The 57,671-nt window shown below is 45.4% G+C and carries 55 protein-coding genes and 1 pseudogene (1 of these 56 running past the window's edge); 29 read left to right on the top strand and 27 right to left on the bottom strand.

The features are described from left to right. Positions 1 to 227: 227 nt before the first annotated feature. Positions 228 to 578 (bottom strand): histidine triad nucleotide-binding protein, encoded by a 351-nt coding sequence (locus tag NC997_RS23120; RefSeq protein WP_190527589.1) that lies wholly within the window; start codon positions 576 to 578, stop codon positions 228 to 230. Positions 579 to 786: 208 nt separating this feature from the next. Here NC997_RS23120 and NC997_RS23125 point away from each other — a divergent pair, with 208 nt between their 5' ends. Together NC997_RS23125 and NC997_RS23130 are read left to right on the top strand one after the other, a co-directional pair. Beyond that, on the top strand, positions 787 to 2,316 hold the full coding sequence (locus tag NC997_RS23125) for a YifB family Mg chelatase-like AAA ATPase (protein ID WP_190527591.1): 1,530 nt from the start codon (positions 787 to 789) through the stop codon (positions 2,314 to 2,316). Position 2,317: 1 nt separating this feature from the next. Further along, positions 2,318 to 2,773, top strand: coding sequence for a hypothetical protein (locus NC997_RS23130; RefSeq protein ID WP_190527593.1), 456 nt, complete (start codon positions 2,318 to 2,320; stop codon positions 2,771 to 2,773). Positions 2,774 to 3,027: 254 nt separating this feature from the next. On the opposite strand, the gene NC997_RS23135 is transcribed toward NC997_RS23130, so the two are convergent. Further along, entirely contained in the window at positions 3,028 to 3,750 is a 723-nt protein-coding gene (locus NC997_RS23135; protein ID WP_190527595.1) for a tetratricopeptide repeat protein, read from the bottom strand. A 115-nt stretch (positions 3,751 to 3,865) separates the two neighbouring features. On the opposite strand from NC997_RS23135, the gene purB reads away from it, so the two are divergent. Continuing rightward, on the top strand, positions 3,866 to 5,161 hold the full coding sequence (purB, locus tag NC997_RS23140) for an adenylosuccinate lyase (RefSeq protein WP_190527597.1): 1,296 nt from the start codon (positions 3,866 to 3,868) through the stop codon (positions 5,159 to 5,161). Positions 5,162 to 5,278: 117 nt separating this feature from the next. On the opposite strand, the gene era is transcribed toward purB, so the two are convergent. From era to NC997_RS23160, 4 genes are all read right to left on the bottom strand, one after another. Further along, positions 5,279 to 6,268 (bottom strand): GTPase Era, encoded by a 990-nt coding sequence (gene era, locus NC997_RS23145; RefSeq protein ID WP_190527599.1) that lies wholly within the window; start codon positions 6,266 to 6,268, stop codon positions 5,279 to 5,281. A gap of 23 nt (positions 6,269 to 6,291) precedes the next feature. After that, entirely contained in the window at positions 6,292 to 7,416 is a 1,125-nt protein-coding gene (locus NC997_RS23150; RefSeq protein WP_190527601.1) for a succinylglutamate desuccinylase/aspartoacylase family protein, read from the bottom strand. 152 nt (positions 7,417 to 7,568) lie between these two features. Next, positions 7,569 to 8,207, bottom strand: a complete 639-nt coding sequence (locus tag NC997_RS23155) for a histidine phosphatase family protein (RefSeq protein ID WP_190527603.1) — start codon at positions 8,205 to 8,207, stop codon at positions 7,569 to 7,571. Between the two features lie 96 nt (positions 8,208 to 8,303). After that, positions 8,304 to 8,477: a hypothetical protein gene (locus tag NC997_RS23160; protein WP_190527605.1), complete on the bottom strand. Its 174-nt coding sequence runs from the start codon at positions 8,475 to 8,477 to the stop codon at positions 8,304 to 8,306. 77 nt (positions 8,478 to 8,554) lie between these two features. On the opposite strand from NC997_RS23160, the gene NC997_RS23165 reads away from it, so the two are divergent. Further along, positions 8,555 to 8,785: a DUF2281 domain-containing protein gene (locus tag NC997_RS23165; protein WP_190527606.1), complete on the top strand. Its 231-nt coding sequence runs from the start codon at positions 8,555 to 8,557 to the stop codon at positions 8,783 to 8,785. Then, positions 8,779 to 9,153 (top strand): type II toxin-antitoxin system PemK/MazF family toxin, encoded by a 375-nt coding sequence (locus tag NC997_RS23170; protein ID WP_190527608.1) that lies wholly within the window; start codon positions 8,779 to 8,781, stop codon positions 9,151 to 9,153. Before NC997_RS23165 ends, NC997_RS23170 begins: the two co-directional genes overlap by 7 nt. 159 nt (positions 9,154 to 9,312) lie before the next feature. On the opposite strand, the gene NC997_RS23175 is transcribed toward NC997_RS23170, so the two are convergent. The 5 genes from NC997_RS23175 to sufR form a co-directional block, all read right to left on the bottom strand. Further along, complete coding sequence (locus NC997_RS23175; protein ID WP_190527611.1) at positions 9,313 to 10,020, bottom strand: hypothetical protein; 708 nt, start codon at positions 10,018 to 10,020, stop codon at positions 9,313 to 9,315. 158 nt (positions 10,021 to 10,178) lie between these two features. Beyond that, complete coding sequence (locus NC997_RS23180) at positions 10,179 to 10,304, bottom strand: type II toxin-antitoxin system HicA family toxin (protein WP_199306189.1); 126 nt, start codon at positions 10,302 to 10,304, stop codon at positions 10,179 to 10,181. Positions 10,305 to 10,388: 84 nt separating this feature from the next. After that, a complete protein-coding gene (locus tag NC997_RS23185) occupies positions 10,389 to 10,529 on the bottom strand; it encodes a type II toxin-antitoxin system HicB family antitoxin (RefSeq protein WP_190527671.1) in 141 nt (46 codons plus the stop codon). Between the two features lie 30 nt (positions 10,530 to 10,559). Beyond that, the gene (locus tag NC997_RS23190) at positions 10,560 to 10,817 is read right to left on the bottom strand and encodes a hypothetical protein (RefSeq protein WP_190527613.1); all 258 of its coding nucleotides are present in this window, start codon (positions 10,815 to 10,817) and stop codon (positions 10,560 to 10,562) included. A 12-nt stretch (positions 10,818 to 10,829) separates the two neighbouring features. Next, a complete protein-coding gene (sufR, locus tag NC997_RS23195; protein ID WP_190527615.1) occupies positions 10,830 to 11,468 on the bottom strand; it encodes an iron-sulfur cluster biosynthesis transcriptional regulator SufR in 639 nt (212 codons plus the stop codon). A 203-nt stretch (positions 11,469 to 11,671) separates the two neighbouring features. Here sufR and sufB point away from each other — a divergent pair, with 203 nt between their 5' ends. The 4 genes from sufB to NC997_RS23215 all read left to right on the top strand — a co-directional run bounded on the left by sufB (position 11,672) and on the right by NC997_RS23215 (position 16,823). After that, positions 11,672 to 13,111 carry a Fe-S cluster assembly protein SufB gene (sufB, locus tag NC997_RS23200; RefSeq protein ID WP_190412101.1) on the top strand — a complete coding sequence of 480 codons (1,440 nt, stop codon included), beginning with the start codon at positions 11,672 to 11,674 and terminating at the stop codon, positions 13,109 to 13,111. Between the two features lie 173 nt (positions 13,112 to 13,284). Continuing rightward, a complete protein-coding gene (sufC, locus tag NC997_RS23205; RefSeq protein WP_190412100.1) occupies positions 13,285 to 14,076 on the top strand; it encodes a Fe-S cluster assembly ATPase SufC in 792 nt (263 codons plus the stop codon). Then, a complete protein-coding gene (sufD, locus tag NC997_RS23210; protein ID WP_190527617.1) occupies positions 14,073 to 15,461 on the top strand; it encodes a Fe-S cluster assembly protein SufD in 1,389 nt (462 codons plus the stop codon). The genes sufC and sufD overlap by 4 nt, the downstream gene beginning before the upstream one ends. Positions 15,462 to 15,560: 99 nt before the next feature. After that, a complete protein-coding gene (locus NC997_RS23215; protein WP_190527620.1) occupies positions 15,561 to 16,823 on the top strand; it encodes a SufS family cysteine desulfurase in 1,263 nt (420 codons plus the stop codon). Between the two features lie 381 nt (positions 16,824 to 17,204). On the opposite strand, the gene NC997_RS23220 is transcribed toward NC997_RS23215, so the two are convergent. Further along, positions 17,205 to 18,434, bottom strand: a complete 1,230-nt coding sequence (locus NC997_RS23220) for a pentapeptide repeat-containing protein (RefSeq protein ID WP_199306190.1) — start codon at positions 18,432 to 18,434, stop codon at positions 17,205 to 17,207. Positions 18,435 to 18,646: 212 nt separating this feature from the next. On the opposite strand from NC997_RS23220, the gene NC997_RS23225 reads away from it, so the two are divergent. Then, positions 18,647 to 19,111 carry a TspO/MBR family protein gene (locus NC997_RS23225; protein WP_190527673.1) on the top strand — a complete coding sequence of 155 codons (465 nt, stop codon included), beginning with the start codon at positions 18,647 to 18,649 and terminating at the stop codon, positions 19,109 to 19,111. Between the two features lie 225 nt (positions 19,112 to 19,336). Here NC997_RS23225 and NC997_RS23230 read toward each other — a convergent pair whose 3' ends face one another. Beyond that, a complete protein-coding gene (locus NC997_RS23230) occupies positions 19,337 to 20,569 on the bottom strand; it encodes a glycosyltransferase family 4 protein (RefSeq protein ID WP_190527622.1) in 1,233 nt (410 codons plus the stop codon). Positions 20,570 to 20,696: 127 nt separating this feature from the next. Between NC997_RS23230 and NC997_RS23235 the strand changes: the two genes are divergently transcribed. After that, positions 20,697 to 21,689 carry a glycosyltransferase gene (locus NC997_RS23235; RefSeq protein WP_190527625.1) on the top strand — a complete coding sequence of 331 codons (993 nt, stop codon included), beginning with the start codon at positions 20,697 to 20,699 and terminating at the stop codon, positions 21,687 to 21,689. Between the two features lie 90 nt (positions 21,690 to 21,779). On the opposite strand, the gene NC997_RS23240 is transcribed toward NC997_RS23235, so the two are convergent. The 3 genes from NC997_RS23240 to NC997_RS23250 form a co-directional block, all read right to left on the bottom strand. Beyond that, entirely contained in the window at positions 21,780 to 22,466 is a 687-nt protein-coding gene (locus tag NC997_RS23240; protein ID WP_190527627.1) for a Rho termination factor N-terminal domain-containing protein, read from the bottom strand. After that, on the bottom strand, positions 22,463 to 23,902 hold the full coding sequence (locus tag NC997_RS23245; RefSeq protein WP_190527630.1) for an AAA family ATPase: 1,440 nt from the start codon (positions 23,900 to 23,902) through the stop codon (positions 22,463 to 22,465). The genes NC997_RS23240 and NC997_RS23245 overlap by 4 nt, the downstream gene beginning before the upstream one ends. A 230-nt stretch (positions 23,903 to 24,132) precedes the next feature. After that, positions 24,133 to 24,567, bottom strand: a complete 435-nt coding sequence (locus tag NC997_RS23250; protein WP_190527632.1) for an HHL1-like protein — start codon at positions 24,565 to 24,567, stop codon at positions 24,133 to 24,135. Positions 24,568 to 24,686: 119 nt separating this feature from the next. On the opposite strand from NC997_RS23250, the gene NC997_RS23255 reads away from it, so the two are divergent. Together NC997_RS23255 and NC997_RS23260 are read left to right on the top strand one after the other, a co-directional pair. After that, on the top strand, positions 24,687 to 24,872 hold the full coding sequence (locus NC997_RS23255) for a hypothetical protein (protein WP_190412091.1): 186 nt from the start codon (positions 24,687 to 24,689) through the stop codon (positions 24,870 to 24,872). A 29-nt stretch (positions 24,873 to 24,901) separates the two neighbouring features. Next, positions 24,902 to 25,843 (top strand): ParA family protein, encoded by a 942-nt coding sequence (locus NC997_RS23260; RefSeq protein ID WP_190412090.1) that lies wholly within the window; start codon positions 24,902 to 24,904, stop codon positions 25,841 to 25,843. 662 nt (positions 25,844 to 26,505) lie between these two features. Here NC997_RS23260 and NC997_RS23265 read toward each other — a convergent pair. Further along, on the bottom strand, positions 26,506 to 26,871 hold the full coding sequence (locus NC997_RS23265; protein WP_190527634.1) for a cupin domain-containing protein: 366 nt from the start codon (positions 26,869 to 26,871) through the stop codon (positions 26,506 to 26,508). A 132-nt stretch (positions 26,872 to 27,003) separates the two neighbouring features. Between NC997_RS23265 and NC997_RS23270 the strand changes: the two are divergent. After that, positions 27,004 to 28,196, top strand: a pseudogene (locus NC997_RS23270) (transposase). A gap of 33 nt (positions 28,197 to 28,229) precedes the next feature. Here the strand turns inward: NC997_RS23270 and NC997_RS23275 are convergent. Beyond that, positions 28,230 to 28,388, bottom strand: a complete 159-nt coding sequence (locus NC997_RS23275; protein WP_339380631.1) for a hypothetical protein — start codon at positions 28,386 to 28,388, stop codon at positions 28,230 to 28,232. 621 nt (positions 28,389 to 29,009) lie between these two features. Between NC997_RS23275 and NC997_RS23280 the strand changes: the two genes are divergently transcribed. Then, positions 29,010 to 29,354, top strand: coding sequence for a hypothetical protein (locus NC997_RS23280; protein ID WP_190412125.1), 345 nt, complete (start codon positions 29,010 to 29,012; stop codon positions 29,352 to 29,354). A gap of 73 nt (positions 29,355 to 29,427) precedes the next feature. Here NC997_RS23280 and NC997_RS23285 read toward each other — a convergent pair whose 3' ends face one another. Beyond that, positions 29,428 to 29,949, bottom strand: coding sequence for a single-stranded DNA-binding protein (locus NC997_RS23285; RefSeq protein WP_190438744.1), 522 nt, complete (start codon positions 29,947 to 29,949; stop codon positions 29,428 to 29,430). 176 nt (positions 29,950 to 30,125) lie between these two features. Next, positions 30,126 to 32,663 (bottom strand): mannose-1-phosphate guanyltransferase, encoded by a 2,538-nt coding sequence (locus NC997_RS23290; protein ID WP_190412085.1) that lies wholly within the window; start codon positions 32,661 to 32,663, stop codon positions 30,126 to 30,128. Positions 32,664 to 33,371: 708 nt separating this feature from the next. Between NC997_RS23290 and NC997_RS23295 the strand changes: the two genes are divergently transcribed. From NC997_RS23295 to glsA, 3 genes are all read left to right on the top strand, one after another. Further along, entirely contained in the window at positions 33,372 to 34,166 is a 795-nt protein-coding gene (locus NC997_RS23295; RefSeq protein WP_190527636.1) for a cobalt-precorrin-6A reductase, read from the top strand. A gap of 44 nt (positions 34,167 to 34,210) precedes the next feature. Continuing rightward, positions 34,211 to 35,038 (top strand): PHP domain-containing protein, encoded by an 828-nt coding sequence (locus NC997_RS23300; RefSeq protein ID WP_190527638.1) that lies wholly within the window; start codon positions 34,211 to 34,213, stop codon positions 35,036 to 35,038. A 63-nt stretch (positions 35,039 to 35,101) separates the two neighbouring features. Then, a complete protein-coding gene (glsA, locus tag NC997_RS23305; RefSeq protein WP_190412082.1) occupies positions 35,102 to 36,091 on the top strand; it encodes a glutaminase A in 990 nt (329 codons plus the stop codon). 249 nt (positions 36,092 to 36,340) lie between these two features. Here the strand turns inward: glsA and NC997_RS23310 are convergent, their stop codons facing one another. Both NC997_RS23310 and NC997_RS23315 read right to left on the bottom strand, forming a co-directional pair. Continuing rightward, positions 36,341 to 37,336: a hypothetical protein gene (locus NC997_RS23310; protein ID WP_190527640.1), complete on the bottom strand. Its 996-nt coding sequence runs from the start codon at positions 37,334 to 37,336 to the stop codon at positions 36,341 to 36,343. Positions 37,337 to 37,502: 166 nt separating this feature from the next. Further along, complete coding sequence (locus tag NC997_RS23315; RefSeq protein WP_190412080.1) at positions 37,503 to 37,730, bottom strand: hypothetical protein; 228 nt, start codon at positions 37,728 to 37,730, stop codon at positions 37,503 to 37,505. Between the two features lie 343 nt (positions 37,731 to 38,073). Here NC997_RS23315 and NC997_RS23320 point away from each other — a divergent pair, with 343 nt between their 5' ends. Next, the gene (locus tag NC997_RS23320; protein WP_190527642.1) at positions 38,074 to 39,669 is read left to right on the top strand and encodes an Hsp70 family protein; all 1,596 of its coding nucleotides are present in this window, start codon (positions 38,074 to 38,076) and stop codon (positions 39,667 to 39,669) included. A 211-nt stretch (positions 39,670 to 39,880) separates the two neighbouring features. Here NC997_RS23320 and NC997_RS23325 read toward each other — a convergent pair whose 3' ends face one another. The 3 genes from NC997_RS23325 to NC997_RS23335 all read right to left on the bottom strand — a co-directional run bounded on the left by NC997_RS23325 (position 39,881) and on the right by NC997_RS23335 (position 41,976). Then, positions 39,881 to 40,357: a L,D-transpeptidase gene (locus NC997_RS23325; protein ID WP_190527674.1), complete on the bottom strand. Its 477-nt coding sequence runs from the start codon at positions 40,355 to 40,357 to the stop codon at positions 39,881 to 39,883. Positions 40,358 to 40,705: 348 nt separating this feature from the next. Further along, positions 40,706 to 41,218 (bottom strand): L,D-transpeptidase, encoded by a 513-nt coding sequence (locus NC997_RS23330; RefSeq protein ID WP_190430208.1) that lies wholly within the window; start codon positions 41,216 to 41,218, stop codon positions 40,706 to 40,708. A 104-nt stretch (positions 41,219 to 41,322) separates the two neighbouring features. Further along, positions 41,323 to 41,976, bottom strand: coding sequence for a bifunctional 4-hydroxy-2-oxoglutarate aldolase/2-dehydro-3-deoxy-phosphogluconate aldolase (locus NC997_RS23335; RefSeq protein ID WP_190527644.1), 654 nt, complete (start codon positions 41,974 to 41,976; stop codon positions 41,323 to 41,325). Positions 41,977 to 42,326: 350 nt separating this feature from the next. Here NC997_RS23335 and NC997_RS23340 point away from each other — a divergent pair, with 350 nt between their 5' ends. The 6 genes from NC997_RS23340 to NC997_RS23365 all read left to right on the top strand — a co-directional run bounded on the left by NC997_RS23340 (position 42,327) and on the right by NC997_RS23365 (position 50,157). Next, a complete protein-coding gene (locus tag NC997_RS23340) occupies positions 42,327 to 43,250 on the top strand; it encodes a DUF2382 domain-containing protein (RefSeq protein ID WP_190430210.1) in 924 nt (307 codons plus the stop codon). A gap of 149 nt (positions 43,251 to 43,399) precedes the next feature. Then, positions 43,400 to 43,609 carry an acetyltransferase gene (locus NC997_RS23345; protein WP_190412075.1) on the top strand — a complete coding sequence of 70 codons (210 nt, stop codon included), beginning with the start codon at positions 43,400 to 43,402 and terminating at the stop codon, positions 43,607 to 43,609. 347 nt (positions 43,610 to 43,956) lie between these two features. Continuing rightward, positions 43,957 to 44,940: a DUF2382 domain-containing protein gene (locus NC997_RS23350; RefSeq protein ID WP_190430211.1), complete on the top strand. Its 984-nt coding sequence runs from the start codon at positions 43,957 to 43,959 to the stop codon at positions 44,938 to 44,940. A gap of 774 nt (positions 44,941 to 45,714) precedes the next feature. Beyond that, positions 45,715 to 48,153, top strand: a complete 2,439-nt coding sequence (ppsA, locus tag NC997_RS23355; protein ID WP_190527646.1) for a phosphoenolpyruvate synthase — start codon at positions 45,715 to 45,717, stop codon at positions 48,151 to 48,153. A gap of 115 nt (positions 48,154 to 48,268) precedes the next feature. Then, the gene (locus tag NC997_RS23360) at positions 48,269 to 49,153 is read left to right on the top strand and encodes a ChaN family lipoprotein (protein ID WP_190527648.1); all 885 of its coding nucleotides are present in this window, start codon (positions 48,269 to 48,271) and stop codon (positions 49,151 to 49,153) included. 41 nt (positions 49,154 to 49,194) lie between these two features. Beyond that, on the top strand, positions 49,195 to 50,157 hold the full coding sequence (locus NC997_RS23365; protein WP_190527651.1) for a PrsW family intramembrane metalloprotease: 963 nt from the start codon (positions 49,195 to 49,197) through the stop codon (positions 50,155 to 50,157). A 171-nt stretch (positions 50,158 to 50,328) separates the two neighbouring features. Here NC997_RS23365 and NC997_RS23370 read toward each other — a convergent pair whose 3' ends face one another. After that, on the bottom strand, positions 50,329 to 50,577 hold the full coding sequence (locus NC997_RS23370; RefSeq protein ID WP_190412071.1) for a hypothetical protein: 249 nt from the start codon (positions 50,575 to 50,577) through the stop codon (positions 50,329 to 50,331). 1,133 nt (positions 50,578 to 51,710) lie between these two features. Between NC997_RS23370 and NC997_RS23375 the strand changes: the two genes are divergently transcribed. Then, positions 51,711 to 55,310: a PAS domain S-box protein gene (locus tag NC997_RS23375; protein WP_190527653.1), complete on the top strand. Its 3,600-nt coding sequence runs from the start codon at positions 51,711 to 51,713 to the stop codon at positions 55,308 to 55,310. Positions 55,311 to 55,460: 150 nt separating this feature from the next. Here NC997_RS23375 and NC997_RS23380 read toward each other — a convergent pair whose 3' ends face one another. Beyond that, complete coding sequence (locus tag NC997_RS23380; RefSeq protein WP_190527655.1) at positions 55,461 to 56,045, bottom strand: DUF1802 family protein; 585 nt, start codon at positions 56,043 to 56,045, stop codon at positions 55,461 to 55,463. Between the two features lie 2 nt (positions 56,046 to 56,047). On the opposite strand from NC997_RS23380, the gene NC997_RS23385 reads away from it, so the two are divergent. From NC997_RS23385 to NC997_RS23395, 3 genes are all read left to right on the top strand, one after another. Further along, on the top strand, positions 56,048 to 56,176 hold the full coding sequence (locus tag NC997_RS23385) for a hypothetical protein (RefSeq protein WP_277881811.1): 129 nt from the start codon (positions 56,048 to 56,050) through the stop codon (positions 56,174 to 56,176). 35 nt (positions 56,177 to 56,211) lie between these two features. Next, positions 56,212 to 57,171: an aldo/keto reductase gene (locus NC997_RS23390; RefSeq protein ID WP_190527656.1), complete on the top strand. Its 960-nt coding sequence runs from the start codon at positions 56,212 to 56,214 to the stop codon at positions 57,169 to 57,171. 241 nt (positions 57,172 to 57,412) lie between these two features. After that, a protein-coding gene (locus NC997_RS23395; protein WP_190527658.1) for a hypothetical protein crosses the window boundary here: on the top strand, positions 57,413 to 57,671 show its start. It continues 347 nt past the right edge of the window; 259 of the gene's 606 nt are visible here — the first part of the coding sequence; its start codon is at positions 57,413 to 57,415; its stop codon lies beyond the right edge, outside the window.

The following is a 57,671-nucleotide window of genomic DNA, read 5'->3' on the forward strand; positions in this document are numbered from 1 at the left end:
CGCCGAACCAGCCTACATACAGGCGGTTGTCGGTTGATGTAACCCAATCGCAAAACCGTTGCCATACGTTGGCGCTTTCGCGTCTTTGTAAGGTTGTGGTCATGTTTTTATGATTGCTTTGAATTTTCTAGGTTCGAGGTAGTAATTTCTCTACCTTGTTTTCAAGATTAACTCATCTATTGAGTTTTGTAAAGCTTTTTCAACAAAAATTTTTTCGGCTTCCTGATTCAGCCTGGAGGCCATTTCATCTGGCGTCCGCCCAGAATGTGCAAATGTAGATGGGGTACGGTTTGCCCCCCATCCGAGCCGGTGTTAATGACAACGCGGTAGCCGTTGTCGAGTCCGGCTTTTTCTGCAACATTCTTAACAATCAGTAACAAGTGACCCAGGAGGTCGCGATCCTGAGAATCGGCATCAGCAAGCTGGCGAATCGGCTGCTTGGGAATCACGAGAATGTGAACGGGGGCTTGGGGTTGAATGTCTTTAAAGGCAAGTGCCAGGTCATCCTCATACACAATGTCTGCGGGGATTTCGCGGCGGATTATCTTGCTGAAGATGGTTTCTGTCGTTTCACTCATGTTGCTTGGTTATTTCGGTGATTAGCTGTGCTTGCAGCCATTTTAAGCCCGGACGATAAAGCTAAGCGTGATCGCGGGAACTCTAATAAAAGATTCTGTTGGTTGGCTTCTCATAAAACTTGTTACAAACCCGTTTTCATTCAGAAACCGGGTTTGGATTAGGGCGAACATCAACAGCATTATCAAACAAAAGTGGGGCGAGATTGCCATGTTGGCTAGGGTTTGGAGTGCATCTATCGTCGGTATCGATGCGGTGAAGGTGGGGGTTGAAGTCGATGTATCGGGAGGATTGCCAGGAATTGTGCTGGTGGGATTGCCCGACACCGCAGTTCAGGAGTCGAAAGAACGGGTGAAGGCGGCACTGAAGAATGCGGGTTATGCCTTTCCGATGAAAAAAATTGTGATAAATCTGACCCCGGCGGATTTACGAAAGGAAGGCCCCAGCTTTGATTTGCCCATCAGTGTGGGTATCATGGCGGCGTCTGAGCAGGTGAGTGCCCAGTTGTTAGGAGATTATTTATTCTTAGGGGAAGTTTCCCTAGATGGAAGTCTTCGTCCGGTTGCCGGGGTGCTGCCAATTGCCGCCGCTGCCCAACGAATGGGAATCGCTGGTTTAGTTGTTCCAGCAAATAATGCGCGGGAAGCCGCAGTTGTCAAAGGTCTAGCCGTCTACGGTTTCAAAAATCTGTCCCAAGTGGCTGATTTTCTCAATGAGCCAGAGCGTTATTCGCCAGTGCAGGTGGATGGTAGAGAGGAGTTAGCCAAAACCCACTTCAGCAGTGCAGACTTAAAGGATGTAAAAGGACAAAGCTTTGCTCGCCGTGCCCTAGAAATTGCGGCGGCTGGTGGACATAACTTAGTATTTGTCGGACCACCGGGAAGTGGGAAGACGATGCTAGCGCGGCGCTTACCGGGAATATTACCGCCATTAAGCTTTGACGAAGCCTTGGAAGTAACTCAAATTCACTCGGTTGCAGGGTTACTTAAGAATAGAGGATCGCTAGTAAGCGATCGCCCTTACCGCAGTCCTCACCACTCCGCTTCTGGCCCCTCCCTGGTCGGTGGCGGTAGTTTTCCGCGTCCGGGAGAAATATCTTTAGCGCATCGGGGCGTTTTATTTCTGGACGAACTGACAGAATTTAAGCGAGATGTGCTGGAATTCTTGCGTCAGCCGCTTGAAGATGGCTTTGTTACCATCTCCCGCACTCGCCAATCGGTCATGTTTCCGGCTCAGTTTACTTTAGTTGCCAGTACCAATCCCTGCCCGTGCGGTTATTTTGGCGATACGATTCAAGCTTGCACCTGTTCCCCTCGACAGCGAGAACAATACTGGGCAAAGCTTTCTGGCCCTTTGATGGATCGGATCGATTTGCAAGTGGCAGTGAATCGCCTCAAGCCAGAGGAAATTACGCAACAACCGACTGGGGAAGAATCAGCACCTGTAAGGGAACGAGTAGAAACAGCACGCGATCGCGCTCATACTCGATTTAAAGGCGATCCATCGGTGCGTTGCAATGCTCAGATGCAAAGTGGTCATTTGCGGCAATGGTGTCAACTAGATGATGCTTCTCGCCACTTATTAGAAGCCGCTATTCGCAAATTGGGATTATCCGCAAGAGCCAGCGATCGCATTTTAAAAGTAGCGCGTACTATTGCCGATTTAGCTAGTAATGAAAACCTCAAAACCCACCACGTTGCCGAAGCCATTCAGTACCGCACGATAGATAGAATGCAGTGATATGGAAACAATAAGCCAGGACATTCTTGAAGTAGAGCGTGGCGTTATCTGTCATCAGGTGAATTGTCAGGGACGCATGGGAGCAGGTTTGGCTCTACAAATTCGCAATCGCTGGCCTATTGTCTACAAAGACTATCGCAAGTATAAGGAGCGATGGCAACTAGGAATGGTGCAATTTGTTAAGGTCACAGATGCACCCTTATACGTTTGCAACTTGGCAGGACAGTGGAATTATGGTCGTGCTAAGCCTGCTCAAGGTATTATCTACACTGACTATGAAGCGGTGCGGACGGGACTGAAGCAAGTTAATGATTGGTCAACCGAGAATGCTCTTCCGGTTTATATTCCTTCTGGTATGTCCTGCGGGCTTGCAGGTGGAGATTGGAACATCATCCAAGTCATCATCGAACAGGAGTGTCCTCATGCCATCATCTGTCGCAAGCCAGAAGGGGGCTAGAGATTGTTTCTGTTAACAATGAAGTGATTTGTGCGCGACGATTACCAGCACGAACGAACAGATTTATAGATAAAGAAGTAGTGGTAAAGGGAGGTTAGCAATCGCATTTTTTTGAATTAACCTTAATTTTGCCATTTCAACGGAGATGAAGACCTCAAGACCCATTATGTTGCCGCAGCAATTTAGTATTGCACATTCAATAGAATGCAGTAATTAAGATGAGTTTCCGCCCTGAAAAAGGCACAAAACATGCATTACAATCTTAGTTTATTAATTTCTTCCAGCAGGTTTTGATACTGTTCTTTATTTCCTTGCCGCTGAAACAAGTTAGCAGCTTTTTGAAAATCCTCAAATGCCTTTTTCTTGTCTCCTAAACTGCGGTGAGAAATTCCTCGGTCGTAATAACCGTAGGCATAATCAGGATTAATTTCGATAGCTCGATCGAAGTCTTTGATTGATTCTTGATAATTTCCAAGCCGTTGCTGAGCCAATCCTCGATAATCGTAGGCAAAGAAATTCATTGGGGAAAGGCGGATTGCCTGACTATAGTCTTCTGCTGCTCCCTGATAGTCTCTCAGAAATGTACGGGAAGTACCTCGCTCTAAGTAAGCTAAAACATAATTAGGGTTGCGCTGAATTACTTGGTTGTAATCCTCAATTGCTTGCTGATAATCTTTTAAATCCTGGCGGGACTTACCTCGATATAAGTAAGCTGCAACATAATTAGGATTAAGCTGAAGTGCCTGGTTAAACTCCTCAATGGCTCCTTGCTTATCTCCTTTGTCATAAAGAGTAATCCCTCGTGCGTAGTGCGAGATCGCCTTGTTAGAATTGCTACCCTGCGCCTGGTAATTTTCTGATGGATCGGCGATCGCTACTATCGCTACTAAAGGTGCAGTACTGATAATTGCTGTTACTGTTACCGAGGTGACTAAAAAGACAGATAAAGAATTCAAATTGAGAAAATTACAAGTCATCCTTAACTCCTTAATAAATCAAATTAGGGATTTTTCGACAAGAAGCATTTTTTGAGTCGCGGCATATCTGACCGTCAGTTGTACAATAAAACGGTTGTATTCTGCGACACTTGCTGTGATCGAGCGTTATACGTTGCCTGAGATGGGCAACCTGTGGACTGACACCTATAAACTGAAGACGTGGCTCCAGGTTGAAATTGCAGTCTGTGAAGCCCAAGCTGAACTGGGTTATATTCCAACCCAGGCGGTAGAGGAAATTAAGGCGAAGGCTAATTTTGACCCGAAGCGGGTGCTAGAAATTGAGGCTGAAGTCCGCCACGATATGATCGCGTTCTTGACAAACGTCAATGAATATGTAGGCGACGCGGGGCGCTATATTCACCTGGGATTAACCAGTTCGGATGTGCTGGATACAGCTTTGGCGCTGCAACTGGTAGCCAGCTTGGATGTGTTGCTGGCAGGGGTGGAAGATTTGATCGCAGCAATTCGCCAGCAGGCGCAGCAGCATAAAAGTACGGTGATGATTGGGCGATCGCACGGCATTCACGCGGAACCGATTACGTTTGGCTTTAAGCTGGCGGGATGGTTGGCAGAAGTATTGAGAAACCGCGATCGCCTTCAGCGTCTTCGCAAAGAAATTGCCGTTGGCAAGATTTCCGGTGCGGTCGGAACCTACGCCAATATTGAGCCGCGAGTTGAAGCGATCGCTTGCCAAAAACTGGGGCTTGAACCGGATACAGCATCGACGCAGGTAATTTCGCGCGATCGCCATGCCGATTTTGTACAAACTTTGGCTTTAGTGGCTGCCTCAATTGAGCGATTTGCGGTCGAAATTCGCAACTTGCAACGCACGGATGTCCTAGAAGTCGAAGAATTCTTCTCTAAGGGACAAAAAGGCTCCTCTGCGATGCCGCACAAGCGCAATCCGATTCGTTCGGAGCGACTGACAGGGATGGCACGAGTTGTCCGGGGTCATGCTGTTGCAGCTTTGGAAAATGTCGCCCTTTGGCACGAACGAGATATCTCTCACAGTTCCGTGGAGCGGATGATCCTGCCCGATTCCTGCACCATAACGCACTTCATGTTAGCGGAAATAACCGATTTGGTGAAAAACCTGCTGGTTTATCCCGAAAACATGGAACGGAATATGAATTGCTACGGCGGCGTTGTCTTCAGCCAGCGAGTCATGCTCACTCTGGTAGAAAAAGGAATGAGCCGCGAGGACGCCTATGCAACGGTGCAGTCTTGCGCTCATCAAGCGTGGAATAAAACCGATGGCGATTTCCACGATTTGATTGCTAAAGACAGCCGCGTTACACAGCATCTTTCTTCAGAAGAAGTTGAGGCGTGTTTCGCTCCGCAGCATCATTTGCAGCATTTAGACGAGATTTATCAACGTTTGGGGATTTGAGGAACCGCGAAGACGCACTAGCGGAGCCATGCGCGTTAGCGCTATAGAGCGCGAAGGAAGAAAAAGAAGAGTTTTCTTCTTCTCTTTCTTCCTTCGTGTCCTTCGCGTCTTTGCGGTTTATTCCTGTTCCACCCTGTACCCCAAATCTGCTAAATGTAGTCGAGACTGCCGCCATTTCGGCTGCACTTTCACAAATAACTCCAGATAAACTTTCCCCGCAATTAACTTTTGGATTTGTTCTCGGGCGGCACTACCAATCGCTTTGAGCATCGTTCCGCCTTTGCCAATCACAATCCCCTTTTGGGAGTCGCGTTCAACGTAGATAGTCGCCAGAAGGCGAGTAATCGTTGGTTCTTCCTCCACCATGTCAATCGTAACGGCGACTGAGTGGGGAACTTCTTCGCGGGTTAGCAGCAAAATTTGTTCTCGAATCAGTTCCCCCATGATGAAGCGTTCCGGCTGGTCGGTAACATAATCAGGAGGATAATAGTATGGCCCTGGTTCTAGGCGATCGCTTAGTAATTGCTGCAACGCCTCAACTCCCTCGCCCGTAAGGGCTGAGAACTTCACAATCGGCCAGTTGTAGGGTTCAGCTAGCTGCGTATAACTCTCATCAATTTGTTGGGAATCTGAGGATCTCAGGTCGATTTTATTCATCCCCAACATTACAGGCGTCTTCGTGCGGCTAAGGATATCGACAATATAGCGATCGCCTCCTCCAGAGTCTACCGCTCCATCCACCACAAACAGCACCAAATCCACCGACTCAATGGCAATCTGGGCATTTTTCACCAACACCTCCCCTAACTGGTGGTGCGGTTTGTGAATTCCTGGAGTATCGACAAAAATCATCTGCGCCTCTGGCGTCGTCAGGATACCCCGCAGTCGGTTGCGCGTCGTCTGCGCCACTGGCGAAGTGATGGCAATTTTTTGCCCCACCATATAGTTCATCAATGTAGACTTACCCACGTTGGGGCGTCCGATAATCCCAATAAAGCCCGACTTATATCCTTCCGGTGCTTTCGGAATGCTAAAAAATGCTGACTCGTCTAGGATATTTCCCTCGCCTTTATTAATTGCTGCGTTTGTCGTCGTCCCATCTTCCATGATGTTTGCGTTTTTAAAAACCCCTACATCACTGATAATACATACTCTCCTTCGTTAACTGCGTGATTGGTCGAAATATCAAAGACTAAACCAGCATTCTCCGCACAAACATCAATTAATTTTGGTAATTCCTGTTTATTAAAGCTAAGAATTTGATAAAGTCTTTCCCCAGCCTCAATTGAAGCACCTAGTTTGACTCTCGATTGGATCATCCCTCCGCTAGGCGCATAATATTTTTTTAGATTGCTTTTTGAAATAAAAGTTACTTTGTGGAATGCTGTTTGCGCCAAAGGAAATTCGGGAATCGATAAAATACCTTTCTGGGCTAAGTAATTTTTGATGCCTTGGACTCCTTTTTCTACTGATTCTGGATTCATTTGCATTCCCGAACCCAGTTCTAGCGTCCAAGATTCTTTATCAAAGACTATCGATTTCCCTAAAGTTTCTAGCTGATTTTCCAACGCTAACCAAGGCTTTAGGAAAGCTTCATCAAAAGCATCTCCATCATATTCATTTAGTAAAATTTCATGGTCAAGTAAAAAATACTTGGCACTTTCTTCTCTACGGTGGAAGCCATATAAGTAATCTATCGCTTGATTCGACGAGCTATGAATATCGATTACATAATCAGCATCCAAACATAAAGATTGTAGCTGATAGCGATATCGTTCGTTAAAAGGCGCTCCGCTGGAAGAGTTAATTTTTTCTAAAAGTTTGTCAAAACTTGTTTTAATACGTTTAAGATATTCGTTCTGTATAGTATCAATTCCAAGATTGATGTGAAATTTGGCAAATTTTTCTAAATTTTCACATTCTTTTTCATAGTCCCAAAAAATACGGTTCCAGTCTTTCCCATCAAATATATTGTATCGACCTGTAGAAAAGTAATGAGTCCGCTGATTGGTACTAATTGGATTGCAGACAGGAACCAGCCAAATTTCACCGTTGAGTTGGGTATCATTGAGCGTGATTAAAAACTCGATTAGTTGGTGAATAACTGCATTACCAACAATTTCCGCACCATGTAGATTGGCTTGCAAATATGCTTTTTTGCCAGGGTTAGCACTGATGAATTTATAAACTTGAATTGATAAGCGATCGCCTGAAGCAAGTTGCTGAATGGGAACTGTAGAAATAGTAGGAATCATCGATAAAATATCTTACATTAATCTGCCTTGACGAAGAGAAATCGCGGCTATACAGACGAAACATACCTACGTAGGTTTTAATGCTATCTGCGAAAGCAGACTTTGTTTGTATAGCTGCGATTACGAACATCGCTAGATAATTTACAAACAAATCATGTACCGGGTAAGGTACGCAAACGCTCATCCAAATGAATGCGATCGCTTAAAGCATGAAGTAATGGGCCATGAGCGCCAAACTCCACTATACTGACCGAACCCACGGGACATCCCAAGCGAAAGCGAAAGCGTCCGACATCAATTCCTAGCAAGCTACAGAGCATAATCCGGATAGTCGCTTTGTGTGCAACAATCAAAACATTGCCGTTGCTAAACCGCTGCTTGATTTCTTCAATCACTTGTAACGAACGGTGAGCGATCGCTACCGCTAATTCTCCTTCAGTCGGCGGATACCAAGCGGGATCGGCAGTCCAGCGAATATAATCATCGTGATACTCCCGGTCAACTGTTTCTACAGTTTTTCCTTCCCAATTGCCATAGTTAATCTCCTTCAAACCGTCCCGCAATTCCATCTGCATCCCCACAGCTTCACACAGCGGTTTTGCAGTTGCTACGGTACGCCGCATCGGACTACAAAAAATAGCATTCCAGGGTAGGGAACGGTAAGCAACAGCAAAAGCTTTTGCCATCTCTACACCATCTGGGGTCAAATCTGGATCTATGGAACCACAGAAAACATTATCTCGGCTGCGGTCTGTCTGTCCGTGGCGGAGGAAATAAAGCTTTAGACTCAAGGTAGTTTTCTCCGATTATCTGAGTTAAGGATACAACCACCTTTGGGATAATGATGTTTTTACGCGCACCCTTATCTAGCCTCAAAGAGTTTAGCGTCAACTATCAGAATCATAGGGAAACGGCTTACTTGTATCGAAAATATCAGCGAATTCGTCCTTAGTCATCCCAGTTTCAGCCAGTATCCGATTTATTGACTCACTGCTACTTGCTTCGTCCTCCACCTTTTTGGTTGCGATCGCGCAGTAGTCACATTCTAAGCTAGTTTTCACTGAGGTGAGTTGAGAGCGATCATCCCAATACAATTAAATTATTTCTATGATGAAGTGAAGGCACTAAGGAAATAAAAATGACTGTGTATGACGAAACCATAGCTAAGATTCGCCAACTTCCAGAGTCAGTTGTCCAAGAAGTCAACGATTTTATAGACTTTTTGCAGATGAAAAAAGACAGCGAGCGCTCTTCATTCTCGATGCAGCTTACCGAGAATATGGAAATCGCTGAATCAGATTTTTCCGATTATCTGTCTAATTTAGAAGATTATGAGGAACGTCTATCGCGTGGAGAAATCCAGTGGTAGCGATCGTACGGGGAGATGTAGTTTTATGCGATCTTAACCCGGTAATAGGGACAGAACAGGCAGGGATAAGACCTGTTGTAATTGTACAGATCGATCGAGCTAATGCGGTCAGCCCTCATACTATCATTGCCCCTTGTACGACGAAGATTCGTCGTGCGCTTTTGCCATCTCACGTTTTCGTTCCCGCGGGGGTTGGCGGCTTAAACCAAGATTCAGTGATACTTTGCGAACAGATTCGAGTGGTAGATAAATCCAGAATAATTAAAGTGCTAGGTCATTTGAACAATTCTTACCTGCAAGAATTAGCTACAGCCTTGTGCGCCATTCTTAATTTATTTAGAGGTGAAGGAGAAGATTTAAGCAGCTAAGCTGTTACTAACCTGATGGAAGGGTGACGTGCGAACGCCATGAAATTTTCATGACGCTCGTACTTGGATGAACAGCTCCAAATCTGACCTTTATTAAAGGCTGCATTGGAATAACGAATGTATGAACTAGGAGGAAGTAAAGCTTATTGTCAGTGGTAGTTAGACCGTTGGGTTACTACGCAAGTACCCGCCCCCCTGCTCTGTGCTTAGATTAGTAGAAGTGTTATCGTCACCATCACGCCAATATCCCTCAACATGGGTTCCATCTGCTCGGTCATAATCATTAACCCAGTGAGGATCAACTTGGTGGACATTAGACTCCCCTTCCGAAACATCTTCGAGGAATGCAACCTCGGTATAACTGACTATGTCTCTAGCAGTTTCTACTGTGTCGCCTACCACTTCAGCAGCAAAAACTGGTTCACCGCCTATATCCAAGAGTACGTCTCCGATCCCAATAGCAAGCGTACTGATCAAGACAGTCTTAGCGAGTTCTTTAGCACCGTGACCAGCTGATTCTAAGTCATTGTTAAGTACACCATTAACCACCTGTCCTGCATTGCTGGCAGTGTGTGAGATTGTTCGTCCAACTCCTGTAGCTGTAATCTTAACTACACGCCCAGCTTCGCCAAGACCCTCTTTGACCTTCTCGCTGTCGTCGGTAGCAATTCCATGAACTGTGGTAACTGCACTATCAGCTAAACTTCCCACCATCTCTCCCGATGCAACAGTCGCCTGGTAAACTCCTTGCCCTACCTCCTTGAGAAAGGTGCTATCCACAACTGTTCCCACAGCTTCCACTCCACCGCCAATAACTCCGCCCACTACCTTACCTGCAAAACCGCCTAGCTCTTTCAGGAATCCCATGTTAGCCTTACCTTGCGCTTTTCGTAATTGTGAAATTTTTACTTCGATAAGGGTTTTATATCAGAAATTTCACGAGCTTTTTAGTAAGATTTGAGTAAGTATTTACGAAGCATTGATGAAGTTTAAACTAAGATGAATTTTATAGTGAGCTATATATACTAATTTCCCCTTGGCATTAACTCACAGGCTAAAGTGAAGTATCGCTCGTCATCATGTATCAAGAAATGGTGACTTCCACTCATCCTAACTACCTCAACGCCAGCTCTAACAAGGGCTGCTATCACTTCGCGCCCCGTCAAACTCGGCAGTTATAGTCATCCCTAAATCAAAACTCTTTGAACGCTAACAAATTCCAACGACTCTGCCGTTTATTCCTCGACTTCCAAACAAAACTCAATGGCTTCTCGAATACGTTCCATGAGTTTACCTAAAGATTTTGCTCGTATATAACAACCTGGAAGATTTGGCATAGAAGCGACAAAGTATCCCTCAGAATCACGCTCAATAATTACGTTAAATTCTCTGCCATTTTTAGCCTTTTACCACTTCAAAAATGCGGCATCGCTTCCCTGTTCGCGCCTAATTTTTGAATCCTTCTCAAACCAAGTGATAATCTGCTCAGGTGTTAACTCTTCAATAACAACACCGTACTCTTCCGCGATGTGTTTCAACACTCTTAAGGATGAAATAGTTAATCTTGTTATAAATTTTTCATGAGTTTGAAGCAGTGCTGAATCTACCTTAACCGCTTCTTCGTAGGTTAAAAACTGTTCTGATGGTTGCTGTGGTTGAGTCATAAATATTTTTAGTTACTGTTCCTTAATTAAATAGCCGCAGCGATGTTCTCCGTTAATAATCCAGTGCGTCCGTTCTACTTTACAATCTTGCAGAGCAGCAGCAAACATTTCTAATTCATGTCCGCAAACGCTGGGGAAAGACGAGGCGACGTGGGAAATGGCACAGTTATGTTCTACCAATATAAATTGAGCATCGTTTTCCTCCAGAGGATACCACTCTGCCATATAGCCTTCAGCTTTGCGGAGTTCGACTAATTTGGCAACGCGATCGCGCAAATTTCCCTTTCCCAGCCTCACTTGATATTCCATTGCCTTGCGTTCCCAGTGCTTTCGCAACACCGTACTTGCTTGCTCATAACCGAGCGTTTCTGTCAAGGTGTCTAGGAAATCAACGGCAAACTCTCCGTAACGACTGGGGAAGCGATCGCGCCCTTCTTGACTCAGCTCGTAGACGTGCTGCGGGCGTCCCATCGCCGCAGGCACCGATTGATGCACGATTAGCCCTTCTGTCTCCAAATCCTTCAGATGACGCCGAATCGCCTGCGGACTTACCTCAAAGGCGTCAGCCAGCTCCTGAGCCGTGGCTTGACCTGTTTTCAGTAAATGTTGCAAGATGTCCTGTTTGGTGGAAGGCTGCTGAGTAATCGCCATCGTCTTGCGGTAAAATTCCTACTGGACTTTGACAACATCTATGTTGCTAAAGTATTTTAAAATAGAATTAAGTAAAGCAACAAGCCTGTTGTTTTACTATTGTAATTGCAGTTTGACTGGGCGATCTACTCTGGACGCCCATGCCCTGAGCCTGCCATCCTGAGAGATTTGTCCGAAACAAACACGCGAGAACACTTTTTTCTATGACTGCTAGCGTCAAAACCTTAGTCAATCAGCCCTATAAGTACGGCTTTGTCACAGACATTGAGACAGATAGCATTCCTCGCGGTCTCAGTGAGGACGTTGTTCGCCTGATCTCCGCCAAGAAAGAAGAACCGGAGTTCATGCTAGAGTTTCGCCTCAAAGCCTATCGGCAATGGTTGAAAATGACCGAACCAACTTGGCCTCATGTCAAGTATCCGGCTATTGACTACCAGGACATCATCTACTACTCCGCGCCGAAGCAAAAGCCCAAAAAGCTGGGTAGCCTAGATGAAGTCGATCCAACTTTGTTAGAAGCCTACGAGAAGCTAGGGATTTCGCTTTCAGAGCAAAAGCGGTTGTCTAACGTTGCCGTAGATGCCATCTTTGATAGTGTTTCAGTTGCCACAACATTTAAAGAGAAGCTAGCCAAAGACGGCGTGATCTTCTGTTCCATCTCCGAAGCTTTGCGGGAACACCCCGAACTGGTGCAGAAGTACCTCGGCAGCGTTGTGCCAGTAGCAGATAATTACTTCGCCGCCCTCAACTCAGCCGTATTCAGCGATGGTTCCTTCGTCTACATCCCCAAAGGCACCAAATGCCCGATGGAACTCTCCACCTACTTCCGCATCAACAGCGGAGATACGGGGCAGTTTGAGCGCACGCTAATTATTGCCGAAGAAGGCAGCTCTGTGTCATATCTGGAAGGCTGCACAGCACCGATGTTTGACACCAACCAGCTGCACGCGGCTGTGGTGGAACTCGTTGCCCTCGACAACGCTGAAATTAAATACTCCACGGTACAAAACTGGTACCCCGGAGACGAAAACGGCAAAGGCGGTATTTACAACTTTGTCACCAAGCGCGGGCTGTGTCAGGGAGTCAATTCCAAGATTTCTTGGACACAGGTAGAAACGGGTTCCGCGATTACCTGGAAGTACCCAAGTTGCGTGTTAGTTGGCGATAATTCTGTGGGTGAATTTTACTCCGTTGCGCTGACGAATCATATGCAGCAAGCCGACACCGGAACCAAGATGGTGCATATCGGCAAGAACACCCGCAGCACGATTATTTCCAAGGGAATTTCGGCGGGTAAGTCGGCAAATAGCTATCGCGGTTTGGTGAAAATTGGCCCCAAGGCAAAGGGTGCGAGAAATTATTCTCAGTGCGACTCGATGCTGATTGGCGATAATGCCCAAGCGAATACTTTCCCTTATATCCAGGTGCAGAATAACACTGGGAAAGTGGAACATGAAGCTTCTACCTCGAAAATTGGGGAAGAACAGCTGTTCTTTTTCTCGCAGCGGGGCATTTCCGCAGAAGATGCTATTTCGATGATGATTAGCGGCTTCTGTAAGGATGTGTTTAATCAGCTGCCGATGGAATTTGCTGTTGAAGCTGATAGGTTGTTGAGCATGAAGTTAGAAGGCAGTGTGGGATAAATGAAACTACAGATGAACACAGATAAACGCCGATAAATTATTCGTGTTTATTTGTGTTTATCTATGGTTGATTTTTTTACTCACAAAGGTAAGGTGGGCATTGCCTACCTTTAGGCTGAAATAGAATAAAAACCGCGAAGACGCTAAGGGCACAAAGGAACAAGAGAGGAAAGATGATTATTGAAAATAGTGAGGTGATCCTATCAGTTCGGGATCTCACGGCAAATGTTGATGAAACTCCGATTCTTAAGGGTTTGAATCTGGAAGTAAAGGCGGGAGAAATCCATGCCATTATGGGGCCAAATGGTTCTGGCAAAAGCACCTTTTCTAAGGTTTTGGCTGGACATCCGGCGTATGAGGTGACGGGCGGTGAGGTAATTTTCCGAGGTCAAAATCTTCTAGAAATGGAAGCAGAAGAACGCGCTAGGGCTGGGATATTTTTGGCGTTTCAATATCCTTTGGAAATTCCTGGCGTTAGTAATGTGGATTTCCTCAGAGTTGCCTATAATTCCCGCCGCAAGGCTGAGGGATTAGAGGAATTGGATGCTTTTGATTTTGATGAGTTGGTGCATGAAAAGCTGGATGTGGTAAAGATGAATCCTGCTTTCCTTAGCCGCAGTGTAAATGAAGGTTTTTCTGGTGGTGAGAAGAAGCGAAACGAGATTCTGCAAATGGCCCTGCTAGAACCAAAGTTAGCAATTTTGGATGAAACGGATTCAGGGTTAGATATTGACGCGCTGAAGATTGTGGCGGATGGTGTGAATCAGCTGGCAAATGCAGAGAATGCGATGCTGGTGATTACTCACTATCAGCGACTACTTAATTACATCGTGCCAGATTTCGTTCACGTCATGGAAGCCGGACGAATTATTACCAGTGGTGGTAAAGAATTGGCGTTGGAATTGGAATCTCGCGGTTATGAGTGGGTAAGGGAAGAAGAAGCAGCTGAGGTGGGTGCAAAATGACAATTCAAGTAACTTCTATTCCCAATCCAGAAGAAGTTGGGTTAAAGTCTGCTGCGGCTAATCGAGATGCCAAGCTGGTTGAGTTGTTAAACTTGTCTCGCAGTCAAGAATTACAGGTACTCGATCCAGAGATGGTTGGCTGGTTGCAAGAGTTACGCGATCGCGCGGCTTCCTGGCTACCTCTCCTCAAGTTTCCCACAACTCGCGATGAAGAGTGGCGCAACACTGACATCTCGCCTCTCTTGAAGTTGTCTTTCCAAGCTGCGAAATCTGCGGATGTACCCCAGTCAGCAATTGAAGGCTTAACTTTAGCAGAAGCAGCCGAAAGTCGTCTAGTTTTCGTGAACGGTGTTTATGCACCGGCGCTGTCATCTGTTTCTAATTTACCAGATGGGATATTTGCCGGAAATTTAGCCCAACTGCCAATCACTTATCGCACTCGCATCGGTAATTATTTCGCCCAGCAAAAGGGTTTTGATGAGGTATTCACCGCCCTAAATACGGCAGGATTAACGGATGCTGCTGTAGTGTGGGTAGCGAAAAATGTGGTAGTTGAAACACCGATTCATTTGCTGTTTCTATCTACTTTTAGCGATCGCCCGACTCTCTCTCAGCCACGCTGTTTGGTTGTCGCGGAACCGAACTCTCAAGTAACTCTGATAGAAGATTATCTGCCAGTCGGTGATTGGTGTGCAGATAAAACTCATCCGTATTTAATCAATACGGTTACAGAGATTTGGGTAGAAGAAAACGCTGAAGTTCGCCACAACCGGATTCAACGAGATAGTGGCGCAGCGTTTCATATTGGCAAGAGTGCGATCGCTCAATCCCGCAACAGCCGCTACACTTGCAATGCAGTCAGTTTGGGTGGCAAAATATCCCGCCACAACTTAGAAATTTATCAGTTGGGCGAACAAACTGAAACCACCCTCAATGGTTTAACCATGATCTCTGGGGAACAGATTGGCGATACTCACAGCGCGATTATTCTCAACCATCCCCACAGCACAACTCGTCAATTACAAAAGTGTATTGTGGCTGACAAGGCTCATTCCGTATTTAACGGTAAAGTCTTAGTTGCCAAAGCAGCACAATTGACGGATGCGGGACAATTAAATCGTAACTTGCTGTTGTCGCCTAAAGCGAGAGTCGATACCAAACCCCAACTGGAAATCATTGCCGATAACGTGAAATGTACTCACGGTGCCACGGTAAGTCAGTTGGATGATGAGGAAGTCTTTTACCTGCAAAGTCGTGGTTTAGACAAGGTGAGTGCTAACAACTTGTTAGTTGACGCTTTTGCGATAGAAATTATCAACCAGATTCCTATCGCATCTCTGCAAACAAGTCTCTCTCGATGTGTCGCTTGTAGAACCCTCGAATAGTCTGGAATAGGTAATCGGTAATAAGTAATGTAATTTTGAAGAAATAACTTTTACCAGTTACCAATTACCAATTATCAATTACCCATTACCTTTTTACCCATGACTCTTACCAAAGATAGAACACTCGCCGATAAAGTCCGTGCAGATTTCCCAATTCTGCACCAAGAAGTCAACGGCAAACCCCTAGTTTATCTAGACAATGCCGCCACATCCCAAAAACCTCTAGCGGTGCTAAACGCCATTCGGGATTACTATGAGCAGTACAATTCAAACGTACACCGGGGCGTTCACACCCTTAGCGCCAAAGCCACAGACGCCTACGAAGGTGCTAGAGACAAAGTTGCTGCTTTCGTAAATGCTGCTTCGCGCCAGGAAATTATCTACACCCGCAATGCGTCAGAAGCGATTAACCTAATCGCTTACAGTTGGGGAATGAACAATTTGCAGCGAGAGGATGAAATCATCCTCTCCGTAATGGAACACCATAGCAATCTAATTCCTTGGCAGTTCGTGGCGCAAAGAACAGGCGCGGTGCTGAAGTTTGTAGAACTAACGCCAGACGGAATTTTTGATTTAGAACACTTCAAATCTCTAATTTCCGACAAAACCAAACTGGTTAGCACCGTTTATGTTTCTAACACATTGGGATGTATTAACCCAGTTAAATCGATAACCGAAATCGCTCACAAATACGGTGCCAAAGTCTTAATTGACGCTTGCCAAGCTGCACCTCACATGGTGTTAGACGTGCAAGCGGTAGACTGCGATTGGCTAGTCGCCTCCGGTCACAAAATGTGCGCCCCAACTGGGATTGGCTTCCTCTACGGTAAGCTAGACCTACTGCGTTCCATGCCTCCCTTCTTAGGTGGTGGGGAGATGATCGCCGATGTATTTCTCGACCATGCTACTTATGCAGATTTACCGCATAAGTTTGAAGCCGGAACGCCATCAATTGGGGAAGCGATCGCGCTTGGTGCAGCGGTAGATTATCTTAGTGCCATTGGTATGCACAATATCCATACCTACGAAGCCGAATTAACAGCTTATCTCTTCCAACAGTTGCAGCAAATCCCAGAAATCAAAACTTATGGGCCACAACCCACCAGCACCGGAGAAGGTAGAGCCGCACTCGCTGCATTCACCGCTGGAGATGTCCACCCTCACGACTTATCCACCATTTTAGATCAAGCTGGCATCGCCATTCGCGCCGGACACCACTGCACCCAACCTCTACACCGTTACTTAAAAGTACAATCTACTGCACGGGCAAGTTTGTATTTCTACAACACCCGCGAAGAGATTGACGTTTTCATCGCATCTTTGAAGGAAGCTGTCGAATTTTTTGGCAGTATTTTCGGCTAAGTCAACTTAAGCCCTGGCGAATGTAATTCGCGGCTACACAAACTAAGTCCGCCTGTGCGGACTTAAAAAACTCAAAGTTTTGAAACCTGCGTAGGCAGGTTAAATTTTGTGTAGCTGCGGTTTCATCTGCCCCTTGTAAGTAATCGAGATTGATTTAATTGAATACTATATTAATAAAATAGATACAATTTTTGGTGCTTTATCTAGTATTCTTGTTGAGTAATTAGTTTCGCTGGATATAAGCTATTTTCAAATTTTTGGAAGGCATTTTAAATTTAAAGTAAGGTGGTCAACTTCAATCGTACTAGCAATTAGTATTAACTACAATCGAATCTTTGGTTTCTAGTTGATTTTCCCATTGAATAAAATATTATTTAACGTTTAAAACTTGGCTTCTATAAAAATTGTATTGTCAATCCTGGCTTCTGTGAAATCAGTATTTTGGAGTTTTGCTTGAGTAAAATTGGCATCAGTTAAATCTGCGCCGCTAAAGCTTGTGTGGCTTGTAGCAAAGGTGATGGCATAGCCACACAGAAAGCCTATAGGCACTAAGATTACAGAAGTCACATAATAATCATCCAAATTAAAATGGAATAAGCCCCCAATGAAAAGGGCGATAACAAAACTTATCAACGGTACAAGTGTAGTAATTCTCCCTAATTTTATGGGAATAACTCCAAATAGGGTATGCAGGAAGACAAAAAATAGATAAAATAGATGGTCGAATCCATTCAAACCAGCATTTTTAAATGCTACTATCATTGAAAATAACATTAATAGCAATTTTAATCTTTGCGTTGGATCGGTTATGAATAAGTTAACTAATGTTAAAATAGTTAATAGTATGATGACGGGAATCGCTATTAATACAAATAATTCAATTATAAAAATTATTCCTGACGCATATTCATATAATTTTGGAATTTCAAAGAAAATCCCTAAACACCCACCTAATAAAGCCGCGATCGCGCTGATGTTTAACAATTTAATCCTATCTGGACGGCTTGCTTTGACTGTTGAAACGGCGCTGGCTCCAGCGAGAATTCCAATTAGAGCAGCAAGCTTTCCTATATACACGTCACCCTCCAAAAATAAAGGAATAAACCTTTCTGAGTAGGGGTCATCTAAAATATTCTCTACTTTATTTAAGGTAACTGAACTAAGCGCCAGAGCCAGGATAGCAGTACCCAGCCCAAATTGCGTCAGGGTCCCTATCCTAATTGCTCTTTTTGCACTAATCTTGCTAATAGAAGTTTTAGCTAAAATTCTTGCCCCTAGAACAACCCCAGGTAGGATTAACATTGCTCCTAAAGATACCGTTAACAGCTCCGCTACATCTGCGATGGCTTGACCAGTAACCGCAGCATTTGTTGTGATTTTATTCACTAAACTATCTAAAATAGTAGCCGCAACCAGTAGAATAACGCCTAAGAGCAAGATTAACCAAGGCGATCGCAGTCCTCCTTTAACGCGGCTGAAATTAGCACCTGTGAGAATAGCGTTGCTGAAATCTGCACCTCGGATATCAGCATTGCTGAAGTTTACACCTCTAAGGTCTTGACCTATAAAACAGCGTCCTCGGAGGTTTTGACCAGAGAAATTTTGAGCCATGAAGCGCAGTGGAACATACTTGTTATCGGTTCAGTTGTAGCACGTTTGTGAATTCTGCTTTGATAGTAGCGATCGCCCTCCGAACTCACCACAATATAAGTATTGTGCGATCGCTTCTTAGTTTCAGACTAGGGAGTGATTACAGCTTCCTCCTGAACTTGACACAATCGCTACAAAGGGCTAGCAGGTCTGGTGGAGCGAAGGGAAGGGGAATGGTTATTAAATCTTGGATGGTGATTGGGGGCGTGACTCTTTTAGTGGCGATGGGGAGTAACATCATTACGCCAAATGATGTTAAGTGGTTCAAACGCCTGCAACGACCCAGGTGGATAACTTTTGAGCCATTAATTCCACTCATCTGGACAGTCGTTTTTATTTGCGGTGGTTGGTCAGCATATATCGTTTGGGAACGCACCAAAAATTGGGGACTAATGGCGTTCTATCTTTTAGTAGAAATTGCAATTGTCGCCTACAACCCAATGATGTTGAGGTTACGCAGTCTCAAAGTTGGCACGCTTATTGGCGCAATTGGTTCCGTTTTAGGTCTAATTCTGGCACTAACAGTCTTACCAATTTCCGGCTGGGCGTCTCTGTTGCTAGTTCCCTATGTGTTATGGAGTCCGGTTGGAACTTTTACCACCTGGAAAATGATGCAGCTTAATCCTGACGATGCTTAGAGACGCGGACGACCCCTCCTGACCGCTTCTTGCTAGGTTGCGATGAATAGTACCAACGCAAGGGTTTAACTTATGTCGAAGCAAGGACGCCCTGGGGCTAAGGCGGCGTAAAGCAGCTTATAGGGCAACACTTAATCCTTCCTTCTTGCTTGTCTTCCCTCACTAGCGGGGAATAGAGGAAGGTACGGGGAGGGAGAAATCCTACTTTCCCCGTTAATGAGGGATTTAAGGTGAATGCAGCACCTGTTCATAACGAGATCCGGCGCTTTCCCAGGTGTATTCTGTTTCGATGAGCGATCGCGCATTTTTCGATAACTGCTCTCTAAGATTCGCATCTTCAAACAACTTAGCGATCGCATCCACATACTCTTCCATCCGATTAGCCCGTAACGCGCGTAACGGCACGCTTTCCCCGTCCACCGCTAATCCTTCCAAACCGCGATCGCTGCCCACTACGGGCACCCCAGCTGCCATTGCCTCCAACGTTTTATTTTTGATCCCAAATCCTGTCCGCATCGGCACCACGCAGACGCAAGACTTGTGCAAATACTCTGCCATTGAAGGTACACGCCCCGTAACCGTAATCCCAGGACGCTTCCCTAAATCTACAACTTCCGTTCCAGGACGAGCGCCCACCAATTCCAGCGTCGCATCCGGATATCGCTTCTGAACCTCCGGGAACACCTCCAAACTAAAAAAGCGCACCGCATCAATATTCGGCGTGTTATCCATCGCCCCAACAAAAATTAATCGGTGTCCTCCCGGATCGGCAGAACGCATGGGAAACTGAGTAAAATCTACCCCATTCGGAATCACCTGAATTTGGGCGTTGGGATTAAATTCCTGAATTTGTTGCTTATCTTCCTCCGTCGTCACCACAATTGCCGAAAATTTAGAACAGTAGCGCTGCTCATAGCGGCGCAACAGCGGCAAATTCAGCTTGTCTCGTAATGGCTTCTCAGATGTCCCCGTTTCTAGCTGGTTCTTACACGTCCCGTAGACAGAACTATGAATATTTACCAGCGTCCGCAGCGCTGAGGTTTTCCCATCCTTGCGCCGCCACTCAGGGCGCACATAGATTTCATTCACGCAATGTTCGCAAGTAATCGCCTCAAACTTGCCAGCAGCAACTGCTTCATCCACCCATTTCTGAATCTCTGGCGAGTAGAGAGACAGCACGCTGGGGGGTGTTCCCTCCTGCAAAAACGTACTGAAGCGCCGCAGTTTCCCCAACACTCCTCCTTGAGAATTTTCCCGTGGACGAGAAAAAACCACCAACTCGTCCACCCACTCTTGTAGTCCTTTTATTTCTTCGTCCGTAACATCTCCACTGCGCTGCGTAATTAGAGTAATTGCATGGCTAGACTTGAGATACTTGAGTAAATTAAACGTCCTTACTTGCGTTCCCCCCCGTGTTGGCGGATAGGGAAAGGTGGAAGAGAGCATTAAAATCTTCATCGTAGACTGAGCGTTTGGTTAGATTTTACGGAGAGGGATAATATCGATACTATAGACTTTCGCCTCCTACTAGACTGGCCAGAGCGTGTCTCTACTGCGTAAAAATAATCAGTAACAACTTCAGCTTATGCCCAAAGTTAGCATTTCCATCCCCACCTACAATCGAGCTAATTTGTTGCCTTATGCAGTAAATAGCGTACTGGCTCAAACTTATACAGATTTTGAACTAATCATCTGTGACGATGGTTCTACTGATGACACCCCAGAAGTCGTGAGTCAATGGAACGATCCGAGAATTCGCTATATCCGGCACCCGGTTAATATTAAGCGCAGCCGAAATATGCGTTCTGGTTTTGATGCCGCTGGTGGAACTTATTTTATTAAGTTTGACGATGATGATGCGTTAACGCCTGAATTTTTAGAAAAAACGGTAGCTGTTTTAGACGCTAATCCAACCATAGATTTTGTTTGTACAAACCACTGGATTATAGATGCCAGGGGAGAAAGAAATGAATCAGCTACTTTAGAAAATTCTGCTAAGTGGGGGAAGGACAAACTCAACGAGGGAATGATTCCGGATTTAATTACGGAAACTTTCCAAAAACAAAGCTTACAGGTTGGTTCTACGCTCTTTCGGATGGAGTGTTTGAAAGAAGTTGATTATATGCGCCCGGAAGCAGATGGTTGTGAGGATTTTGATTTACTGGTGAGGTTAGCGATCGCAGGCAAAAATGGATACTTCCTGCCAGAATTTTTGATGGAATATCGAATGCATGGCGGTCAAACCAGTCTGAAACAAAATATTCACTTTTTAAAAGCAAAATCTTTCTGTCTAAATAGTTACAAATTTCCGGAAGAACAATTAGAAAAAGCCCGATTAAATAAACTTGCCGGAACCCGGAAAGCACTGGGCTTAAGGCTGATTGAAAATGGCGAAACCTCAGAAGGACGCAAGCTTTTGCAAGAATCTAGCCAGATTTTGGGGAGTTCGCGTCAAGCAACCTTTGGGATTATGCTGTCTTATTTGCCTACTAGCTTGCGGCAATTCGCTCTCCAAACCTTTCGTCAACTTCGCCCTAAAGATTACGCCGAGCAAGTTCGGAAAGCGGCTAATTCATGAGAAAGCAAATGGGAGCGATCGCTGTTCCCAGCTAGCTGGCGAAACACCGCGTTTAATGCGTTTCACCAAGTTAAATAATGAGGTTATTAGTTACTTTCGACTTGCATCAGCTTTGTTAAGAGCTGTAATAAATTGCTCTTTTTTTGTCATTTTTGTACGTCCTTCTATATTCCGTTCTTTCGCGATTGATTTTAGCTGCGAAAGTTTCATTATATCGTAGTCTGGTTTTTCAATTGGAGTCTTATCACCTTCCTTCTGTTCTACTTTTTCTGGCTGATTCAGGAGCGGTTCAATTTTTTGAACAAATTCATCAATATGTTCGCTGATCCTGCTGCTAATCAGTTGAAGTTTTCTATCTATCAAACTTTCAATTTCAGGCAATAAACTTTCAAATTGTATTACCTTATTTGATGATTCAACCGTATTTAAAGGCTGTGTGTCAGCAACTTGGGATTCATTATTAAAATCTCGATTTCTCAGGACTTTAATCTGATCCATGAGAACTTCCTCATTTTCTGATTCAATAATGAAAGCTCCAATCATTTCTCCTTTACGGGGATCTATCTCACGAGCCTTAACAGCGGCGTAGTATTCAAAGTGTCCGTTAACTACCTCATAGGATTCCCGACTGGTTCTGCGAATAACTAGAGGATTAATAATACCTTCAGCTTTTAGAATTAACTCAGCAGTCAGATTTAACTCATCCTCTGAAAATTCTGAACGAGGAACATTAGAGTTGATTTTTTTTACTCCTACGAGCGAAGTAGATAATTTCATACAGTTAGTCCTATTGCTCGCAAAACTTCTTCTGCTAGTAAATTAAATTCTTGAGCGGAGGTAGAATCCGGCTTGAAATCAAGCACCGAGATTGGATCTGGTATTTCCATGTTACCTACAATCTGAACTTTTTCGGTACACTTTGCTAGATCCTCTCTTTCATAAATAACGCTTTCCATTACGTTTAAACCATAGCGTTTGGGAATCACTTCTAAACGCCGTGGTAAGGTATATTGTACAAATCTTGAATTCGTAGATATTTTACTAGCAAGAACGCCTAATATTTCAATGGGTGGCTTATTAAAAAATTTTCTGAATTCATTATTTTTTTTAACAAATTCTTTGACATTTAATAACCCTTGATTCGCAAATGGTTTTAGATCCGAAGGAATCATTAGATAGTCGGCTGTAATTAGGGCAATTCTCGCATAAAGGTTTAATGATGGTGGTGTATCAATAATTACAACATCATATTGAGCTTCTACTACTTTCAGTTTTTGCAGGAGCATTACCTTACTGGAATCCTGTTGATTTAGCTCAGTTTCGTATTGCATTAAACTGATGTGGGAAGGCAATACATCAATTTCCGGGTTAGTATATTGAGATTTTTTAGCAACTTCGTTGATGGCGTAAAAATCTTCTGACTGCAATAAATGACGAACATTGCAATCTTTTAGATCGTCTAGTTCTTCATCATCAAATTTTGCTAAACCTGCGGCAAAGGTAGTGTTAGCTTGACTATCTAAGTCAACAATAAGGACTTTTTTGCCTTTCTTTCTGATAGCAGCGGCTAGGTTGACTACAGTTGTTGTCTTGCCTACGCCGCCTTTGTTGTGGTAAACCGCAATTATTTTCACAGTATGTTGCCTTTCTTGTTGAATAATTGGTGTGGATCTGGGTTGAGAATTAGTTAATTCAGGCTGTAAGGTTTTTTCTTCTCTCGAAGGTTCATTTTGAGCGTTTTCAAGATTAATTTTGATATGGGTTGGATCTTCAGTAGTTTTTTCGTTTAAGTTATTTCTACCAATAAGAGTTTTTATAATGTCTATTTTAGAGCTAATCTCTCTGCCGGAACAGTGAAATACTAGCTGAATATTATCCTGATTTTTTTTGTAAATTCTGAGTTCCTTGCCATTCGTTAACAATCCATATTCTACATTCAAACTCATTAAGTAGCGCTTGAGTCTGCCAGTATGTCTATTTAAGTTTTGATTGGGATGCTTTGCTTCCATTACAACGCTTAATGGCGAGTTGTCATCCAACACAAATGGGATGACTTGCGCTGCAAATGCCAAAAAGTCTAATCGAATACTGCCAACGGCAATCTCTTGATGCCAAGTTTCTGGAGTATATCCTAGCTGTGGCAGCAGATATTGAACGATGAGTTTACTTTCTACTTCACTCTCATTTCGGCAAAGCTCAGGGTTGAAGTTCAATTGTGTTCTTCCTCTCCACGGCACTCATTGAAACCTTAAACCTACCTGATTGTCCTCAGAGTGAGGTTTTTCGTATTAGGGTATTGACCGCTTCTTAAAGACATGGGTCAAGTTCCTTTTAAAGTTTAGCGTCTGCTCAACTGGCAGTGGCAAAAGTGAGTTGGATGCGATCGCTCTTTATGTATGCCGCTATCCGAAGAAACGATCGCATCCTTGCACTAAACAACAAATTAACCCCGTTTCAATAGCCCAGAGAAGCTATTCTTCAGCTTATCGATCGTTGCTTGAATCGCGTTCGGGACAGATGGCTGAGGAGGAACGGCAACTTGGATTGGCTCATCTGCATATTCAGAACCCTTGAGGCGATAGCCATATTCCAAATTGTTCTGGTTCTTGCGGAGGACGGGAAATAGACGGAAGGCTCCTTGGCGTAAGTCTTCTTGGGTGTCGAAGATGGCTTGATTAATCTTACTGGTGCGATTCACCGCTAGGGAACCGACTGGAAACCAGTTTTTTTTACCTTGGATGCGAATGTAAATATTGAATTCTGGTACTCCGTCCCCCTTCATCTTGTCGTACTGCTTGGATGCTTCCGCGCGTTTGGTGGAGCTTTTGGGAGTTTTTTTGGTTTTTTGAACTTTGCCAAATCCACTATTAGTTGTCATAGATATTGATTGGTGTTTTGCTTTATTTATAAAAGTTTACATAATTTTCAGAAATCTGGGATAGTTGATTTCAGCGCAAGTTCTGGGCAAACGCTGTAGGGTAAGAGAAGCGATCGCACGTGCCATCGCTATTCTGGAGAGATTCCGCTTTGATTGGCGATATCCGTGACGAACGGAACACCGCGATCCCAAATCGTCGCAACTCTCATATCGCGCTATTGCCTTACGACGGCGAATCCAAGATTATTATTAAGGCTGTAACAGTTGACCAGGGATTGAGTGACTGCGATTCGCTTTGTATTTAGCGGGGCGTAGGCTTGAGAGGAGCTAACAAATGGGATATGTAATTGCAACGGTAAACATGAAAGGCGGCGTCGGTAAGACGACTCTCAGTGTCAACTTGGCGACTTGTTTAGCCAAACATCATGGGAAACGGGTTCTAGTCGTCGATTTAGACACGCAAATCAGTGCTACGCTCAGCCTGATGTCCCCACAGGACTTTGGAAAGAGCCGGAAAGAGAAACGCACGTTGAGACAGCTGGTCTATAAAGCAGTTAAACCCGATCTTCCAACCAATCTTTCAATCCAAGATATTATTCAGCCTTACGTTTGTACGGTTAAAGGGCTGGATTTATTGCCGGGGGATATCGATCTCTACGATGAATTTTTAGTGTCTGAGATGCTCCATGAAAGAGCGCTAAGGGATGGCAATAGTAACTTCATTCAAGTTTGGAATGAGTTTGAAAAGCAATTAGTCAGAGGGATTTTACAGCCGATAATTAAAGATTACGACTTCATTATTCTGGACTGCGCTCCTGGCTACAATCTTTTGACTCGTAGTGGGATTGTCGCTAGTAATTTCTACTTGCTGCCAGCTAGACCAGAACCTTTATCCGTTGTAGGAATTCAACTGCTAGAAAGACGGATTAATAAGCTCAAAGAAAGTCATAATTTGGATGGCTTACTCAATCTCCGCCTGATGGGAATTGTCTTTATTATGTCAGGGAACATTCTGAGTGGAAGATATTACCAGCAAGTGATGCAGCGAGTTACTGAAGATTTTACCCCGGCTCAAATTTTCAAAACCCGCATTCCAATGGATGTAAATGTCTCTAAGGCAGTTGATAGTTTTACCCCGGTGAGTCTCAACAACCCCAATTCATCTGGCTCTAAAGCATTCCTTAAGTTAACGCAAGAGTTTTTACAGAAGTTACAAGTTTCTGGTGGTATCTACCAGGCTCCAGAAGCCAAGGTGAACTTAGCCAACCTCGATTGAAGATTCGTAATGAGCGGTTAACGGTGGATTGATTAACCTCCGATTTTTTTGGGTAGGGGCTTTTTCTGTGCCATGCCCCTACTTAATCCACGTTCCGAAGGTTCCTATCGCCCTAGGATTCTCTGCTACGGACTTGTATGGGTTTCGTGGATGCGACGCTCGTATCCTTCATACCCGCGATTCCCACTTAACTTTGTTTCATAATCTGAATAGTAGCTCTCTCCAACAACATGAATTTTGGTTTCATTTACTGGTGCTTCTGGAGATGCCTGCTAAAGTAAAAATATGAAGCTAAAAAGCTTCCCTGACAGATTCTACAGCGCGGTTCACATACGACTTGAGAGGTAAAAACGCTGTTTCATTTAACATCTGTCTCATCCAACAACAGCAGCACTCATCCAGAAGGCTGATATTTCCTAAGCTAGTGACTAGGGAGCGATGCAACTAAACTTTGTAAGTTAGTTCAACTCCACGTCGAATTGCCCATAAGAGGAAATCACTTAGCGAGTCTGGTTGGAGTGCTGTTGTTGTTTTAAAGATTTAAATTTAATGAATCCAGCATTTCCAAACAAGGAAGCAATTCAAAAGTAATGCGATCGCTTGCAACAAAATGTCTGTAGCAGGCAAATTATAAATTTTGCCTGCGTTTGTGGTTTGTGTACTCAAGCGTCGTAAATTGTTTCGTCTTCCTTACGCCACGCCGGATCGACAATGCAGATAAACACCAACGGTTCAGTTCCGCAACTGTGAATAAATTGCTTGGCATTCGGCGGAATATACACCGCATCTCCAGGTTCTACCAACTGGGTTTCATCATCAATGTGCATCTCACCAGCACCGCTAAGGATGTAGTAAACCTCGGAAGTTGTTAGCGAGTGCGGCGTCGAAGTTTGTCCCACCGGCAGAATCGCGTGAGCCAAGCTGTAACGCAATTCTACCGGCTGTTTATCTGGATGTAATAACTCCCTCAACTGAGTAGCATCACCGGCAATAAATTCTTCGCAGTCATGGAGCTTTTGAATTAGCATTCTCGATTCAGAGAGTAAAAAAACACCCGCAGTAATCTTACCCAAAAATTACGGGTTTAAAGCCCCGTCCTTCTAGGGCGATTTTTCTGTGTTTATAGCAATAAGTTGCTATAAACACAGTAGGATATTCCCATGATTGTATTAGAGTTCAAGTTAAAAGGTAGACATGAGCAGTATCGGGTCATTGACGACATGATCCGAACCGCGCAGTTTATCCGCAACAAAGCACCCGGTACTGGATGGACAATCAAGGAATTAAGCTCTCTGACCTCTACAAACAATGTGCTGTATTAGCTAAAGAGTTTGATTGGGCAGGCAAGCTTAACTCAATGGCGCGTCAAGCCTCGGCTGAACGCGCCCTGATTGCAATTCAACGTTTCTTTGCTAATTGCAAAGCGAACTCGCCTGGGAAGAAAGGATTCCCGCAGTTCAAGAAGTGTACTCGCTCTGTAGAGTATAAGACTAGCGGGTGGAAGCTTTCTTCCGATAAGAGACACTTGACTTTCACGGATGGCTTTAAAGCTGGAACGTTTAAGTTAGTCGGCTCTCGCGACCTATATTTCTACGCTTCCGAAGAGATTAAGCGAGTGCGGGTAATCCGTCGCGCTGACGGCTACTACAGCCAGTTCTGCATCAATGTAGAACGAGTAGAAGAAATCGTTCCTACGGGCAAAACGGTTGGGCTGGATGTAGGATTAGCCCATTTCTACACCGACAGCACAGGAGAAACTGTTCCAAACCCTCGCCATCTTCAAAAAAGCGAGAAAGCCCTGAAGCGCTTGCAACGAAGAGTTTCTAAGAAAAAGAAAGGATCAGCCAACCGCCGGAAAGCCATTAATCGGCTAGGAAGAAAACACCTAAAAGTCAGTAGACAGCGTAAAGACTTCGCCGTAAAAACGGCGTTGTGCGTGGTGAAATCTAGCGATTTCGTAGCCTACGAAGACTTGCAGGTGAAGAATATGGTGAAAAACCACAAGCTTGCCAAAAGCATTAGTGATGCAGCTTGGTCACAGTTCGCCCAATGGTTGCAGTATTTAGGGAAGGTGTACGGAAAAACAGTAGTTGCTGTTGCTCCTCAATATACATCCCAAGATTGTTCTAACTGCGGTGCGACAGTTAAGAAGTCGCTATCAGTCAGGACTCATGTATGTGGCTGTGGAACTGTATTAGACCGCGACCACAACGCCGCACTAAACATTTTGGCTAAAGCTTTAAGGCAAACAGGTATTGATTTAAATACGGCGGGGCACGCCGGAATTAACGCTTTCGGACAGACGGATCTCTACTCGCGGGTGGTGACATCAACGAGCAAATCGACTGGTTGAAGAAAGAATCTCGCGCGTTTACGCCGAGCAGTGTCAAATTGTGTCTTGAGAATGGAACGAAAAACCCGGAATTGGACGATAGTCAGAGCAGTTAATCGCTTCTTCAGTCTGGGCAATACTGGGTTGCACGGTACACTTGAGCCGGTAATCGCCGGTAAAATATCGGCAATTGGTACAGGGTACGCTGTGCATTTGCTTCGCTTTGGTAAAACTCGCGGAGATCGTACTAAATAAACTCCAGCCAATCAAAAGGAGCAACATCCACGCACACAAAAAGCATAGAGGTACTAAAACTGGCTGGATTGCATGAACCAGAACGTATAAAAGTTGAAACACAGGCTATTTTTTGAGGAGGAGTGAACAGAGCTACTTAAACAAAATTACTTCACTTCCTCAGAGTTCGCCTCATAATTAGGGCTTAGTTGTAAATTTTTGTAAAGATTAGTTTGCCTTGTAGAAGTGGCACTACTTTGTGCCTAAATAATTTGTGCCTACATAAATTGATAGATAGACAGTTGCAGAGCAGAAAGTTAGAATACAACTTCCTACCCAGGAAGTAATTATCTTGATTAAGGGGTCTTACGCTCTTTTGTGGTGTAAGGGGTTGTGCATTTACTGCGACGGACCAAAAAGATCGCTGGCAACCGGAACGGCAAGCGAAACAAGGCTGGAAAGCAAAACGTTCTGCCGCCGGGAAAGGCGAAGGCGAAGCACTTCTACGCAGAATCTACGCAGAATTGAAAAACTGCTCTAGGTTTTCTGCACGATCGCTTCGCTTATATAGCTGCTGCCACGCTGTTACGGTATGCACCCATGCTTATCCCTTCATCTAGCAACGACAGCACCACCTTCCCCCTAGAACTCGCCCTCTGTAGGTCAAAGCTTGAGAGCGAGCCTTCCGCGCGCTATGTGGCTGGGGAAAACGCTCTGATATCCTACGGCCTTTCAACCAAGAAAAGCTATGACTTAGGCACTCAAGGCGCATCGCTCATGCCTTTGCGAGAGCGAGACGTGACAGCCCTGGCAGTGCTATTTGAACGAGATGACAGTGAGGAAATCGAAGCAGATATTAACCACAACCTCATCTGGTTGTGGCCTGAACCTTGTTGGGATGACGAAGATTCCTTCGATTTTTTGGGCGATTATCTTCACAAATAGCGATTAGTTACGAGTGATTAGCCCTTAGCCATGAATATGTTGCCAAAGACTAATGACTCATGACCCATGACGGCTAAAAGGGGATGTCGTCGATATCTCCTTGAGGCGGTGGGGTAGAACGGCTGCCCGTTCGTGTGGGAACGCGACTGGGCGGTGTTTCCTCTGTTGGGAAGTCTCCAGACATTCCCCCATCGCTGTCATCAGCGGGTGCGGAGCTAGGACGACGCGACCCCATTGGAACGACATTGCTGGGAGGAGCCGATTCGGCTACCGAAGTGTCAAAATCTGTATCGATTGCCACTTTGTGAATCCGGGAAACCGTCAACTCGGCGCGTTTTTCTTTAAAACCTTCTTGCCGGTCAATGGTGTTCATCGTCAGGCGACCTTCAAGGATGACGCGATCGCCCTTCTTGAAACTTCCCTGAATTTCTTGCGCTAAATTGCCCCAGCCGACGACCTTCACCGTTGCCGGGGGGTCTTCCGCCCGCAGTCCAGGAAACTGTACCATCATCTCCGTAACCGCCGTTTGGGTATCCGGCGTGTAACGAAGTTGCGGTTCCCTGATAATCTCCGCCATTAAAATGCAGCTGTTCATAACTCCAAGATCCTCGCGCTGAACCGAGCGGCCTCATTCATAATAGAACAAATGTACCAAAGAAGACCCAAAAGTGGGTATGGTAACGGGTAATTGGTTATTCGCAATTCGTCATTCGTCATCAGCGAATAACCAAGGATGAAGGAGCGATCGCTCTTCACCGATTACCTAACACCCTACACCAATTGCAATTTAACTTCCTCCACACCTTCCTCTTGGTCAACAAACGATTGAACCCGACCGCGATACTCCCGTAAGGTTTCATCGACCCAATCCCGGTCATTACTATTCGCGAAGATATGCACCAACGGCTCACCCGCATCGGGCAACACTAGCACCCAGCTATCATCCTGGTAGTTGCAAATCTTCACTCCATCCACTAATTCCAGATGTTCGGCTGGGTGGGTTTCTACTAAATGGCGCATCAAGGCTCCTTTTGCCGTCCAGGGGCAGCGCACCGTGTAACTCTTGTGGTAAACCCGGGGGAGATCGGCGCGGATCGCCGCCAGATTTCGCTCTTGCATCGTCAGCATCTCCATCATCTTGGCAATGCAGAACATGGCATCAAACCCTGGATGCAGCTGTGGAAAAATAAAGCCCATTTCCCCACTGCCACCCAGTACTACATTCGGATTCGCTTGAGACGCTTCCATCAACGCCGTGGGATTTGCCTTCGTGCGAATCACCTTAGCATCGTGGCGACGGGCAATCTGTTCTACCGCACTGCTGCTATGCACCGGCACCACCACCGTTCCTCTGGGATGAGCGGTGAGAATCATGTTAACCATCAGCGCCGTCAACATTTCACCGCGAATCGGCGTACCCGATTCATCCACCAAAATTAACTGTTCTCCGTTGGCTGATACCTGGACGCCAAAATTTGCTTTTAGCGCTTCTACCACATGACCCAGCTGATTAAGCAACGCTTCTCGTTCTGCCGCAGCCAGTCCCGTTTGATTCAAGCTGGCATTCAGTACCACAGCATCACAGCCAAATTTTGCCAACAGTTGTGGCAGGATGGCTCCTGAAACTGCATAAACGTAGTCAATGACTACCTTCGAGCCTGAATTGCGAATTGCCCCCGTATTGAGATGGTTCTCAAACGCCGTGCTGTAAACATCTAGCACCTGGCTGGGGTAGGCGACATTTCCAGTTTCTTGAATCTGGACTCGCCGCAAGTCTTCCTTAAAATAAGCTCCCTCAATTTTTTTCTCTTGGGATTTCGAGATATTGATGCCCTTGCGATCGAAAAATTCGATCAAAATGTGGTCGGGTCGATCTGGATGCACCCGCACGTGGATACCTCCGGCAACCGAGTAAGTGGGAATGACGGTGCGGGAAATTGGGATTGCCGTTGCTTCCAGGTTTTGGACGTGGATGCCCACCGACATCAAACCAGCAATCAAAGCGCGACTGACCATGCGGGAAATATTCCGTTGGTCGCGGGAGATGGTGATCTGGGAACCGGGCTTTAATGTGGAACCGTAAGCGGCACCCAGTTTGACGGCAAATTCTGGAGTGATGTCGATATTCGCTAATCCACTCACACCGCGTTGCCCAAACAAATTGCGATGAGCTGTGTGACCCCAAATCAAGTTAATGTTTAATGTCGCGCCCGATTCAATTTGTTTGCTAGGCCAAACACGTACTTGGGGCGAAACTTGCGCTTCTTCCCCAACGGTAGAGAGCGAACCCACGACGGCTCCTTCCAAAACGTGCGATCGCCTATCAACTCTGGTACCACGACCAATTACGCAAGCCCGCAGATGCGCTTCCTCGCCAATAATCGCTCCATTCCAGACAATTGGACGCTTCAAGTTTGCGTCAGCTCCAATCGTCACATTGTCACCAATTGAGGTTCCTGGTTCGATATGCACTCGTGCCCCAATCCGGCAGTTATTCCCGATCAGTGCAGGCGCTTCAATTTTGGCTGAGGGGTCGATATGAGTGTTCTGACCTATCCACAGTCCGGGAGACACTTGCTCGTAAGCAAAGTCTAATTTAACTTTTTGATGTAAGCCATCATATTGAGACTCTCGGTAAGCATCTAAATGACCTACATCGCACCAATATCCTTGGGCAACGTAGCCGTACATCGGCTCGTCTTGTTCCAATAGCAATGGGAATAAGTCTTTCGAGAAGTCAGACTCCTGATTGCTGGGGAGGTATTGCAGGACTTCTGGTTCCAGAATGTAGGTGCCGGTGTTGACAGTATCGGAGAAAATTTCGCTAGAAGAAGGCTTTTCTAAAAACCGACGAATTCTCTGTTTTTCATCTGTAATTACTACGCCAAATTCAATCGGGTTGGGAACTTGGGTTAAAATCAGGGTTGCTTTTGACTTCTGTTTTTTGTGAAATTCAATTGCCTGTGTTAAATCAAAATCGGTAATGCTGTCGCCGCTAATGACTAAAAAGGTTTCATCTAGTAACTCAGCAATGTTCTTGACGCAACCAGCCGTACCTAAAGGCTGGTCTTCTTCAATCGCATAGGTGATCTGCACTCCAAAGTCGCTGCCGTCCTGGAAGTAGTCTCGCATGACATCAGGGAGATAGTGCAGAGTGGCAATAACCTCTGTAATCTGATGCCGCTTGAGCAGATTGATAATGTGTTCTGCAATCGGTCGATTCAGAATCGGCACCATCGGTTTGGGAAGATCGCACGTCAGCGGTCTCAGCCGCGTTCCCGAACCGCCAGCCATCAGCACTGCTCGCATAAGTCCTCCTGATTCTTTGTTATGGTACGGGCGTGACCTTGATGATTTAAGTTGACCTAAGTCTTGTCTTTTAGTCTCCTATACCCTTGAAATTTAAGGTATCCCTCATAAGATTAGAGTGCAGCCTTGACTCTGGGCAAATCCTTTGAGGCTTTCATTTTAAAGCAGATGTTAAATTTAGCGGCGACTCCCTAATTATCTCGTTGATTGCTGGTATCTGCTGGCTCCTCAATCCAGAAAATTGCTTTTGTTACATCTTGAGGGTGCAGCTACAACTCAACCTCGGATAGGTTAGAACTGAATCAATGCTACTTTGCCGTGTAGCCGGAATCAATTGCGTAGTCTAGCTTACACTTGAGAGATGAAGCAGAATGTTCTAATCTTCTGGAACTGTCCAAGGTGGATGTCTCAAACAGTGTTGGAAAGATTAACAGTTGCTGGTGGCGACAAAAATGCAGTCAGTTTTAATGGGTTAATGAGGATTGTTTGAATGGGTACGTTATTAGGCTTATTATTTCTAGGGGCTTATGGATACGGCGGATGGAGATTCTGGAAGGGGTTCCGCCGAACGAATTTCAGCCAAGGTCGGCTCGTTCTGGCTCTGTTATGGCCTGCTTTGATAATTGGCAATAAATCCTATCGTCAGAACTTTAGAAAAGCACTCAAGGGATAGAAGAAGGATAAAGGGTGAGGGATGAATCAGAAACAATGAATTCTTCATCCTTTGAGCAACGCCTGTGGCTAATTGGGGGCACTCAGGAGAGTGCTGAGTTAGCAAAAGCGATCGCTCGTTTTCATCTACCCTGCATTGTTACTGTCACCACAGAAGCCGCTAGAACGCTGTATCCATCAATACCCTCCTTGCAAGTTTGGGTGGGCTATCTGGATGCAGCACAGTTGGATTGGTTTTTAAAAGAGCAGGGAATTGTGGCGATTTTGGATGCGTCTCATCCCTATGCGGCGGAGATTTCTAAGATAGCGATCGCAACTGCCCAAAAGGAACAGATTCCCTATCTCCGCTACGAGCGTCCGGTTATTGATGCAAGCTTACAGAAGCAGCTGGTAATAGAGCTAGATAGTTTCGACACGCTTTTATCTGGAGACTACCTACAAGGGCAACGGGTGCTACTGACAATTGGTTATCGAAGCTTGTCCCGGTTCCGTCCTTGGCAAGAAAAGTCTACTTTATTTGCCCGAATTCTTCCTTCCGTAACAGCGCTGGAAGCAGCTTTACAATCAGGGTTTGCACCCGATAAACTGATTGCGATTCGCCCTCCTATCTCTACTGAATTGGAAACGGCACTTTGGCGTCAGTGGGACATTTCCCTGGTGGTTACGAAAGCATCGGGAACTGCTGGGGGAGAAGATATCAAGCGCAGAGTTTCCGCAGAGTTAGGCATTCCTTTAGTTGCGATCGCTCGTCCAGAAGTTGCGTATCCTCAGCAAACCAGCGACTTGAAAACAGCGCTAGAGTTTTGCCAAGACATCTTTCGTCGAGTTTAGTCCGCCACAATCTTACCGAGCGTGAATCAAGCGACAATTAAAGAATGCTAGAACTACACTGCCACACCACTTACTCAGACGGCACCCTCACACCCAGCGAACTGGTGAACGCGGCGATGAGTGCCGGAGTCCGCGCCCTTGCCATTACCGATCACGATACGATGAATGGCTGGGATGAGGCGTTTGCTGCTGCCAAACTGCATAACCTGGAAATTGTCCCCGGATTGGAACTCAGCACCGTTCACAACCATTGTTCCTTACATATTTTGGGCTTTTACCCAGATGCACAGAAGCTGCGAGAACCTTTGGGCGATCGCCTAGAAGGACGGAAACGGCGATCGCAACAAATGATCGCTAAACTGGCAGAATTAGGCTACCCGGTTCAGTTACCTGAATTCGGTGTAGGCATGGCACCAGGGCGTCCTCATATTGCTACTGCCCTCGTGAAAGCCGGTTATTTTCAGTCATCGCGGGAAGCTTTTGATCGCCTGCTGGGTGATGATAAACCGGCTTATGTGCATTACGAGAAATTCTCGATTGTTGAAGGGATTGCCATGTTACGTTCTTGCGGTGCCGTGCCTGTGTGGGCGCATCCCTACCTGTTCCGAGGCGGTAATGTTGCGGAAGTGCTGAAAGAATTGGTTGCTGCTGGGTTAATGGGCGTTGAGGTTTATCATCCCAACCACAGCGCCAAAGAAATTCAAAATCTCAAAAAGTTGTGTGCTGAATATGGCTTACTGATGACAGGCGGCAGCGATTATCATGGCCCCAGTCCCGATCCAAAAACTCCAGATCGCAGTACGCTGAATATGCTTCAGGTACCGTTAGATTTGCTTGAACCCATCAAACAAGCGGCGGCAAGTTTACGTTAATTTCTAATCGCTAATGTCACCCGAAACAATTAGCGATTACCCATTCCTTATTACCAATTACCAATGGCAAGTGCCATCCTGCAAGACTTTCTCAACGACTTGCACACCAAGTACAAGTCAATTCATGAAGGTGTATTGGCAAACTATATCCCGGAACTCGCCAAGGCAAATCCGGATTGGTTCGGGATATGTATTGTTACCGTGGATGGTCAAGTTTATGAAATCGGCGATTGGGAACAGTTGTTCACCCTTCAGTCGATTTCCAAAGCATTTGTATACGGAATGGCGCTGGAAGATCATGGGCGCGATTACGTTGTAAAAAGGGTGGGAGTGGAACCCACTGGCGATGCTTTTAACTCCATTATTAAGCTGGATGAATCCTCAAAGCGACCCTATAACCCAATGGTAAATGCGGGAGCGATCGCTACCACCAGTTTAATTAAAGGAGTGGGACCAACTGAGCGCTTAAACCGGATGCTGGATATGTTTCAGCGTTACGTTGGACACAATCTCTTTATTGATATGTCCGTGTTCATGTCAGAGCGAACGACCGGGCATCGCAACCGAGCAATGGCGCATCTGATGCTCAATTTTGGCATGATCGACGCGAAAATTGACGAGGCACTGGATTTGTACTTTCAGCAGTGTTCTTTGATGGTGAATTGCCGCGATTTGGCAGTGATGGCAGCGACTCTCGCGAACAACGGCATGAACCCGATCACCCAGGAGCGTGCGGTTGATTCCCGTTATATCAGAGATATTTTGACAGTCATGTACACTTGCGGGATGTATGACTTTGCCGGAGAGTGGGCGTATAAAGTGGGTCTTCCCGCTAAAAGTGGAGTATCGGGCGGACTGATTGTGGTTGTGCCACAGCAAATGGGCATTGCAATTTTTTCACCCCCGCTAGACTCGCACGGCAGCAGCGTCAGGGGAATAAAGGTGTCTGAGGAACTATCAGAGAAGTTTGGGTTACATTTATTTGACTTGCAGACAGATAGATCCCGTTTGCTGGATACTTTGTGCAACAAGCAAGAAACTGAATCTGAATAGAACCGCCGCCATGAGCCTGGAGATAAATTCCACAGCCAGAAGCAATGTCAAGCTAAATTAAACTGACTGAGTGAGCGTTGAACCCGTTTTGACGGGTTACGAGCTTTCAGCCCAAACTTTAGTTTAGAGCCTTAGTTTAAGACTGAAATCAGTGCCATTCAACTGAACCTGAATAGCACCTATCTTTAGGCGAAATTCCGTAGCCTGAACCCTTGAAACGAAACCCAGCACCCCTTAGATTCCGCTGTCTTAGCTTAAAAGGGTAGCTTCTTGCGATGCATCAATCGCTTTAATTGCTTTGGTTTCCGAGGATTCTATACTCGAACCGTAGAGGTCTACAAATCTTTGAAAGAGCCACATTGTTTCATGATTTGAAACCCTATTTAAGCTGACCAAACGCTGTATATTTCTTTCAGCTAGTTTCTGTAGGTAGGGCAAATCTTCAAAGAGTGTCAAACAAGAGGCAAAATGCAAGATAAATTGCAATAAAGGTCTGGGCCACTCCAAATCGCTGTAAATGTCTACGAGGAACTTATGTTCGGTGTCGCTGAGCGGAATGGCATTGAAAATTACAACGATCCTTTTGCCATTGTAAACCGGAATGCTGAGTTCAACCGTATAGGGACTATGCAATGTTAAGTCCACTTCAACGATTGGTTGTCTCCAAATTCTTAAAGGATTGATTGGAGAATCTAAAACAGTTTGGAATTTCACCATTCCACCGATGGCTGTAGGCTGGAAATGACTCACATTAATAACCCTTAAGTTATTCAGGCTAAAGTTGTGAATACTTTCCAGATGTTTTAAATTTAATAAATGATAGATTTGGCATACGTAGGGGAAAGGTAGAATATATTCCTGCCCTATCATATGCTGATGCTGCTCTTGCAATTCAAGCATTCTAGCTTGAACTGTAGCTAAATATCCTTCATCTTGGTAAGGATTTGCATCGGCTTGGTAGTTTTGTATTGTGCCTAAACTATCGCCCGTTAAGTTTTGATCGGGTCTTAAATACAGCCAACTTAGGAAGAAAAAAGAAGCTGTAAATAAGTGGATAACTTCTATTACTGATAAATAGCCATCAGCAAAGGAAGCAACCGTTCTATCGGTGAGTCCGAATAGCCAAGAGGGAATTCCAAATACCCAAATTCCATTCTTGAAGTTGGTGATAAATAGAGAAATCTCTAGGTATTGATTATTGTTTATGAGTTTAAAGTCAGTGTTTTGAAGAATATTGCTAGACATAATAATTCAAAAGATTGAGATTTTTCTATTGATTTATGCTTGGCTTTAGCACTCCTAATGGTGCTTGGAAGCTTGTATAGAAGCGATCGCATTTGGGATCGTCTACTTCATCAAGTGCCAATGGCACTCGATACCCTCTGGAAAAACCCTCCGAATGCCACCTGTCTTAAACCTGCTTTTGCCTTGAGGTTGGCTTTAAAAGCAACCAACTTACAAAGAAAAACGTCGCCGTGCCTAGTTGCGCGATGTCAATGACAGAAAGATATCCATCTGACAATGAAGCAATACTTCTATCGGTAATCCCAAATAGCCAGAAGGAAATACCGAAGAACCATAGACCAATTTTGAAGTTTGCTAAGAAATTAGCAGCTTCTGTTGGTTGCTGGTTATTCATCTTTTCAGCCCTTTTTCTAAAAATACTGAATGGTCATCTAGCGATTAAAGGGCTTGAGGACTTTTGATAACTCCTGACATTCCCCTTGACACTTCTATGTTAAAAAATGTTTCTTTTACTTGCCATGCGTCCAAAGAGGGAGTTGTTAAAATACCAGAGAAATCGACAAAAGGCAAGAAAATGTATATTAAACTACTAAAAAAGCTATAACCTCGACAGCATAGAGGTTTAGTAGCCTTTAAGTCAGACAAAAAAAGCAGGAAAACTGAGTTTGAAGGGAAACAGGGAGATTCGTTGATAAAATCCTTGAGGACGTGATGCCGGTTTGTCGGTGTGAAGCTGAATGGCGATCGCAATTGATTTTGGAACTAGCAATACGGTTATCGCTCGCTGGAATCCAGCCCTCCAGCAACCAGAAACCGTGAGTCTACCTGGGTTATCGGTCATCGCTGGGCAGAATCCCCCCCTAATTCCCAGTTTGCTCTATGTTGAGGATGCGGCACTCTCGACGGTGGTGGTGGGGCAAGCTGTACGCGATCGCGGTCTCGATCTCACTAGCGATGCCCGCTTTTTCCGCAGCTTTAAACGAGGAATTGGGGCTGATATTCAAGGATTCCTCCCAGAATTAGATGGGCAGTTCGTTACTTTTGAGCAAGTCGGACAATGGTTCCTCAACCACCTGATTGAGAAACTCAATGCCGTTAACCCCGACGTCGGACAGTCTCTGGTATTAACGGTGCCAGTAGACAGTTTTGAAGCTTACCGCAAGTGGCTGGGGCAGGTATGCCAAACTCTTCCAGTAGAACAAGTGCGGATGTTGGATGAACCGACAGCCGCTGCTTTGGGCTATGGAATGAAAGATGGGGGTGTAGTGCTGGTGGTAGATTTTGGCGGCGGGACGCTGGATCTTTCCCTGGTGCGGCTGGATATGACAGAAACTCAGAAGCCGCTGGGTTTTATTCTCAAATGGGGAAAAAAACAGCTAGCTGAAAAGTCTGGACAGAAGGCAAAAACTGCGCGGGTATTAGCGAAAGCCGGACAAAATTTAGGCGGTTCGGATCTGGATAACTGGGTTGTTGATTATTTTGCCAAAACTCAGGGATTGAAGCCGACCCCTTTGACGACACGATTGGCAGAACGGTTAAAGATTCAGTTATCTGTGCAAACAGAGGCGAATGAGGTTTATTTTAATGATGAAACTTTTGAGAGTTACGAATTAGAACTGAATCGCGATCGCTTTGAAGCCATCCTTAAAGAACATGAATTTTTTGCTCGCTTAGATGAGTCAATGACTCAAGTATTGCAGCAAGCGCGTCGGCAAGGCATTGAGGTGTCCGATATTGATGCTGTCTTATTAGTGGGCGGTACTGTACAAATCCCCGCCGTACAGACGTGGGTGCAGCAATACTTTGACTCCAGCAAAATTCGTTGCGATCGCCCGTTTGAAGCGATCGCCCAAGGTGCCCTGCAACTGAGTCAAGGCGTCGAACTGCAAGATTTTCTCTACCACAGCTACGGCATCCGCTACTGGGATCGCCGGAATAATCGCCACAACTGGCATCAACTGATTAATTCAGGTCAAGCTTACCCGATGAGCCAACCTGTGGAATTAGTTCTAGGTGCTTCGGTGGAAAACCAACCCAGCATCGAATTAATTGTCGGAGAGTTAGGTGCTGAAACAGGTGGAACCGAAGTGTATTTCGATGGCGATCGCTTAATCACTCGTCGGCTAGGCAGCGACCAGACATCGGTACAACCCCTCAACGACCGTCAGGGTGCCCGTACCATTGCCAATTTGACACCACCAGGGTATCCAGGAAGCGATCGCATTAAACTTCTGTTTCGCGTCGATCGCGATCGCTTCCTGCGAATCACCGTTGAAGACCTGCTGACCAATCAAACTTTATTAGACAATCAGCCGGTCGTTGAGCTGAGCTAGGTTTGGGTCATCAGTCCTTATCCAATCCAGTTGATTACCCGCAATTAAGAAGAACCCCACCACCTAGAGAGCGATCGCCTTTTGCTCCCGCTCCCACTCCGGCTCCGGCTCCCCTCCCTGCTTGCGGGGAGGGGTTGGGGGACTCGGGGTCCCCTCTGGGGATAGGGGGCGGGGGTTCTTTGATGACGCATTTGATATTACCCGTTACCCCTTACCGACGGACAACCACCTTTGTGCCATGTGAGGCGAAGCTGTACAACTTGCGAGCTTGAGCGACTGGCACATTGACGCAGCCGTGGCTAACTGGCGTGCCAAAGCGGTTATGCCAGTAAGCTCCATGAATGGCATAGCCGCCAGAGTAGTACATCGTGTAGGGTACATTAGGAACGTTGTAGTCTCTTCCTCGCATCCGAGCCGTGCGATGCTTTGATTGAATCCTGAAAGTCCCGACGCGAGTGGGAGTGGAGCGCTTACCACTGGAGATGCGGACAGAATAAACCCGTCTTCCCCCTTCCCAGGCGATTAACCGTTGCTTTGAAAGGTTTACCTCAATCCAGCGTCGCTGCGATCGCCGAGCGCGAATCTTGTTGCTAGCGACTCTTGTGCGACGAACCCTGTTGCTAGCGATTCTTCTACGGCGAACTCTGTTGCTGGCGGCTGTTCTCCGAACTCGGATGCGCTTCCGCATGGCTCTGCGCGATCGCACTGATCTTCTCGTCGATGGCTGTTCGGCTGTCTCCCTTGCCCTGACTGACTTTGATGCTGACAGAGCGGGCGTTGACCAAGAAAACAAAGTCGCAAAGATCAGGGCAATACTTGCCCAGAAGGTTCCAGAACGACGTAACCAAGCAAAGCAAATTTGGCTTTTAATGACACACCTCACTTTCGGGTCTAGGAAAGTAGCTAAGGTTAGGTTTCCCTATCTGATAGTTAGCTAAAACCATCTTTAGATAGATTTTGGGAATCCATTCCAGATTTTTCCATAAAAGAGGGTTCTAGAGCCAAAAAAACTATTTATTTTTATTTACTTTCCTTCTTACTTATGGACAACGACGGGCGTCCCCACCGCAGCCCAGTTAAATAGCCATTTAGAATGATTAACGGCTACATTGATGCAACCGTGGCTAACGGGAGTTCCAAACCGGCGATGCCAATAAGCACCGTGGATGGCATAACCACCGTGGTAATACATCGTGTAAGGAACATTCGGAACATCATAATCAGCCCCGCGCATCCTGGCAGACCGATGTTTAGATTTAATCGCAAACGTGCCGGTGCGAGTGGGGGTTGAACGTTTGCCAGTGGAAACCACTACTGCATAGACGGGTTTTCCACCTTCCCAAGCAACCAGTCGTTGCTTGGACAGGTCAATCTGAATCCAGCGTTGATCAGATTGTTGCAACTCCTGCATTTTTGCAGCCACAATCGGCTGCTTTGTTTGAGCGATCGCGGGTGCGAAAGCAGCATCCAAAGCCGTAAGCGCCACCACCGCCCCAGCAAAAAATGCAACTGGGCGATGCAGCAAATTAGCAGAAATGATGCTTTTCATGGCAAATCATCTCACTCGGTGGATCGGTTAGAAAAATTCAGCGAAAAGCTCTGATTAGCTGCTAGGAGCAACTAATGTCGGTCTTTTATTAGCTCAATCGTAACTCAGCTGGTGGATTCATTCACTAATTGCATCAGAGTTTGAGCGCGTTTGGCGATCGCCTCCCATCCAGAGGACGACGCATTGGCTTCCCAGTTTTGGGGAAATAAACTGCCGGAAAGTCCGACCGCGATCGCTCCAGCCGCGAGAAAGGCTTTAGCATTTTCTACCGTGACCCCCCCAGTCGGAATTAAGGGAATATGTCCTAATGGCCCTTGCAGACTTTTGATGTAGCTGGCACCGCCTACCGCTTGGACGGGGAACACTTTGACACAACTGGCACCGGCTTGCCACGCGGTGACAATTTCCGTTGGAGACAGCGCCCCCGGCACCATCGGCACGCCGCTATCCATTGCTATCTGAATTAAGATTGGGTCAACGTGGGGAGTAAAGACGAACTGGGCACCGGCAGCGATCGCGTCTTTAAGCTGTTCCCGATTTAATACAGTGCCCGTGCCAATCGTACACGCGGGTAATTGCGATCGCAAATCACCAATCAATTCTGCTGGGTTGTCGCTATTCCAAGTAATTTCAATCAACTGCATTCCCCCAGACGCAACCGCATGAGCCATTTGGCGACCCAGCTCCATCTGCGGTGCGCGAATGACTGCGATCGCACGGTGCTTTTGCACCTGCTTGAACCACGACTGATTATACATCCTCATTTTCTACCGTTAGGCAGATTAATTTTTGAACTTCTTAGATACTATTAGCTATTTCTGATTTAATTCTTACTTGTTTTTCAGCCCTTAGGAATACGCATTTGTTTATCTTAACTTGCTCTTAATTAATATTTCTTAATATTTTTAGCTATCAGTTACTGCCTAAAAAACTCAAGCTCAACCACCAAGTTACATTTTCAATAACTCAAGTTTAAATATTGAAATCCTTTGATTTAATTTTTGCAGGAGTTACTTAACGCGAGTTAATTCAGTCGCTAGGGAGATGGAAACACTTAATAAAATTAATAAAATCGCAAATATAGAAATAATTTTGAGGAAACAAAACCATGCCTCTTTTAAAACTCACTGACTTTGATCCAAACTACAGCGAGACTTTTGAAGGAGATGACCTTCATGGAATGGGGGTCTATTCAGAAAGTAGTACCGACGATAAAATTGGAACCGTTAGCGATGTTCTAGTTGATGAAGAAGGTCATTTCCGTTATTTAGTTGTTGACCTAGGCTTTTGGATTTTTGGCAAAAAAGTTTTACTACCAATTGGTCGTTCGCGAATCGATTACAACACGGATCGGGTTTATGCCATTGGCATGACCAGAGAGCAAGCAGAAGCTTTACCAGAGTTCAACGAAGCTACCAGGACTGATTACGACTATGAAGAACGGGTAAGAGGCGTTTATCGCACTCCCTCTACTGGAGCCTCTGCTACCTCTGCTAACGTTGATGCAGCACCTGTTGTTGATACCTCCTATGCAGCGGCTACGCCTAACATTGACGCTTACGATCGGAGTACCTACAACTATCAGCAAGAGCCGAATTTGTACGGACTGAACGATCGGGATCATCAAACTCTCAGACTGTACCAAGAGCGGTTGATTGCTAACAAAACTCGCGTTAAAACCGGGGAAGTTACGGTTGGTAAGCACATTGAAACCGAAACTGCACGAGTGTCAGTACCAGTTGAAAAAGAGCGAGTGGTGATTGAGCGAGTTACTCCAGCAGATGCTGGAACAGCCGTAACTCCTGGCGAAGCTGATTTCCGCGAAGGGGAAGTTGCCCGCGTGGAAATCTACGAAGAAACTCCTGACATTCACAAAGAAGCTTTTGTGCGTGAGGAAGTCAGAGTTAAGAAAGTTGTAGACCACGAAACAGTTGACGCAGAAGAAACGATTCGTCGTGAAGAGTTAGATGTGAATACGGACGGGCAAGCTACTATTAACCGCCCTACTAACTTACCTTCTGATCGGATTTAAGAAGCCCTCCAACGAGCGATTAAGTCACCGATGATTTAAGCGAGTAAAAACCATGCAGGCAGGGCGAATTATTAGCTCTGCCTGCACCTTTAGAGGTAGGGTTTTCCTACCACTAACTTGCACTTGATAACCTAATTTAGAAAGTCTTCATGTTTCTCAAAAACAAACAAACCGGCGATTTGATAGAAGTTCTCGATATTGAGGAGCTGTTCAACCCTAATAATGATGCAATTTCTGGGCGAGATCAAGCAGGGCAGGAGGAACAGGAAAAAGCTTCTTTTGAGAAGAAAGAATTAATTTTTCCTTCTGGGGAAAGCCTACCTCGCTGTTGGATGGATGCCAACTATACAACCACCTAATTTTCAATAAAACGCTTAAGCATTATCGGGTGTTTATTCGTCAAGTCTGGCTAGAAACTTTTGAGTTTAGGAAAAGGGCTGCAAATTTTGAAATGGCGGATATGGGATTGTATTACCATTGTCTTTTGTCGGTTGGGTAACGATTAGTCACACAACTCAACCGAAAATTCGTTACTAACAAAGCGAATATGCTACTGGTAAAGATCCCCTTTCCCCATGCCTAATCCAAAATCTAAACTTCAAACTGGGATGAGGACTTGCTTGTTATCTATATAAACATAAACACCCGTTCATAAATGGAAGAAAAAATCGAATTTTGCTTCAAGATCGTTTAGGAAGTTTTTAAAATGAACCATCAAATGCTAGCACAAGGGCAAGGAGCAAGGCGAAACGATGTCAGAATTAATGTCTTGCTAAATAAATTGCAAAGTAAACTTAAATCTTTTGCAGTCAGAGATCGGGAAAACTTGCTGTTAGGAAAGGTGAAGGATGTAAATCTCGATTCAGACCGTCAGCTAAACTTAGTGATATCTCAAGAAGGGCTAAATCAAAATGCCCCATTATTTCTCATCCGAAGCAAGCATATCCAGCAGGTGGACTCGTCTACAAAAACTCTGTTTGTAGACATTAGCAAAGCGGAAACCCAGTATTTGCCTGAATATGTACCCTTAGAAAAAACAACGGATGTAGAGCCTTTAGAAACTTCACCAATCTCAAAAAAAGCTGAATGGGAAGTAACAGATGCCTCGACTGCCTCTGTCATGGCAACGCCAGATGACTTAAATAATCACCCAGAAGAACTGGAGCGAAATAGTATGCCAGAGGATGCTTCTAATACTTTTAGTACAGAGTCAGAAGTTGTCGAGGAAGAAATCTTCCGGTTGTTAGAAGAACGATTAGTCATTGACAGCAACAAACATAAAGTCGGTGAAGTTATCGTTCGCAAAGAAATCGAAACGCGCATGGTAGAGGTGCCAGTCCGCCGCGAAATTCTAATTGTTGAACAAGTCAGCCCCGAACACAAACAGCTTGCAGAAATTGATTTAGGACAAGGAGAAATTCCTGGTCTTGAGCTGATTGAAGCAGCTATCGGCGCTAAATCTACAAGTATCGACGCTAAAACTACAAGTTTAGATACTCAGCCAACAGTTAGAGGTGAGTTTGATTCACCGAGAACAGCAAGTCGAATTTTAGATGCGATCGCGCATCAGCGTGGGCATGGGTGTGCCAAAGTCCGAGTGGAAATCATTCTAGAAGACGCAGAACATCAGGCAACTTACCAGGAATGGTTTGATCGCTGTTCAATCAAGCCATCGTCAAATGGAAAGTAACCCGGTTGAGATATAAAGTTTGAGACAAGTGCCTGAAGATTGGAAACGTGGTACTTGGGTGATAGGGAACTGCTAACTGGGAGCATCCCAATGCATCATGCGCCTACACCCTGAAGGGTGGAGGCTTGCGAGGATAACGGCTGCCGGGAACAGACTAAGAATTTTAGCCTGCTCCCGGCAAACTTCGTTTATGTAGCCCCACGCTAGAAACGTGGGGGCGTATCTCAGCAATACAGGGCATGCTCGCTTGTAACATTCCCAATCTTCCGATCGCAAACGCGATCGCCTACCCTTTTTGATTGCTCTACAACAGCTCCTTCCTTGCCCCCGAACTTCACAGAGATGGGGGAATTTTTTCCATTTGGTCTGCTATTTTGTTTTGCGTGCAAGAAGGTAGGGAGGCTTTTATCGTTTTGCTTTGTACCTCAGTAAGGAATCAAGAGAACAATTCTCAGCCTACAAGGACTTGGCTGGAAATCGGAATTAATTAATTAAAGGGTAAAAAAGTTTGAGCAGGAAAGGCGAAAGTTATAAACTCTGTTTACCTTTATCCTCGATCCCTCAGTATTTATTCTGAATTCTTTAAGCTTTATTCCGACCTGTTATCGAGGACATTTTTGCTAATTGGCAGCTTTAATCTCTGGAAATTATAACCAAAACCGGCTGATTTCGCAGTGATCCCAAAGAAATTACAAAATTAATGAAGAAGTGATCTAATTTACCCATTCTCAGCCTCGCCATCGCTAGACTAAAGCTACAAAAGGAGAAAAAGCTATGGTTACAGCAGCGGCAGAAAGGTCATTGCACTTATCCAAAGAGCGATCGCTAATTCTCTGGTTCGATGAAGTTGGAATTATCGATGTCCCTTTGGTAGGCGGAAAAAATGCTTCCTTAGGGGAAATGATTCAGCAGTTAACCCGCCAGGGAGTCAATGTTCCCAACGGGTTTGCCACAACGGCGTATGCCTACCGCTATTTCATTCAATCAGCGGGATTAGAAGACAAGCTGCGATCGCTCTTTTCTGACTTGGATGTTGAAGACCTCGACAACCTGCGGGAACGCGGAAAAAAGGCACGAGCATTGTTAATGCATACGCCTTTCCCTGAGGAACTACGGGCAGCAATTACCGCAGCTTACCAACAGATGTGCAAGCTTTATGGCTCTGACATGGATGTAGCTATTCGCTCCTCTGCCACCGCTGAAGATTTGCCCGATGCTAGTTTTGCCGGTCAACAAGAAACCTTCCTAAACGTTCAAACCGCTCCAGGAGTTTTGGCAGCTTGTCATCGATGCTTTGCCTCCCTATTTACCGACCGTGCAATTTCTTACCGCCACATCAAGAACTTCGACCATTTTGATGTTGCGCTTTCCGTCGGCGTGCAAAAAATGGTACGTTCGGATTTAGCCTCCTCTGGTGTCATGTTCTCGATTGATACCGAAACTGGGTTTAAAAATGCCGCCTTAATTACAGCCGCTTACGGGTTAGGGGAAAATGTAGTTCAAGGGGCAGTTAACCCTGATGAATATCTGGTTTTCAAACCTACCTTAAAAGATGGATTCCGCCCAATTATTGACAAACGACTGGGCAGCAAAGAATTCAAATTAGTGTGCGATCAGGGGGGCTGTAAAATCACTAAGAATGAGCGAGTGCCCTTAAGCGATCAACGGAAATTCGCCCTCAACGATGACGAAATTTTGCAACTCGCCGAGTGGGCTTGCTTGATTGAAAATCATTACAGCGATGTCCACGGCAAAGATATGCCGATGGATATTGAGTGGGCAAAAGATGGCGTTACTAATGAGCTTTTCATCGTCCAAGCTCGCCCAGAAACAGTGCAATCGCAAAAGAATAAAACAGTTCTGCGTAGCTATCATCTGGTAGGAGGGCAGCAGGCGGTACCTTTACTAACAGGGCGTAGCGTTGGAGAGGCAATCGGGCAGGGCAAAGCCAGGGTAATTCTCGATGCGAACAAAATTGATTTGTTCCAAGCCGGGGAAGTTTTAGTCACTGATAAAACTGACCCTGATTGGGAACCAATCATGAAAAAAGCTAGCGCGATTATTACGAATAAAGGGGGGCGTACCTGTCACGCGGCAATTATTGCCAGAGAAATGGGAATTCCAGCCATTGTGGGTTGCGGAAATGGTACAGATATTTTAAAAACAGGCCAAGAAATTACGGTTTCTTGTTCTGAAGGAGAAGAAGGACGGGTTTATTCCGGATTATTACCCTACGAAGTTCAAGAAATTCCGCTGGAGAACCTACCCCGCACTCGCACTAAAATTATGATGAATGTAGGCAATCCTGAAGAAGCATTTAGCCTCTCAGCGATTCCGAATGATGGGGTAGGATTAGCTAGGCTGGAATTCATCATTGCTAATCACATCAAAGCCCATCCTTTAGCTTTGATTTATTACGACAAATTAGAGGATGTAGAAGCTAAAGAAAAAATTGCGGAAATGACGGTAGCTTGTGAACACAAACCTCAATATTTTGTGGATAAGTTAGCTCAAGGAGCCGCCAGAATTGCCGCTGCTTTCTATCCCAATCCGGTAGTAGTGCGAATGAGCGATTTCAAGAGTAATGAATACGCCAATCTTTTGGGAGGAAGGCAATTTGAACCCAAAGAAGAAAACCCAATGCTTAGCTGGCGAGGGGCGTCTCGTTACTATGATGAAAACTATCGCGATGCTTTTGCTTTAGAGTGTCAAGCCTTGAAGCGGGTGCGAGATGAAATGGGTTTAACCAATGTTATCCCGATGATTCCTTTCTGCCGCACTCCCGAAGAAGGGCGCAAGGTGTTAGCAGAGATGGCGAAGCATGGCTTGGAACAAGGTAAAAACGGTTTGCAAGTTTACGTGATGTGCGAGTTGCCCAGTAACGTAATCATGGCTGAAGAATTTGCCGAAGTTTTTGATGGTTTTTCGATCGGTTCTAACGACTTAACACAGCTAACGTTAGGTTTAGATCGGGATTCTGCGTTAGTAGCGCATATTTTTGACGAACGTAACGAAGCAGTGAAGCGGATGGTGAAGATGGCGATCGCTGCCGCTAAGAAAACTAATCGCAAAATCGGTATCTGCGGTCAAGCGCCCAGCGACTACCCGGAATTTGCTCGATTCTTGGTAGAACTGGGGATTGATTCGATCAGTTTAAACCCGGATTCTGTACTGAAGACGCTGTTGATGGTGGCGGAAGTTGAAGGGGTTTAACTCAATCGTTGCCACAACTGAACGTCAAGAAACCCGTTTTCCCCAAGAGAACGGGTTTTTCATGTAGCTGGAAATAAGTAAGCTGAGAAGAATGCTCTCCTGCCACAATCTCTTTATGAAAAAATACTCATTCAGCCAATTCTGCGCTTGGTCGCTGTTTATTTTCCTCCTCTGTGCCTTGCCTGCTTATTCCCAAACAATCTCCAGCCCTCAAACGCAGCAGAGCTATACTGGACCCGAAGTTTTGCAACAACTCGCAAAGGTAAACGTCATTTATTTAGGGGAAACCCACGATAGCCCTGAAGATCACCAAGCTCAACTGGAGATAATTCAGGAACTCTATCGGCGAAATCGGAAAGTAGCGATCGCGATGGAGATGTTCCAGCGTCCCTATCAAGGCGTACTCGATCGCTATCTGGCGGGGAAGATAACAGAAACTCAGCTAATCGAACAAAGCGAATATAAAAAACGCTGGGGTTTTTCTTGGGAATATTACGCCCCAATTTTGGGTTTTGCTAAGGAAAAGAAACTGCCTGTCTTAGCTTTAAATACTCCCAGCGAAGTCACCCGCAAAGTTGCCCGACAAGGATTAGAAAGCCTGACAGCAGCAGAACGGCGCTATATTCCAGCAAAGGCTGAAATCCGTACTGATAATCCTGAGTATCGCCAAATGGTACAACAGGCTTTTCAACAACATCAAGTCGCGGGTCATGGTTCGAGTGCCAACTTCGAGCGATTTTTCACTGCCCAAGTGCTGTGGGATGAAACAATGGCAGATGCGATCGCGCAGTTTCTAAAAACCCATCCAGATTATCAAATCGTCGTGCTGGCTGGACAAGCTCATATAGTCTACGGCTATGGAATTCCCAGCCGTGTTGCTCGACGCTTGGGCAATAAAATAGTCCAACGCTCGATTTTACTCAATCCTACGGTAGAAGAGCCTGCACAAACTGATAAAGCGATCGCGGATTACTTTTGGGTAACAGTACCAGACAAGTGACTGAGCAATAAGTTATAAACGAATAAATTAAAGCTCTCTCTATGGATAGATTCTTAATCACAGCCATTCTAATAGCGATTCCTACATTTATTTACATCCGCATCGTGATTAGCATCGATCGGTTTGAGAAAGAACCGACACGCTATCTGATTGCGGCATTTTTGTGGGGGGCGCTGCCAGCAGTGGTGGGTGGCATCATTGTGCAATTAATTCTAAACGTACCCATCCAACTGATATTTGGTGCAGAAAGTCTTGGGGGTCAATTCATCACCACGGCTGTCAATGCACCCGTCACCGAAGAAATCCTCAAAGGCGCTGCTGTAGCAATTATTTACCTGTGGTATCGCAGAGAATTTGATGGCTGGGTAGATGGGATTGTCTATGGGGCGATGGCGGGTTTCGGATTTGCCTATGTAGAAAATATCCTGTACTTGCTGGGCACAAAGACATGGGAAGAATGGGGACAGCTGCTGCTGCTACGTGTCATAGTCTTGGGCTTCATGCACGGCTTTTGGACAGCTCTCACCGGCATCGGGTTTGGTTTGGCACGCCATCGGCATAACTTGTTTACGAAAATACTGCTAATCTCTGGCGGGTTGATTGCGGCGATGAGTGCCCATTTAATCCACAATGGCGCACTGATTTTAGCAAAAGCCAGCGGTGGTGCGACCCTAGCGATCGCTTTGTGGAATTACGGGTTCCTGGCAGCTTTAATGATTGTTTTAGGGTTTGTCGCTGCCGATCGCGATCGCAAAATGCTTAAAACATACCTTAGCGACGAAGTTCCAACTGTAATTTCATCTGCTGACTACGAAGCACTCTGTAACAGGCGTTCCAACACCCTCGCGCGGTTGCGCGTAGCACCCAAACAACAACGCGCTTTCATTCAAACCGCAGCCGAGTTGGCTCAAAAGAAATTTCAATTATTTGAAATGGGCGAAGAAAGCGGTAACAGTACCGAAATCGCCCTACTCCGCAAACAATTAAAACAATTCAGAAATTAACGCCCTGTGCAACTTTTTCTTAGTTCTCAATTTATCTAGGATTGGGAGCTAAGAAATGTTTTAGATATCAATCAACGCTGCATTAGCAAAAACGGTCTCCAGAGACTTATGGGTAGCAGGCATTTCTACACTTGATATTGTTAATTTTCTTTGCTTGCTGGGTATTTTTTATCAGCTTTGCTCTGAATTTATAATAGAAAATTCCTGCGCCTTCTCACTAGGAACCAAAGTCCAGCCTGTCCGGATTAACTTTTGGTAAGTTGCCCAACCCCTAGAAATTCCTGGTTCGCGGTAGTCGGGTACAGCGTATTGCGGAAAGGCTGTGTAAGGTCGCCAGGGTTCATTGGGTTGATTTTGCAAATACAAAATCTTCTCATCATCCGTCGCAGACTTAGGCAACCAGGACATTTGTTTAGGCATCAGAAAACTCCTTTCTCAAAAAAAGGGGTGAACCCTTGAGCAGATTTTCTTGGGGTAAATGCTTGGAGGAAGCTTCCTTTAACATCCTTTAACAATAGCTGTCTATACAGCTCAACTAAGAGTTGCTAAGACGGCTCAAAGTCGCTCGACTTGATTTGACCGGAAAATCTCTTAGGATGAACTGCTGCTCCAAGGAAAGTTGGATTTATTAATCGTTTACAATAACATACCTCTAAAGAACTCACAAAATTTTTGCTCCAATCAAGCTCGCGCAATGTAGTTATAAAACTTATCACTTTTTTCTTGACAATTTATGCAAAATAGCTAATAGGAACTGGTAACTTAGCCTAGTTGTATATAGCGCCAATTGTGGAATAAGTTGTCTAGTAGCATTCATTCTTAACTCAACATCAATGCGATCGCTTTGACACCGAACCGATTGAGACGAATTCTTCACGCCACTCACCCAAAGTCTTTGACCTATGGCTATAATTACTTTTGCTCAAAGGTCGTTGCCAGTCGCTTTTTTTGGGGAAACATTGTCTCGGTAACACAGTTGAGTCTTAGCCAATCGGGTGAATTCCCTTTGACTTAGCTCTCGCATCAGCAAATGCGGCAATGCACTTAATCGGTGTAAATATATAACAAGCAAGATGTATTCAGTAAAATATGAAACATAAAATTGATATGAAGTTATGAAAAAACCGCGTAGATGATTGCCAAATTCGCAAAAACGGGAACGTGTAACCCTTCTGAAACTCTATAGGATCTATATAGGCTCTAATAAATCTAGGCACAAAACCATGCCTGGGGAATCGGACAAAATGCCCGACTGATGCTGGTCTGTCGGTAGTAAGTCCTTGTTCAAGGAGAAAGTTATAGCATATCAAAGTAGGCAAATGTCTTTTAGGCAAAAGGAGATTGCGATCGCACAACCTATGTCGGTATACGCGGCATCCCCTGCCTTGAAGATGGAAGAAGCGGGAAAATGGTGAGCGTAGCTTCTTAAAGGTCTTCTACAGTCCAGAAAACTTATGAGCGATCGCATTCGTAACTGAAGAAGATAGAAGAAGCTAATCGTAGCACTGTACTTTGCAACGCGGCTAGTTATGATGAGCAGATTAAAACGCAGAATGTCTAGAGAGTTTGATATGCGGCTTAAAGCACAAACTCTAAAGCTTCTCAAAGCCAAAGAAGCGTTGCAAGCTGCATTAACCCGGTGTCAGCAAACAGAGGCGAAGTTGCACGAAGCTGATGAAGAGTTGGAAAAGCGGGTAAGAAACCGGACTGCGGAACTGGCGCAAGCTAACGAACAATTGCAACATGAAATCAATCAGCGCCAACAAACTGAGGCACTGCTGCGCCAAAACGAACAGATGTATCGGCGAGTTCTGGATGCGACGGGTGAAGGCATTTGGATAATCGATGCTGAGGGAAAAACGACATACGTTAACCAGCAAACCGCCGAAATGCTCGGCTATTCAAGTGAGGAAATTTTGGGTCGTCCTGCATTTGATTTCCTCTTTGAGGAAGACCTTGCTGAAGCACACTCGTATTACCAGCGGATGCAGCAGGGAAGCCAAGAACAGCACGAGTGGCGTTGGCGTTGCAAAAATAATCGAGAGATGTGGGTAGCCGCTAGAACCCATCTAATCTTTAGCGAAAACGGTCAATTTCAGGGTTTTATCAGCATATTTACTGATATAAGTAACCGTAGGCAAGCGCAAGAGGCACACAGAGAAAGCGACAGGTTCTTCCAGGCAACATTTAACCAAGCTGCTGTTGGCATCGCTCACGTCAGCATCGACGGGCAGTGGTTACTGGTTAATCAAAAACTCTGCGATATTGTGGGTTACACGCCAGAGGAACTGCGACAGCGCACTTTTCAGGATATTACTCACCCCGATGATTTAAGTGCGGATCTAGAACACGTCCGCCAAATGTTGGCGTCAGAGATTCAGACCTATTCCATCAAGAAGCGCTCCATCCGCAAAGATGGTTCTCAAGTTTGGATTAATTTGACTGTATCGCTGGTACGGGAACCAACGGGTGAGCCGAAGTATTTCATTTCGGTTATTGAAAATATTGACGAACGTAAGCAAGCTGAACAGGCATTAGAAAAATCTTTGAAGGAATTATCAGACATCAAGTTTGCTTTAGATCAAGCAGCGATCGCGGTAGCAACTGACGAGAAGGGAACGATTAACTATGTTAATGATAAATTTTGTCAAATTTCTAAATATGCCAGAGAAGAATTGATTGGACAAAGTCATCGTTTGATCAATTCTGGATTCCATGCAAAAGAATTCTTTCAAAATCTTTGGGCAACGATTTCTGACGGAAAAATTTGGCAAGGGGAAATTAAAAATAGAGCGAAGGATGGCACTTGTTACTGGGTCGATACTACGATTGTGCCGTTTCTAAATGACCAAGGAAAACCGTTCCAATATTTAGCAATTCGATTCGATATCACGAAACGCAAGCAAGCAGAAGAGGCACTGCAACAAAGTGAGGAGCGATTGAGACTAGCTCTGGAAGCTGCACAAATGGGCATTTGGGACTGGAACATCCTCACGAATCAAGTGGCCTGGACTGACAACAATGAAAAGCTATTTGGTTTGACTCCTGGTAGCTTTGAGAAAACCTATGAAGCCTTCCTCGGATACATTCATCTGGAAGACCGCGAATCCGTACAGCAAGCAGCAATTCGTGCCTTGGAAGAAAATCAGGGCTACGAACAGGAATTTCGCATTGTCTGGCCTGATGGCAGCATTCGTTGGATGATGACAAAAAGCCAGTTGCTGTGCAACGAAACAGGCACAGCGGTGCGGATGATTGGCACTACTCTGGATATCACCAAACAGAAGCTCGCACAATTCGCTTTAACGCAGCAGACTGAACGACAGCGATTGGTAGCAGCGATCGCTCAACGCATTCGCCAATCTTTAGACTTAGACGAGATTCTCAGTACGACCGTCACTGAAGTCCGAGAATTGCTCCTGACCGACCGGGTAATCGTTTACCGTTTCCAGCCAGACTGGAGTGGATTCGTGATGATGGAATCGGTCGGTTCTGGGTGTAAGTCTCTCCAGGGAAGCACCATCTCAAAACCACTAGGAGACATTTATGTCCAGCGCCACCAACAAGGGGAAATCACCGGGATAGAAGATATTCATACCGCAGATTTAGATAAATATCATTTTGACCTACTGGCTGAGATTCAAGTCAGAGCGACTTTGATAGTCCCGATTTTGCAAAGAGGCAGGGACGAAATCTTCACCGTCGCGGAAAATACGGGAGCGAATGCGGTGTTTTGCACCACTTCCCCCACGCCTATACTGTGGGGGTTGCTTTGTGTCCATGAGTGTTCGCAACCCCGACAGTGGCAGCAATTAGAAATTGACTTACTGACTTCATTGGCGAATCAGTTAGCGATCGCCATTGAGCAAGCGGCACTGTTTAAGCAGGTGCAACAGATGAACTCCAATCTGGAACGCCAAGTGCAAAAACGTACCACCCAGTTGCAAAAAGCACTCGGCTTTGATGCGGTGCTGAAACGCATCACAGACAAAGTCCGCGATAGTCTGGACGAAAGCCAAATTTTGCAAGCAGCGGTTAGGGAGTTGGCACTCTCTTTCAACATGAGCAGCTGCCATGCTTCGCTCTACAACTTGGAACAAGAAACTGCCACGATTTGCTACGAATACGCCGCCTCAATGCCTTCCTCGAAGGGTCGCGTCTTGCAAATGGCTTCTTTTCCGGAAATTTATCGACCCCTCCGGCAAGGGAAGCATTTTCAATTGTGTTCCTTCTCTGGCAACTCTATCCACGGTCAGGCATCGATGTTAGCTTGTCCGATGTTCGACGATCAAGGAGTCCTGGGGGATTTGTGGTTATTCCATCACCCAGATTATACCTTTAACAATCTGGAGATTCGGCTGGTCAAACAGGTAGCCAATCAATGCGCGATCGCCATTCGTCAAGCCCGACTTTATCAAACATCCCTTGCCCAAGTGCAGGAACTGGAGAAACTCAATCAACTCAAAGATGACTTCCTCAGCACGGTTTCCCACGAATTGCGGACTCCTATCGCCAATATGAAAATGGCGATCCAAATGCTCAAGGTTTCTCCGACAGGCGATCGCTCTCAGCGCTATCTACAAATATTGCAAACAGAGTGCAACCGAGAAACTGAGCTAATCAATGACCTTCTAGACTTGCAACGGCTAGCAGCTGCGTCTTATCCCAGCTTTCTTGCCACGGCAATCGATCTACCAGAGTGGTTGCCGAATATTATTGAATCCTTTCGCTCCCGCATACAGGAACGCGAACAAATCTTACAGGTTGATATTCCCTCAAACTTGCCCACCCTAGTCTCGGAATTAGCCAGTGTGGAGCGAATTTTGACAGAGTTGCTCAATAATGCGTGCAAGTATACCCCACCAGGAGAACGCATTACAGTAACAGTCCGTGCCGCTTCGGCAATGATGCAAATCAAGGTGAGCAACTCTGGGGTCGAGATTCCGCCTGATGAGCTACCCCGCATTTTTGACAAGTTCTACCGCATTCCCCGTGCCGATCGCTGGAAGCAGGGCGGAACTGGTTTAGGATTAGCGCTGGTGCAGAAACTCACCCAACATTTAGGCGGCATTCTTCGAGTCAGGAGTGTTTCTGAAGAGATAACGTTTACTTTAGAGTTACCGCTGACGCACCCGATGTCTGGTAATGGGTAATCTGTCCGGTTTCCATAATAAAAGAACCCCACCCCCAGCCCCTCCCCGCTTGCGAGGAGGGGAGCCGGAGCCGCAATAGATGGCGGGGTGGGGTTCCGGAGAATTACGGCGAATTAACCAGATTTGACATAGCGGATAATGGAATACTTCTCACCAATTAGCTATTTGCCGAATTGTTGTGACTTGCTGAGCATATTCTGCATCATCTAAAACAGGTTTTGCATCCTCAAATGCGATCGCGCTTGCAAGATCGATCCACGACTTGCAACCTCCATATTCCGGGCGGTAAGCGATAATCTGCGCTTGAGTCAGTTTGTAAGTGCGTAGTAGCAGCACATAAATCGGCTGACGCGGCTTCCATTTGAGGCGATCGCTGACAAATTGCTCGTTCCAAATATGGTACGGTAGCAGCCCTCTCACCGCTGATGCTTCATTCACAGGCAAAATATCAGTAATTTCAGCCCAAGCACCGATTCGGATGGTTTCTGGATGCCAACCGGAGGCGACGGGTTGCACCAAATTGGAATATTCCGCTTTCAGCAAATCGGGTTGTTGATGTTCATAAGTTGGGTAGAGCAAAACTTCTGTTTCGGCAACGGTAAAGCGGTTGTTTTCCTCGCGGATGCCGCCTTTACGTAGCAGCATAATCGTTTTGCCTTGTTCTAAGGCATCGACAGCAACCGCCCATTCTTTGAGGGCGTGAGTTGTGGTTGTAGGGGTCGTCGTGGATTGCATAAGTGTTGGGTATTCTTAATTCCAGGTTAACGACGATCGCACGACAGGTCAGCGAACATCGTTACTTTGATGCTGATTTGATGTTGAAAATCAACAAAGCGATCGCGTCCCCCTTTCCAAGTGTTGCCTAATATGAAAACAGAACCCGATAAACCAGGATTGACGCATGGAAAAACGACAGTTAGGCACTTCCGACATTCAAATCTCTCCGATTGTCATGGGTACATGGCAAGCTGGCAAAAAGATGTGGGTGGGAATTGAAGACACCGACACGATCAAAGCAATCCGGGGGGCATTTGATGCCGGTATCACCACCGTTGACACCGCTGAAGTCTACGGTGAGGGGCATTCTGAGCAGATTGTCGCCCAAGCGCTATCAGATGTACGCGACCAAGCGGTTTATGCAACTAAGGTGTTTGCCAATCATCTCAAGTACGACCAAGTGATTGAAGCGTGCGATCGCTCTCTCAAAAACCTGAAAACCGACTATATCGACCTATACCAAATTCACTGGCCCTCTGGAGTGTTTAAAAGCGAAATAGTCCCCATTGAAGAAACCATGAACGCCCTTAACCACCTGAAGGAACAAGGTAAAATTCGGGCAATTGGGGTTTCTAATTTCTCCCGCGCCCAGTTGGAAGAAGCTGCCCAGTATGGACGCATCGATAGTTTGCAACCGCCGTATTCCCTGTTTTGGCGTTGGGTGGAAAAGGATGCCATGCCTTACTGCGTTGAAAACAAGATTTCAATTCTTGCGTATTCGTCTCTAGCTCAAGGATTATTAACTGGAAAATTCGGTTCCGATCATCAATTCGATCCAGCGGATAATCGTGCGAAAAATAAGCTTTTTCAAGGGGAGAACTACGAACGCGCCCAGCAAGCTTTGGATAAACTGCGTCCGATTGCCGAACGCCATCAGTGTAGCCTTGCTCAACTGGCATTGGCGTGGTTAATTGCCCAACCACAAACGAATGCGATCGCGGGTGCGAGAAATACCCAACAAGTCATAGACAACGCTAAGGCGGGTGATATTAAACTATCCACTGATGAATTGCAGGAAATTGATGCAATTGGGCGGATTGTCACCGATCGTCTAGACGATAGCCCCATCATGTGGAATTGGTGATCGGAACGCAGAGAATTTTTCGCATCAGAATTTTAGGGAGTCAGCCGTGAAAGCGCTGTATCGGTACGAGTTAACAGTAGCGATCGCGGCAGCTTTCTCCTATTTTCTCTTATTTAATTAGCAGATTGAAACATATAAAATTGCTTGTGGCGAACCATTAGCTGATTCTTACAGCAATAATTCGTAACTGCTGGCGCGAATCGTGTATCTCTATTGAGGAGATAGCGTTTCTAGTTAAATTATGGCAAGTTACCGCTCTGCGTTTTGGGTCAATAGTTTCTCTTTCCTAGCAGTTATTGCTTTGATTGTCTATACCAAATTTTTTGGTGCATCAGCAGGAATATTATTCGAGCCGCCACTTGCCCCACCAGATCCGAATGCGGGTTTGTTAACTCATACGTTCCAATTATTATGTGCTGTACCGCCCATTGTTTGCACTTTTAGTTTTGTACTGCTAAGAACGATTCAACCACAACAAACCCGAAATTTATTTATTTTGT

This window comes from Trichocoleus sp. DQ-A2 (assembly GCF_039961915.1).
Lineage (GTDB): Bacteria > Cyanobacteriota > Cyanobacteriia > Cyanobacteriales > FACHB-T130 > FACHB-T130.

Coding starts and splice junctions, on each gene's coding strand:
- NC997_RS23120 (WP_190527589.1), bottom strand. CDS start 578: ATGAGTGAAACGACAGAAACCATCTTCAGCAAGATAATCCGCCGCGAA.
- NC997_RS23125 (WP_190527591.1), top strand. CDS start 787: ATGTTGGCTAGGGTTTGGAGTGCATCTATCGTCGGTATCGATGCGGTG.
- NC997_RS23130 (WP_190527593.1), top strand. CDS start 2,318: ATGGAAACAATAAGCCAGGACATTCTTGAAGTAGAGCGTGGCGTTATC.
- NC997_RS23135 (WP_190527595.1), bottom strand. CDS start 3,750: ATGACTTGTAATTTTCTCAATTTGAATTCTTTATCTGTCTTTTTAGTC.
- era (WP_190527599.1), bottom strand. CDS start 6,268: ATGGAAGATGGGACGACGACAAACGCAGCAATTAATAAAGGCGAGGGA.
- NC997_RS23150 (WP_190527601.1), bottom strand. CDS start 7,416: ATGATTCCTACTATTTCTACAGTTCCCATTCAGCAACTTGCTTCAGGC.
- NC997_RS23165 (WP_190527606.1), top strand. CDS start 8,555: ATGACTGTGTATGACGAAACCATAGCTAAGATTCGCCAACTTCCAGAG.
- NC997_RS23175 (WP_190527611.1), bottom strand. CDS start 10,020: ATGGGATTCCTGAAAGAGCTAGGCGGTTTTGCAGGTAAGGTAGTGGGC.
- NC997_RS23190 (WP_190527613.1), bottom strand. CDS start 10,817: ATGACTCAACCACAGCAACCATCAGAACAGTTTTTAACCTACGAAGAA.
- sufR (WP_190527615.1), bottom strand. CDS start 11,468: ATGGCGATTACTCAGCAGCCTTCCACCAAACAGGACATCTTGCAACAT.
- sufB (WP_190412101.1), top strand. CDS start 11,672: ATGACTGCTAGCGTCAAAACCTTAGTCAATCAGCCCTATAAGTACGGC.
- sufC (WP_190412100.1), top strand. CDS start 13,285: ATGATTATTGAAAATAGTGAGGTGATCCTATCAGTTCGGGATCTCACG.
- sufD (WP_190527617.1), top strand. CDS start 14,073: ATGACAATTCAAGTAACTTCTATTCCCAATCCAGAAGAAGTTGGGTTA.
- NC997_RS23215 (WP_190527620.1), top strand. CDS start 15,561: ATGACTCTTACCAAAGATAGAACACTCGCCGATAAAGTCCGTGCAGAT.
- NC997_RS23220 (WP_199306190.1), bottom strand. CDS start 18,434: ATGGCTCAAAATTTCTCTGGTCAAAACCTCCGAGGACGCTGTTTTATA.
- NC997_RS23225 (WP_190527673.1), top strand. CDS start 18,647: ATGGTTATTAAATCTTGGATGGTGATTGGGGGCGTGACTCTTTTAGTG.
- NC997_RS23230 (WP_190527622.1), bottom strand. CDS start 20,569: ATGAAGATTTTAATGCTCTCTTCCACCTTTCCCTATCCGCCAACACGG.
- NC997_RS23235 (WP_190527625.1), top strand. CDS start 20,697: ATGCCCAAAGTTAGCATTTCCATCCCCACCTACAATCGAGCTAATTTG.
- NC997_RS23240 (WP_190527627.1), bottom strand. CDS start 22,466: ATGAAATTATCTACTTCGCTCGTAGGAGTAAAAAAAATCAACTCTAAT.
- NC997_RS23250 (WP_190527632.1), bottom strand. CDS start 24,567: ATGACAACTAATAGTGGATTTGGCAAAGTTCAAAAAACCAAAAAAACT.
- NC997_RS23260 (WP_190412090.1), top strand. CDS start 24,902: ATGGGATATGTAATTGCAACGGTAAACATGAAAGGCGGCGTCGGTAAG.
- NC997_RS23265 (WP_190527634.1), bottom strand. CDS start 26,871: ATGCTAATTCAAAAGCTCCATGACTGCGAAGAATTTATTGCCGGTGAT.
- NC997_RS23275 (WP_339380631.1), bottom strand. CDS start 28,388: ATGCACAGCGTACCCTGTACCAATTGCCGATATTTTACCGGCGATTAC.
- NC997_RS23280 (WP_190412125.1), top strand. CDS start 29,010: ATGCTTATCCCTTCATCTAGCAACGACAGCACCACCTTCCCCCTAGAA.
- NC997_RS23285 (WP_190438744.1), bottom strand. CDS start 29,949: ATGAACAGCTGCATTTTAATGGCGGAGATTATCAGGGAACCGCAACTT.
- NC997_RS23290 (WP_190412085.1), bottom strand. CDS start 32,663: ATGCGAGCAGTGCTGATGGCTGGCGGTTCGGGAACGCGGCTGAGACCG.
- NC997_RS23295 (WP_190527636.1), top strand. CDS start 33,372: ATGAATTCTTCATCCTTTGAGCAACGCCTGTGGCTAATTGGGGGCACT.
- NC997_RS23300 (WP_190527638.1), top strand. CDS start 34,211: ATGCTAGAACTACACTGCCACACCACTTACTCAGACGGCACCCTCACA.
- glsA (WP_190412082.1), top strand. CDS start 35,102: ATGGCAAGTGCCATCCTGCAAGACTTTCTCAACGACTTGCACACCAAG.
- NC997_RS23310 (WP_190527640.1), bottom strand. CDS start 37,336: ATGTCTAGCAATATTCTTCAAAACACTGACTTTAAACTCATAAACAAT.
- NC997_RS23315 (WP_190412080.1), bottom strand. CDS start 37,730: ATGAATAACCAGCAACCAACAGAAGCTGCTAATTTCTTAGCAAACTTC.
- NC997_RS23320 (WP_190527642.1), top strand. CDS start 38,074: ATGGCGATCGCAATTGATTTTGGAACTAGCAATACGGTTATCGCTCGC.
- NC997_RS23325 (WP_190527674.1), bottom strand. CDS start 40,357: ATGCGGAAGCGCATCCGAGTTCGGAGAACAGCCGCCAGCAACAGAGTT.
- NC997_RS23330 (WP_190430208.1), bottom strand. CDS start 41,218: ATGAAAAGCATCATTTCTGCTAATTTGCTGCATCGCCCAGTTGCATTT.
- NC997_RS23335 (WP_190527644.1), bottom strand. CDS start 41,976: ATGTATAATCAGTCGTGGTTCAAGCAGGTGCAAAAGCACCGTGCGATC.
- NC997_RS23340 (WP_190430210.1), top strand. CDS start 42,327: ATGCCTCTTTTAAAACTCACTGACTTTGATCCAAACTACAGCGAGACT.
- NC997_RS23345 (WP_190412075.1), top strand. CDS start 43,400: ATGTTTCTCAAAAACAAACAAACCGGCGATTTGATAGAAGTTCTCGAT.
- NC997_RS23350 (WP_190430211.1), top strand. CDS start 43,957: ATGAACCATCAAATGCTAGCACAAGGGCAAGGAGCAAGGCGAAACGAT.
- ppsA (WP_190527646.1), top strand. CDS start 45,715: ATGGTTACAGCAGCGGCAGAAAGGTCATTGCACTTATCCAAAGAGCGA.
- NC997_RS23360 (WP_190527648.1), top strand. CDS start 48,269: ATGAAAAAATACTCATTCAGCCAATTCTGCGCTTGGTCGCTGTTTATT.
- NC997_RS23365 (WP_190527651.1), top strand. CDS start 49,195: ATGGATAGATTCTTAATCACAGCCATTCTAATAGCGATTCCTACATTT.
- NC997_RS23370 (WP_190412071.1), bottom strand. CDS start 50,577: ATGCCTAAACAAATGTCCTGGTTGCCTAAGTCTGCGACGGATGATGAG.
- NC997_RS23375 (WP_190527653.1), top strand. CDS start 51,711: ATGTCTAGAGAGTTTGATATGCGGCTTAAAGCACAAACTCTAAAGCTT.
- NC997_RS23380 (WP_190527655.1), bottom strand. CDS start 56,045: ATGCAATCCACGACGACCCCTACAACCACAACTCACGCCCTCAAAGAA.
- NC997_RS23390 (WP_190527656.1), top strand. CDS start 56,212: ATGGAAAAACGACAGTTAGGCACTTCCGACATTCAAATCTCTCCGATT.